At 72.8% G+C, this 57,671-nt stretch carries 44 protein-coding genes (1 of these 44 running past the window's edge); 17 read left to right on the forward strand and 27 right to left on the reverse strand.

Features of this window, described 5'->3' with window-relative positions; genetic code table 11:
- Nucleotides 1–104: 104 nt before the first annotated feature.
- The 4 genes from V1634_RS18830 to V1634_RS18845 all read right to left on the reverse strand — a co-directional run bounded on the left by V1634_RS18830 (nt 105) and on the right by V1634_RS18845 (nt 4,872).
- Nucleotides 105–1,370 (reverse strand): SGNH/GDSL hydrolase family protein, encoded by a 1,266-nt coding sequence (locus tag V1634_RS18830; RefSeq protein ID WP_331209178.1) that lies wholly within the window; start codon nt 1,368–1,370, stop codon nt 105–107.
- A 137-nt stretch (nt 1,371–1,507) separates the two neighbouring features.
- Nucleotides 1,508–2,731, reverse strand: coding sequence for an ARPP-2 domain-containing protein (locus V1634_RS18835; RefSeq protein ID WP_331209179.1), 1,224 nt, complete (start codon nt 2,729–2,731; stop codon nt 1,508–1,510).
- Nucleotides 2,728–4,197 carry a hypothetical protein gene (locus V1634_RS18840; protein WP_331209180.1) on the reverse strand — a complete coding sequence of 490 codons (1,470 nt, stop codon included), beginning with the start codon at nt 4,195–4,197 and terminating at the stop codon, nt 2,728–2,730. Before V1634_RS18840 ends, V1634_RS18835 begins: the two co-directional genes overlap by 4 nt.
- A gap of 231 nt (nt 4,198–4,428) precedes the next feature.
- Nucleotides 4,429–4,872, reverse strand: a complete 444-nt coding sequence (locus V1634_RS18845; RefSeq protein WP_331209181.1) for a cellulose binding domain-containing protein — start codon at nt 4,870–4,872, stop codon at nt 4,429–4,431.
- 227 nt (nt 4,873–5,099) lie between these two features.
- Here V1634_RS18845 and V1634_RS18850 point away from each other — a divergent pair, with 227 nt between their 5' ends.
- Nucleotides 5,100–6,152, forward strand: coding sequence for an LLM class flavin-dependent oxidoreductase (locus V1634_RS18850; protein WP_331209182.1), 1,053 nt, complete (start codon nt 5,100–5,102; stop codon nt 6,150–6,152).
- Nucleotides 6,153–6,422: 270 nt separating this feature from the next.
- Nucleotides 6,423–7,100: a cytidylate kinase family protein gene (locus V1634_RS18855; RefSeq protein ID WP_331209183.1), complete on the forward strand. Its 678-nt coding sequence runs from the start codon at nt 6,423–6,425 to the stop codon at nt 7,098–7,100.
- A gap of 259 nt (nt 7,101–7,359) precedes the next feature.
- Here V1634_RS18855 and V1634_RS18860 read toward each other — a convergent pair whose 3' ends face one another.
- From V1634_RS18860 to V1634_RS18870, 3 genes are read right to left on the reverse strand one after another with little or no spacing between them, the layout of a single operon-like run.
- On the reverse strand, nt 7,360–7,980 hold the full coding sequence (locus tag V1634_RS18860; protein ID WP_331209184.1) for a response regulator transcription factor: 621 nt from the start codon (nt 7,978–7,980) through the stop codon (nt 7,360–7,362).
- Between the two features lie 40 nt (nt 7,981–8,020).
- Nucleotides 8,021–8,860, reverse strand: a complete 840-nt coding sequence (locus tag V1634_RS18865; RefSeq protein WP_331209185.1) for an ABC transporter permease — start codon at nt 8,858–8,860, stop codon at nt 8,021–8,023.
- Nucleotides 8,857–9,696 (reverse strand): ABC transporter ATP-binding protein, encoded by an 840-nt coding sequence (locus V1634_RS18870; protein ID WP_331209186.1) that lies wholly within the window; start codon nt 9,694–9,696, stop codon nt 8,857–8,859. Before V1634_RS18870 ends, V1634_RS18865 begins: the two co-directional genes overlap by 4 nt.
- Before the next feature lie 319 nt (nt 9,697–10,015).
- On the opposite strand from V1634_RS18870, the gene V1634_RS18875 reads away from it, so the two are divergent.
- Nucleotides 10,016–11,605: a serine/threonine-protein kinase gene (locus tag V1634_RS18875; RefSeq protein WP_331209187.1), complete on the forward strand. Its 1,590-nt coding sequence runs from the start codon at nt 10,016–10,018 to the stop codon at nt 11,603–11,605.
- Between the two features lie 58 nt (nt 11,606–11,663).
- On the opposite strand, the gene V1634_RS18880 is transcribed toward V1634_RS18875, so the two are convergent.
- From V1634_RS18880 to V1634_RS18890, 3 genes are all read right to left on the reverse strand, one after another.
- Complete coding sequence (locus V1634_RS18880; RefSeq protein ID WP_331209188.1) at nt 11,664–12,176, reverse strand: hypothetical protein; 513 nt, start codon at nt 12,174–12,176, stop codon at nt 11,664–11,666.
- A 145-nt stretch (nt 12,177–12,321) separates the two neighbouring features.
- Nucleotides 12,322–12,870: an RNA polymerase sigma factor gene (locus tag V1634_RS18885; RefSeq protein WP_331209189.1), complete on the reverse strand. Its 549-nt coding sequence runs from the start codon at nt 12,868–12,870 to the stop codon at nt 12,322–12,324.
- A gap of 47 nt (nt 12,871–12,917) precedes the next feature.
- Nucleotides 12,918–13,757 (reverse strand): hypothetical protein, encoded by an 840-nt coding sequence (locus V1634_RS18890; RefSeq protein WP_331209190.1) that lies wholly within the window; start codon nt 13,755–13,757, stop codon nt 12,918–12,920.
- A 197-nt stretch (nt 13,758–13,954) separates the two neighbouring features.
- On the opposite strand from V1634_RS18890, the gene V1634_RS18895 reads away from it, so the two are divergent.
- Nucleotides 13,955–15,250 (forward strand): aldehyde dehydrogenase family protein, encoded by a 1,296-nt coding sequence (locus V1634_RS18895; protein ID WP_331209191.1) that lies wholly within the window; start codon nt 13,955–13,957, stop codon nt 15,248–15,250.
- A 57-nt stretch (nt 15,251–15,307) separates the two neighbouring features.
- On the opposite strand, the gene V1634_RS18900 is transcribed toward V1634_RS18895, so the two are convergent.
- The 5 genes from V1634_RS18900 to V1634_RS18920 form a co-directional block, all read right to left on the reverse strand.
- Nucleotides 15,308–15,523, reverse strand: coding sequence for a helix-turn-helix domain-containing protein (locus tag V1634_RS18900; protein ID WP_199853049.1), 216 nt, complete (start codon nt 15,521–15,523; stop codon nt 15,308–15,310).
- 167 nt (nt 15,524–15,690) lie between these two features.
- A complete protein-coding gene (gene rhaS, locus V1634_RS18905; RefSeq protein ID WP_331209192.1) occupies nt 15,691–16,749 on the reverse strand; it encodes a rhamnose ABC transporter substrate-binding protein in 1,059 nt (352 codons plus the stop codon).
- A 32-nt stretch (nt 16,750–16,781) separates the two neighbouring features.
- Nucleotides 16,782–17,810: an ABC transporter permease gene (locus V1634_RS18910; RefSeq protein ID WP_331209193.1), complete on the reverse strand. Its 1,029-nt coding sequence runs from the start codon at nt 17,808–17,810 to the stop codon at nt 16,782–16,784.
- On the reverse strand, nt 17,800–18,861 hold the full coding sequence (locus V1634_RS18915; RefSeq protein WP_331209194.1) for an ABC transporter permease: 1,062 nt from the start codon (nt 18,859–18,861) through the stop codon (nt 17,800–17,802). Before V1634_RS18915 ends, V1634_RS18910 begins: the two co-directional genes overlap by 11 nt.
- On the reverse strand, nt 18,858–20,375 hold the full coding sequence (locus V1634_RS18920) for a sugar ABC transporter ATP-binding protein (RefSeq protein WP_331209195.1): 1,518 nt from the start codon (nt 20,373–20,375) through the stop codon (nt 18,858–18,860). The genes V1634_RS18915 and V1634_RS18920 overlap by 4 nt, the downstream gene beginning before the upstream one ends.
- A gap of 297 nt (nt 20,376–20,672) precedes the next feature.
- Between V1634_RS18920 and V1634_RS18925 the strand changes: the two genes are divergently transcribed.
- Nucleotides 20,673–21,713 (forward strand): LacI family DNA-binding transcriptional regulator, encoded by a 1,041-nt coding sequence (locus V1634_RS18925; protein ID WP_331209196.1) that lies wholly within the window; start codon nt 20,673–20,675, stop codon nt 21,711–21,713.
- Between the two features lie 67 nt (nt 21,714–21,780).
- Here the strand turns inward: V1634_RS18925 and V1634_RS18930 are convergent, their stop codons facing one another.
- Both V1634_RS18930 and V1634_RS18935 read right to left on the reverse strand, forming a co-directional pair.
- Nucleotides 21,781–26,475, reverse strand: a complete 4,695-nt coding sequence (locus V1634_RS18930) for a family 78 glycoside hydrolase catalytic domain (RefSeq protein WP_331209197.1) — start codon at nt 26,473–26,475, stop codon at nt 21,781–21,783.
- Between the two features lie 175 nt (nt 26,476–26,650).
- On the reverse strand, nt 26,651–27,844 hold the full coding sequence (locus V1634_RS18935) for a cytochrome P450 family protein (protein ID WP_331209198.1): 1,194 nt from the start codon (nt 27,842–27,844) through the stop codon (nt 26,651–26,653).
- Between the two features lie 141 nt (nt 27,845–27,985).
- On the opposite strand from V1634_RS18935, the gene V1634_RS18940 reads away from it, so the two are divergent.
- Complete coding sequence (locus V1634_RS18940) at nt 27,986–29,053, forward strand: TetR/AcrR family transcriptional regulator (RefSeq protein WP_331209199.1); 1,068 nt, start codon at nt 27,986–27,988, stop codon at nt 29,051–29,053.
- Between the two features lie 57 nt (nt 29,054–29,110).
- Here V1634_RS18940 and V1634_RS18945 read toward each other — a convergent pair whose 3' ends face one another.
- Entirely contained in the window at nt 29,111–30,601 is a 1,491-nt protein-coding gene (locus V1634_RS18945; protein WP_331209200.1) for an MFS transporter, read from the reverse strand.
- Between the two features lie 125 nt (nt 30,602–30,726).
- Between V1634_RS18945 and V1634_RS18950 the strand changes: the two genes are divergently transcribed.
- Complete coding sequence (locus V1634_RS18950; protein WP_331209201.1) at nt 30,727–31,524, forward strand: aminoglycoside N(3)-acetyltransferase; 798 nt, start codon at nt 30,727–30,729, stop codon at nt 31,522–31,524.
- A gap of 99 nt (nt 31,525–31,623) precedes the next feature.
- Here V1634_RS18950 and V1634_RS18955 read toward each other — a convergent pair whose 3' ends face one another.
- On the reverse strand, nt 31,624–34,410 hold the full coding sequence (locus V1634_RS18955) for a family 78 glycoside hydrolase catalytic domain (protein WP_331209202.1): 2,787 nt from the start codon (nt 34,408–34,410) through the stop codon (nt 31,624–31,626).
- 103 nt (nt 34,411–34,513) lie between these two features.
- Complete coding sequence (locus tag V1634_RS18960; protein ID WP_331209203.1) at nt 34,514–37,774, reverse strand: family 78 glycoside hydrolase catalytic domain; 3,261 nt, start codon at nt 37,772–37,774, stop codon at nt 34,514–34,516.
- A 171-nt stretch (nt 37,775–37,945) separates the two neighbouring features.
- Between V1634_RS18960 and V1634_RS18965 the strand changes: the two genes are divergently transcribed.
- On the forward strand, nt 37,946–38,986 hold the full coding sequence (locus V1634_RS18965) for an SEC-C domain-containing protein (RefSeq protein ID WP_331209204.1): 1,041 nt from the start codon (nt 37,946–37,948) through the stop codon (nt 38,984–38,986).
- A gap of 31 nt (nt 38,987–39,017) precedes the next feature.
- On the opposite strand, the gene V1634_RS18970 is transcribed toward V1634_RS18965, so the two are convergent.
- Complete coding sequence (locus tag V1634_RS18970) at nt 39,018–39,596, reverse strand: TetR/AcrR family transcriptional regulator (protein ID WP_331209456.1); 579 nt, start codon at nt 39,594–39,596, stop codon at nt 39,018–39,020.
- Between the two features lie 177 nt (nt 39,597–39,773).
- Between V1634_RS18970 and V1634_RS18975 the strand changes: the two genes are divergently transcribed.
- The 3 genes from V1634_RS18975 to V1634_RS18985 all read left to right on the forward strand — a co-directional run bounded on the left by V1634_RS18975 (nt 39,774) and on the right by V1634_RS18985 (nt 41,634).
- Nucleotides 39,774–40,703 (forward strand): alpha/beta hydrolase family protein, encoded by a 930-nt coding sequence (locus V1634_RS18975; protein ID WP_331209205.1) that lies wholly within the window; start codon nt 39,774–39,776, stop codon nt 40,701–40,703.
- A 123-nt stretch (nt 40,704–40,826) separates the two neighbouring features.
- Nucleotides 40,827–41,168 (forward strand): ArsR/SmtB family transcription factor, encoded by a 342-nt coding sequence (locus tag V1634_RS18980; RefSeq protein ID WP_331209206.1) that lies wholly within the window; start codon nt 40,827–40,829, stop codon nt 41,166–41,168.
- Between the two features lies 1 nt (nt 41,169).
- The gene (locus tag V1634_RS18985) at nt 41,170–41,634 is read left to right on the forward strand and encodes an SRPBCC family protein (protein WP_331209207.1); all 465 of its coding nucleotides are present in this window, start codon (nt 41,170–41,172) and stop codon (nt 41,632–41,634) included.
- 36 nt (nt 41,635–41,670) lie between these two features.
- Here V1634_RS18985 and V1634_RS18990 read toward each other — a convergent pair whose 3' ends face one another.
- Nucleotides 41,671–44,217: a polysaccharide lyase family 8 super-sandwich domain-containing protein gene (locus V1634_RS18990; RefSeq protein ID WP_331209208.1), complete on the reverse strand. Its 2,547-nt coding sequence runs from the start codon at nt 44,215–44,217 to the stop codon at nt 41,671–41,673.
- Between the two features lie 62 nt (nt 44,218–44,279).
- A complete protein-coding gene (locus V1634_RS18995) occupies nt 44,280–45,554 on the reverse strand; it encodes a beta-ketoacyl-[acyl-carrier-protein] synthase family protein (RefSeq protein WP_331209209.1) in 1,275 nt (424 codons plus the stop codon).
- A 69-nt stretch (nt 45,555–45,623) separates the two neighbouring features.
- Here V1634_RS18995 and V1634_RS19000 point away from each other — a divergent pair, with 69 nt between their 5' ends.
- Nucleotides 45,624–46,217 carry a TetR/AcrR family transcriptional regulator C-terminal domain-containing protein gene (locus V1634_RS19000; RefSeq protein WP_331209210.1) on the forward strand — a complete coding sequence of 198 codons (594 nt, stop codon included), beginning with the start codon at nt 45,624–45,626 and terminating at the stop codon, nt 46,215–46,217.
- Here the strand turns inward: V1634_RS19000 and V1634_RS19005 are convergent.
- Both V1634_RS19005 and V1634_RS19010 read right to left on the reverse strand, forming a co-directional pair.
- On the reverse strand, nt 46,183–47,571 hold the full coding sequence (locus V1634_RS19005) for an FAD-dependent oxidoreductase (RefSeq protein WP_331209211.1): 1,389 nt from the start codon (nt 47,569–47,571) through the stop codon (nt 46,183–46,185). The two genes, V1634_RS19000 and V1634_RS19005, sit on opposite strands and share 35 nt — an antisense overlap.
- Before the next feature lie 100 nt (nt 47,572–47,671).
- Nucleotides 47,672–49,204, reverse strand: coding sequence for a family 43 glycosylhydrolase (locus V1634_RS19010; protein WP_331209212.1), 1,533 nt, complete (start codon nt 49,202–49,204; stop codon nt 47,672–47,674).
- A 400-nt stretch (nt 49,205–49,604) separates the two neighbouring features.
- On the opposite strand from V1634_RS19010, the gene V1634_RS19015 reads away from it, so the two are divergent.
- Together V1634_RS19015 and V1634_RS19020 are read left to right on the forward strand one after the other, a co-directional pair.
- Complete coding sequence (locus V1634_RS19015; protein WP_407951811.1) at nt 49,605–51,110, forward strand: family 43 glycosylhydrolase; 1,506 nt, start codon at nt 49,605–49,607, stop codon at nt 51,108–51,110.
- A 29-nt stretch (nt 51,111–51,139) separates the two neighbouring features.
- Nucleotides 51,140–52,657 carry a family 43 glycosylhydrolase gene (locus V1634_RS19020; protein ID WP_331209213.1) on the forward strand — a complete coding sequence of 506 codons (1,518 nt, stop codon included), beginning with the start codon at nt 51,140–51,142 and terminating at the stop codon, nt 52,655–52,657.
- A gap of 93 nt (nt 52,658–52,750) precedes the next feature.
- Here V1634_RS19020 and V1634_RS19025 read toward each other — a convergent pair whose 3' ends face one another.
- The gene (locus V1634_RS19025) at nt 52,751–54,037 is read right to left on the reverse strand and encodes an endo-1,4-beta-xylanase (protein ID WP_331209214.1); all 1,287 of its coding nucleotides are present in this window, start codon (nt 54,035–54,037) and stop codon (nt 52,751–52,753) included.
- 156 nt (nt 54,038–54,193) lie between these two features.
- Here V1634_RS19025 and V1634_RS19030 point away from each other — a divergent pair, with 156 nt between their 5' ends.
- Entirely contained in the window at nt 54,194–55,078 is an 885-nt protein-coding gene (locus V1634_RS19030) for an ABC transporter substrate-binding protein (protein ID WP_331209215.1), read from the forward strand.
- A 148-nt stretch (nt 55,079–55,226) separates the two neighbouring features.
- Nucleotides 55,227–56,678 (forward strand): PepSY-associated TM helix domain-containing protein, encoded by a 1,452-nt coding sequence (locus V1634_RS19035; protein WP_331209216.1) that lies wholly within the window; start codon nt 55,227–55,229, stop codon nt 56,676–56,678.
- 62 nt (nt 56,679–56,740) lie between these two features.
- On the opposite strand, the gene V1634_RS19040 is transcribed toward V1634_RS19035, so the two are convergent.
- Nucleotides 56,741–57,397, reverse strand: a complete 657-nt coding sequence (locus tag V1634_RS19040; RefSeq protein WP_331209217.1) for a hypothetical protein — start codon at nt 57,395–57,397, stop codon at nt 56,741–56,743.
- A 271-nt stretch (nt 57,398–57,668) separates the two neighbouring features.
- Here V1634_RS19040 and V1634_RS19045 point away from each other — a divergent pair, with 271 nt between their 5' ends.
- On the forward strand, nt 57,669–57,671 hold the beginning of the coding sequence (locus V1634_RS19045) for a Bug family tripartite tricarboxylate transporter substrate binding protein (RefSeq protein WP_331209218.1). 1,023 nt of this gene lie beyond the right edge of the window; the window shows 3 of its 1,026 coding nt (coding positions 1–3); its start codon is at nt 57,669–57,671; its stop codon lies beyond the right edge, outside the window.

Here is a 57,671-nt window from a genome sequence, read left to right on the forward strand (position 1 = left end):
GGGGGGGCCCGCGGGGGGGGGGGGGGGGCGGGGTGGGGGGGGGGGGGGGGGGGCCCGGCGGGGGGGCCCCCCCCGGGGGCCCCCCCCGACCCGCTGGCGGAGCCTCAGCTCACGGTGATCGCACCGCTGCCGGAGCGGACGCAGGCAACGGCCCGGTTCGAGGTGGCCGCCGCACCGGCGAGGCACTGCCCGAGCACCGCGTGCCCGGCCGCGTTCGGGTGCCAGGACTCCTGGCAGGTCTGGAAGTAGGTGACGCAGGCGTTGGCGATCCGCTGGATGGCGATCTTGTCGTAGCCGGAGAAACTGGTCACCGGGGTTCCGGTCGGGCCGTCCTGCAACCGGATCGGGGTGGCGAGCGCGCCGGTCGGACTGGACCCGGTCTCGCAGAGCCGGGCGCCGTCGAAGGCCCGCTGCACGTTCAGGTAGACCAGGTCGTCGCCGGGGAACTCGGCCCGCATGGTGCCGTGCACCGACTGGACCAGCGTGCCGAGGCCGGTGGAGAAGAGGTGCCCGGCCGCCAGGCTGGCCCGGTGCACCGGGCAGCCGGCCGCGTACCGCTCGGCGCCGAGGGCCCGGAACTTGTCCCGGGTGTCGTCCCGGTTGTCCTCCTCGTGGAACCGCGACTCCAGTTCGAACGGCAGCGGGTTGGTGTAGTCCTGGAAGACGATCCGGTGCTGCCCGTCGGCGTCCACCTGGTCCAGGGTGGCCAGCAGTTGCCGGACCGCGTTGGTGGTCTCGGCGGTCGCCGCCGCGAACTCGGCCGGGGTGCCGAGGTCCTCGCCGGCACACGGTGCCTGCTCGACCGGCCCGCCGAGGTACGCCCAGAACTCCCACCAGCCGGTCCAGGCGTCCGCGATGAACCGGTTGGCGCAGTCGGAGGCGACGTCGCCGAAGGTGAAGGAGCTGTTGTTGGAGCCGAGCCCGAGCAGCACCAGGTCGATGTCGTGGGTCTGCGCCACCGCCCGGAGCTGGTCGAGCTGGGCCGCCACCGTACGCCCCTTGGTCCGTCCGGCGGAGGCGTTGACGATGTCGTACGGCTGGCCGCCGGAGCAGGCGAGGTTGAACCGGGCCGAGATGCCGGGCAGATTCGCCTGGTGCAGCGAGGCGTTCGCGGACCGGTGGCAGAAGAAGGCGTTGCTGTTCGGCGCGGACCAGCCCGGGAAGCCCTGCGCGCTGCCGTTGGCGTCCACCACCGGCTGGTAGCCGCCGGCCCCCTCGCCGCTGACGAAACTGTCCCCGATCGCGACGGCCGCCGTCGGCAGCGCCGCGCTGGCCGCACCCGGTGCGGTGACGATGCCCGACAGCGTGCCGGTCGCGGCGAGGGTGAACGCCAGCGCCGCGGCGGCGGCGGGTCGACGGAACCCGAACATCTCCGACCCCCAAGAACGTCCGATCGAAATATTGAAGCTTCTTCGCGTCCGCGCATCAGATCACGCACCCGGACCGGAATCAACGAATGGCACGGATCCCGGCCGTCACCGCCGGGGTGGCGTGTCCGGCGCGGCCGTCAGCGCCGGGACCGGGACCGGCTGGCGGGCGTCCGCGCCGGGGCGCGGCAGGCGGCCAGGATCTCCGGACGCAGCAGGTGGCCGAAGCCGGCCCGGTCGAGGCGGAGCGCCAGGCCGGCCCGGTCGGTGCCGAGCGCGGCGGCGGTGGCGTCCAGCTCCCAGTCGTGCGCGGCGAGCCGGCCGAGCAGGTGCCCCCGGCGGGCCTGCGCGGCGGAGAGCCGGAAGGTCTTCAGGTACCCGAGCCGGCCGTCGGCGTCGGTGATGCTCTCGCCGACGTGGTTCTCGCGGTCGGGGTGGAACGGCGGCAGGAACCGGGACAGCGTGAACGGGCCCATCCGGTACACCGACTCGACCGTGCGGTGCTCTCCGCCGAAGAGCCCGTCGGCCGTCAGGTGCCGCGGTTCCGCCCAGCCGGCCCGGCCCCGTGCCACCTCGGCGCGCAGGTCGGCCAGGCCGTACACCCGGGACCCGTCGATCCGGGCCGGGAACTCGGGTACCGCCGGATAGAGCTGGGCGTACTGGTGGACCAGCTCGCCGTAGAGGTCACCCAGCAGCGTGCTGTGCAGGGCCAGGTAGTCCTCGGGGTGCGGCACCACCAGGGCTGCGGCGAGGGCGTCCGCGACGTAGAGCAGCATGCCGCACTGTCCCGGGTGGATCTCGAAGATCCGCAGCGCGTCGCCGAGGCCGGGAATCTCGGTGCCGGCGTACGCGGCCTCGGCCCGGGGCGAGAGGCCACGGTTGACGGCCCGGCGGGTCCACTCCTGCCAGGCGATCGGCGGCCCGCCGAACTGCAACCCGAGAAAGCCCTCCAGGGCCAGGTGCAGCGGCAGGAAGCGCAGCCGGCGCTTCTCCTCCCGGCGGGCCATCCGGCGGTGGAAGTGCAACCCGATGCCCCGGGGTGGACGGTCCGTCGCCGGGTCGACCAACTGGGTGCCGTACGCGGCGGCCGGGCTGCCGTCACCGGTCCAGCTCGCCACGAAGGCGTGCGGGATGTAGGCGACGTACCCGGTGCGCGGGCCCACGGCGACGACCGACAACTCGTCCGGGTCGTACAGCCGGGGATGCAGCCGCAGGTCGGTGAGGGGTTCGGTACGCAGCAGCGGTTGCAGCCGGACAGCGCCCCAGACCTGGTCCGGGCCGGCGTACAGGCCGGTCAGCCGCAACTCGTGCGCTCCCGGCGGGCCCGCGTCGGCACCACCACCGACGGGCTGCGCCGTGCTCATCCGTCGCCTCCTTTCCGTCCACTGTGGTCTTTGCCGTCGTCCGGGTGCGGCTGCTCGGCGAGAAACCGGTCGACCCGGTCGTCGAGATGCCGGCGCAGTTCGCCGAAGCTCGCCGTACCGGTGGCGAAGCGGGCGAGTTCGACCAGCGCGGCGGCGTCCTCGGCGTCGCGTACCCCGACGGTCGCCACCCCCGGCGCGAGCCGGCGCACGTCGAAGGTGTCGCTGTCGTACACCGGGTTCAGGTGCACGACGGAGGTCCGCCGATCCGGGTCGAGCCGGGCATCCCAGACCCGGAGCACCTCCGCCGCCAGCCCGGGTGGCGCGTTGTCCCAACCGTCCGAGACCACGACCAGCCGGTCCGGCCGGTGCGCCAACCCGTCCACCAACCGCTCCCCCAGCCCGGTCGGCCCGATCGCCCGGACCAGCAACGGATCGCCCCGGTGGTGCAGCCAGAGGCCGGTGTAGTCGGCGGCGAGCACCCCGAGCAGGAAATGGGTGGCCAGCGCCACCGCCAGCGGACGGCGGCGCTTGACCCGCGACCCGGACGACGAGTAGCTGTCGTCCAGCACCGCCACCACCCGGCCCCAGCTACCGGCCTGCCGGCCCGCGGCCCGGCGGGCGGCGGTCCGCAACGCGTCGGTCAGTTCGGTGCGCCGCTCGACCCGCTCGGCCAGGGGCAGCGACAGCACGTAACCGGCGAGCCGGGTCAGCGGGGCCCGGGACAGCTCCATCCCGATTGTCGCCACACCGAGCCGGCGGCCCGAGGACTGCAACCGGAGCCGCTCGGCACCGGTCAGCTTCGGGGCGATGTTGGTCAGGAACCGGGCCCGGTCGATGCCGTGCAGCGCGGCCAGCCCCTCGGCGGCGGTGTAGGGCAGCCCGTACAGCGACCGCTGCTCGTAGTGCGCCCGGCGCCAGGTCTCCAGCAGCGGCGTGTCGTACCGCTTCGGGCGGCGCCAGTCGAAGAGCACCGTGCCCAACTCCCCCGGCAGCGCCAGATGCGCGTGCCGGGCGGCGACGGCGAGTCCGCGGCGGTACTTGACCGCGTCGAGGGCCGGGTCGGGCCGGGCCGCCAGCCAGTCCCGGATGATCGCCCGGGTACGCCGGTTGTTCACGCCCAGCCGGCGCAGCTCGCCGAAGACCCGGTACGCCCGCTGCGGCGGCAGCAGCCGCAACCGGGCCGCGATCAGCCGTCCCTCCGCCGCCCGCCGATCCGGGTCGGCCTCCCGCGCCGTGCGGAGCAGGTTCGTCACCACCAGCGCGGCGTTGAAGTCGTTGACGTCCAGCGCCAGGGTCGCGGCGTACAGGTCGCGGTAGTTGCCGAGCACGTAGTCGTGCAGGAACGACAGCGACATCCGCTGCTCGGCGGCGCCCGAGCGGAACTCGCGCTGCCCCGTCGAGGTGACCGCCGCGTTGACGAACATGACCACGTCCTCGCAGGCGACCCGGTCCGGCAGCGACAGCACGACGACCTCCGTCGGGGCGGGTGGCGGAAGCCGGCCGGGGAATGAGGGCACGAACTGCGAATCATCGCTGTAGAGGCGGGTTCCGGAAGTCGTACCTGAGTCCCGCGGCCGGCCGGGTCACCGTACCCGGATCGACGATGGCCGGACGACACCATTACCCGCCGACGGCGATCCACCGGCCGAGCGGGCAGCCGGCTGGGACAGCGTCGGTCAACCGGGACCGACGTCGGGTCAGGTGAAACTGCAGGAGGTGTCGTTCAGTTTGACGTTGGAGATCCAGACGGCGGACTGTTCCCCGACGAACTCACCGGAGAACCCGATCTCGTGAGCCTGACCGGGATACAGGTCCTCGGCCCAACTCGGGGCGTTGATCCGGACCGGGGCGTAGAACGAGATGAGGAGGCCGTTCCAGGCCTGCGTGATCCGAGCGGTAGTGGGAGCCAGGTCGAACGCGAGCCGCCAGTCCTCGATCGGCTGGGCGCCGGTGTTCGTGACTTTCACCGTCCCGGTGAAGCCGCCCTGCCACACGTTGCTGAGCTGGTACTCGTAGCGGCAGGCGATGGCGGCGAGAGGGGCCGACCCGCTCGGCGCCGCGGTGGCCGGACCGGTGAAGGCGAGGGCGACCATTCCGGTCGCGGCCAGGAGGGTACCTACAAACCTGCGCCACGGCTGCATGGCTCTCCTTAGGGGCGGGACGAGGCGAGGAACGCTGAGCGTACGTTAGCGGCCATCGACAAGTTCGAGCAAACAACCCTGTACAGCCGGTGACGGGAGACGGTCGACGCGCCGTCAGGTGGCGTTTCGCACCCGCTCGGGCGGGAATGCCGTCCTGGGCAGCGCCGTTACACCGCCCGGAGAGCCGGCGGCACGGGTACGACCGGCGTGAGGCGTTGGAGGACGAGATGGCGACGGCCGTGGAATTCGGTCTGGACAGCTTCGGCGACGTCACCGCCGACGCCGAGGGCAACCCGGTGCCGTACGCCCAGGTCATCCGGAACGTGGTCGAGGAGGCCGTGCTGGCCGACCGGCTCGGCGTCGACGGCTTCGGGCTCGGCGAGCACCACCGGGACGACTACGCGGTCTCGGCCCCCGAGATCGTGCTGGCGGCGATCGCCGCCCGCACCGAACGGATCCGGCTCGGCACCGCGGTCACGGTGCTCAGCTCCGACGACCCGGTACGCGTCTACGAGCGGTTCGCCACCCTCGACGCGCTGGCCCGGGGCCGGGCGGAGATCACCCTGGGCCGTGGCTCCTTCATCGAGTCGTTCCCGCTCTTCGGCTACGACCTGACCGACTACGACCGGCTCTTCGAGGAGAAGACCGAGCTGATGTCGCAGTTGCTCACCGAGGACGCCGTCACCTGGGAGGGAACGGTACGGGCAGCCCTGACGAAGCAGCACGTCTATCCGAAGACGGAGTCGGGCCGGATCCGCACCCGGATCGGTGTCGGCGGCAGCCCGGAGTCGGTGGTCCGCGCCGCCCGGTACGGCTTTCCGCTGGTGCTGGCCGTGATCGGCGGCGAGCCGGCCCGGTTCGCCCCGTACGTGCAGCTCTACCACCGGGCGCTCGCCGAGTTCGGCAAGGAGCCGCTGCCGGTCGCGGTGCACGCGCCCGGCTTCGTCGGCGAGACCGACCAGGAGGCGGCCGACCTGCTCTGGCCGCACGTCCGGGTGCTGTTCAACCGGATCGGCGCCGAGCGCGGCTGGCCGCCGATGACCCGGAGCCGCTTCGACGCCGACATCGCCAACGGTGCCTGGCACGTCGGTTCGGTCGAGACCGTGGCCCGCAAGATCGCCCGGACGGTACGGGTCCTCGGCGTGCAGCGTTTCGACCTGAAGTACTCGGCCGGCACGCTGCCGCACGAGCGGATGATGGAGACGATCGAGCGGTACGCCACCCAGGTGATCCCCCGGGTCCGGGAACTCCTCGACGAGGAGAGCAACCCGGCGTCCTGACCGGGGCGGCAGGCCCGGCCACTCACCCCCGCCAGCGGCGAACGCTCTGCCGCCGGGCCGGCCGATCTCCGGACGACCGGTCGTGGCGGCAAGAACGGTCCCGCGACAACGGGCGACCAGCACCGGCATGGCATTCCCTTCGCGCCACGACCGCAGCCAGGTCCGCATGCGACTATCTCGCTCACTCGGGCATTGGCGGGCGCGAAGAGGCTGACCCGGATAAGGTCGGCCCGACACGGCGACCTTGGCGAGACCAGGACGGGGCAGGACATGGACCAGGGCACTCGCGCCGAGATGCTCGGCCGCCTGGCTGAGGCAGTCCGGTCCGTCACCGTCGCACACCCGACGCGGGTCGCCATCGACGGACCGCCCGCCGCCGGCAAGACCACCCTCGCCGACGAGCTGGCCGCCATCTTGCGCGAAGAACAGGGCCGCGACGTCATCCGCGCGACGATCGACGATTTCCTCTTCCCCCGGGCACAGCGCTATCCGCGCGGCGAGTACTCGGCCGAAGGCTGCTACCACGACACCCACGACCACGACGCGCTGAACCGGGTGCTGCTCGATCCGCTCGGCCCCGGCGGAGATCGACGCTTCCAACCCGCGGCCTACGACCGCACCACGGATACCGTGCTGTCCCCGCCGGTCAGCACTGCCCCGGCCGACGCCGTGCTGCTCTTCGACGGCGTCTTCCTCATGCGCCCGGAACTGGTTGATCGATGGGACCTGCGCATCTTCGTGTCGACAGCACTCGAGAAGACCGTGGATCGCGCCGTGATCCGAGAGCGCCGGGTGTCATCCCGGGCCGAAGTCGAACGGCGCTGGCGCGAGCGTTACATCCCCTCCCAACAGCTCTACCTCGCTACGGTCCGCCCGACCCGTCACGCCGACATCGTCGTGCACAACGACGAGCCCCAGCAGCCGGTCTGGGAGACTCAAACACACTGACCGCACCACCGCCCTCGTGGCGCTGAGAAGGTCGCAGCGGCGCCGCGCCCTGGCGGGCATGTCGCGACGGCGCGGCCAGCCCGCCGGCACCCCCGCCGCGCTTCCGGACGCAGAGACACCATCGCCGGGGCCACCAACGACTGGAGCGGGGACGACCGCGCGGCGCTGGCTCGACTATCGCCTCGCTTCGTCGACGACTTCGGGGCGCTGACCACGGCGGACCGTTGACCCCGGTGGGCCACCCTTTGGCGCCGGTCGACTATCCGAGCAGTCCCCGGGCCATCGCGGTGGTCACCGCGGCGGTCCGGTCGGAGACGTCGAGCTTGCTGAACGTACGCAGCAGGTGCGTCTTGACCGTCGCCTCGCTGATGTGCAGGGCCCGGCCGATCTCGGCGTTCGTCCGCCCCTCGGCGACCAGGCCGAGCACCTGCACCTCCCGGGCGGAGAGCGTCGGAGCCGCCGGTCCCCGTACCTGCCGGACCAGCCGGCCGGCGACCGACGGCGCGAGTGTCGTCTCGCCCCGGGACGCGGCCCGGATGGCGGCGGTGAGTGCTGTCCTGGTGGCGTCCTTCAGCAGGTAGCCGATGGCACCGGCCTCCACCGCGCGCAGGATGTCGGCGTCGCTCTCGTAGGTGGTCAGCACCAGCACCCGACTGCTCCGCGACTCGCGCAGGATCGCCCCGGTGGCGTGCACCCCGTCCATGCCCGGCATCCGCAGGTCCATCAGGACCACGTCCGGCCGGTGCGCGCGGGCCATCGTGACCGCCTCCGGACCCGATCCGGCCTCGCCGACCACCTCCAGGTCGGGTTCGGTCTGCAACATGCCGCGCAGCCCGGCCCGGACCACCGGATGGTCGTCGACCAGCAGCACCCTGATCACCCGTCGACCTCCCACTTCGCCCGTCCCCCGGACCGCCTGGTCAGCGGCTCTCGCGCCCGGTCCACCGGAACGTCAGCAGGCAGATCAGCAGACCCCCGACGCACCAGGCGCCGAGCACCAGCGCCGTCCTGCCGTGTTCCCACGAACCCGCCGCCTCCTGCGCCATCATGCTGTCCGGCAGGAAGACCGACCGGAACCCCTGCCCCATCCACTTCACCGGAAAGAACGATGCCACCCTCAGCATCCCCTCGGGCAGCGCGTCGTTCAGCACGAAGATCCCGGAGACGAACTGGAGCGCGATGGCCGGCAGGTTGAGCACCGCCGGGGCGCTCTTCGCCGAGCGGGCCAGCGAACTGGCCGCGATGCCGAGCAGCGTGCAGGCGACGACGGAGAGCGCCAGCAACCAGCCGAAGGTGAGCCACCGCCCCGGATCGGTCGGCAGCCGCAGGTCGAACAGGACGACCCCGACCGCCAGCAGCAGGGCGATCCCGCCGGCCGTGGAGACCGCGACCAGGCAGATCTTGCCGAGGAAGTACGCGACCGCGCTGGCCGGCGTCCCGCGCAGCCGCTTCAGCGTGCCGTCCTCGCGGTCGAGCGCGATCCCCACCCCCACGCTGATGAAGGCGGTGGAGACGATCCCGTACGCGATCATCCCGACCACGAAGACCTGGCTGATGGCGACCTCCGGTGCGCCGTGCGCCGGCTCGTCGAAGATCAGCCCGAGCATCAGCGCGATGAAGGCCGGGAAGGCGAAGGTGAAGACCACGGCGTCCCGTTGCCGGAAGAACTGCTTCAGCTCGACGGCTCCCCGGGCCAGGCCGATCCGTGGGGTGGACGGCAGCCGTACCGCCGGGGTCGGCGTGCCGGTGGTGGCGGTCATCGACGTTCTCCGATCAGGTCGAGGTAGACGTCTTCCAGGCTGGGCCGGTGTACCCGCAGGTCCGTCAACGTCCCGCCGGCCCGGGCGGTCAGCCGGGCCACCAGGGCGGCCGGGTCGGGGGTCTGCTCCCGGTGGTCGCCGTCGGCGTCCCGCCAGGTGACGGTGGCCGTCGCGGTCGCCCGGCCGCCGATGGTCTCCGGGCGGCCCTCGGCGATGATCCGGCCACCGGCGAGCACCGCGAGCCGGCCGGCCAGCGCCTCGGCCTCGTCCAGGTAGTGCGTGGTGAGCAGGATCGTGCCGCCCTCGTCGGCGAGGCGGCGGATCAGCGTCCAGAACTGCCGGCGCGCCTCCGGGTCGAAGCCGGTGGTCGGTTCGTCCAGGAAGAGCAGCTCCGGCCGGCCGACGATGCCGAGGGCCACGTCGAGCCGGCGGCGCTGGCCGCCGGAGAGGGTACGGATCCGGGCGCCGGCCTTTCCGGCCAACCCGCACACCTCGATCACCTCGTCCGGGTCGCGCGGCTCGGGGTAGTACCCGGCGAGGTGGCGCACGGTTTCCCGGACGGTCAGCTCGGCGGCGTCGGTTGCGGTCTGCAACACGATGCCGATCCGGGCCCGCCAGCGCCGGCCGGCGGTACCGGGGTCCTCGCCGAGCACGGAGACCGTGCCGCCGTCCCGGCGCCGGTACCCCTCCAGGATCTCGATCGTGGACGTCTTGCCCGCGCCGTTCGGGCCGAGCAGCGCGAAGACCTCACCACGGTCGACGGTCAGGTCGATCCCGTCCACCGCCACCCGGCCGCCGTACGTCTTGCGCAGCCCGTACGCACTGATGACTGTCATGCCTCGATGCTTCCGCCCGGCGGGGCGACCCGGGACGACCACAGGACGGAATCCGGCTGTCCACCGACCGGTGGACAGCCGGCCCTGCCCCGGACGCTGTCGGGCTTCCGGCAGTGGTGGCCCCAACAGAACCAGGCCGGAGCCGGGACCAACCGACCGCCAGCCGGGCGGACCGGCCGGCTGGTCCGGCGGTCCCGGGCCAGCCAGGTAGCCGGCGGGTCACCGGAGGTTATCCTGAGCGGGTGACCAGCGGTTCTCGCCTGGTGGCGCTCTGCGGCACGAACGGCCCGGCGACCCGCGAGCGCCCCCAGCCACCCCCGTGAACCCGCCCCGGCGGATCGGCCCCTACCGCGTCGAGCGGTTGCTGGGCTTCGGTTCGTTCGCCACCGTCTGGCTGGGCCACGACCCGGCGCTCGACGCCCGGGTGGCGATCAAGATACTTGCCGAGAACTGGTGCCACGACCTGCGGGTCCGGGAACGCTTCCTGGACGAGGCCCGCCTGCTGTGGCGGCTGGACCACGAGCGCCTCGTCCGGGTCTACTCGGTCGGCGAGTTGGCGGACGGACGGCCGTACCTGGTGATGGCCTGGGCGGCGGGCGGCAGCCTGCGGGACCGCCTCGCCGCCGGGCCGATGCCGGTCGATCCGGCACTCCGGGTGCTGCGCGAGGTCGCCGCCGGAGTGAGCGTGCTGCACGCGCACGGCATCGTGCACCGGGACCTGACCCCCGGCAACGTGCTGTTCCAGCCACGGCCGTCCGCCGCCGACCGCCACCCCAGCACGGTGGACGGAACGGCATCCGACGGCGCGGCGCCCGAGAACTCCGTGGTGGAGGGTGCCGTGCCCGACGGCGGCACCGCTCCACGATCACCCGCCGCCCCTCCCGTACGGTCAGCGCACGGCGGAACCGAGGGCGACAGCCCGGACGGCGACAGCGCGGCGCACGACAGCGAGTCGGGTCGGGACGGTACCGGCGAGTCCGTGCTGATCGCCGATCTGGGGCTCGCCAAGGCGCTCGCCGCCGCCTCCGGGCTGACCGCCCGGGCCGGCACCCCCGGATACATGGCTCCGGAGCAGGACTCCGCGTCGGCGGTGGTGGACGCCCGGGCCGACGTGTTCGGGCTCGGCCGCCTCGGCATGACGCTGCTCGGCGCGTCCGGCCCCGACGACGACCCGGCGGAGGTCTCGGAACTGCGCGCCGGAGTACCCCCGGAGGTCGCGGCCGTGCTCCGCCGGGCGACCGCACGGACGCCGGCCGAGCGCTATCCGGACGCCGCCGCCTTCGCCACCGCGCTCGACCGGGCCGTCGACGCCGGACCGACCACCCGTACCCGACGGCCGTCCCGGCCACTGCCCCGACGGTTCTGGGCCGCCGCGCTGCTCGGCACCACCGCGCTGGCGGCGACCGTGCTCGGCACGCTCGGCCCCGGTTGGCTCGGCGGCGACAGTCGGATCGGCGCGGACTCGACCGGCCGGATCACTGTCGCCCTACCGGAGGGCTGGCAGGCCACGGGTTCCGGCTGGATCGGCCAGCGCGGGCCGGACGGCGAGCTGGAACCGGCGCTGGTGATGTCACCGGATCCGGAACGCTGGCCGACCGACCCGGCCGTGCCGGGGGCGTTCGTCGGACTCTCCCGCAGCCTGGCCGAGCGACACGACCCGGCCGGGTACGTCGCCGAGCATCCGCACGCCGAGTGCGCGGCGGCCCCGGCGCGCACCGTCCGGCGCGGCGACGTCGACTGGTACGTCGCCGCGTTCACCGCCTGCCGTCGCGGCAAACCGGCGATCGTGGAGGCCGCCGGGCTCGCCCCACACGCGGCCGGCCTGGTGTACGCGCAGATCGCGCCCCCGGCGGACGCCTCGGCCGACTTCGTCGACACGCTCCTGGCCGGAATCCGGGTACGCCGCTGATCCGCCGCACCGGCCGACTCGCCCGGCACCGGAACGCCGTCCGGCCCGACTCCGCCGGTCACTCGACCACCAGCACCGTGATGGTGTGGCTGCCCGTCTCGCCCGTGATCTCGACCGTGACGGTGCCCGGACGCAGCATCCGGCAGTCGACCACGCCACCTTCCCAGTGCTGGGCGACCTGCTCCGGCGGGGTCGCCGTGACGGTCCCGGGCCCGACGTTCTGGATCCGCAGGATCGCGGCCACCGTCAGGCAGAGCGCCTCGGGCATCGCCGCCGGGTCCGAGCCGTCCACGGTGTAGATGACCGCCGGAAGGCAGGCCGGGGAGAGGTCGACCGTCGGTGAGGTCCGGGGCGGCGTGCGGGTGCGTCGGGGCGTACCGGCCGGGGCGGAGACGGCCGGGGTGGCCGACGGCAGCGGCGCGCCGGACGGCGGGGACGAAACCTCGGAGATCGGACTTGCGGTGGCGGTGCCGGACGGCGTCGGGGTGGGCCACTGTCCGGGCAGCGGTGCGACCGGCGCCGAGCCGCATCCGGCCGCCAGTACCGGGGCGAGCAGCACGCCCAGGACCACCTGCCAGCGGTGGTGACCGGCCGGGACGGGCCGCACCGCGTCGGGGGCGACCAGCTCTGCTCGGCCGAACCGGTGGGCTCCGGCGCCTGCCGGGACGGGCCGCCCGGGCCGGGCGGCGGGCCGGGACCGCCTGCGGCGCACCGGATCAGACCCCCGCGTCGGTGAGCAGGTCCCGCAACCGCCGCCGCCCCTGGTGGATCCGGGACTTGACGGTGCCCTCCGGCCCGCCCAGCAGCCCGGCGATCTCCCGGTACGGCAGGCCGAGGACGTCCCGCAGCGCCACCGGCTCGGCGAGATCGGGGCCGATCGCGTCCAGCGCGTCGAGCAGGTCCAGTCGGGTTCCCGCGATCACGCTGGTGCGGCGCGGGTCGGGTGGTTCCGGCATCGGCCCACCGGACCCCTCCGCCTCGAACCGTCGGCGCAGTGCCGCGTACGTCGACCGGGCCCGGTTCGCCGCCACCCGGTGCAGCCAGGTCCGGAACGCCGACCGGCCGTCGAACCCGGCGATCCCCCGGGCCACCGCCAGCAGGGTGTCCTGGCACGCCTCCTCGGCGTCCTCCCGGTTGGGCAGGAAGCGCGCGGACATCCGCAACACGTCGGGGCGCACCGCGACGAGGAGGCGGTCCAGGGCGTCCCGGTCGCCCAACGCGGCGTCCCGGGCCAGCCCTTCGAGGTCGACAACGCCGGAGGGCATGGGCCGAGTCTAGGCGGCCGTGTCCAGCCGGTCGCGGTGCGTCGCGGTCAGCTTCGGCCGATCGCCCCGGTGGCCGCCAGGTAGTCGCCGATCGAGGCCGGTACGACGACGGCGAACCGGCACCAGTCGACGAGCAGCAGGTCCGCCTCGCGCATCACCCGCTCCAGGGCGGCGACGAACTCCGGCTGTGGTTCCGCCGCCGGTCCCGGCTCGGTCTGCACGGCCAGTACGGCGAGCGAGTCGCCGTCGGCGAGCCCGTACAGCAGTACCCGCCCGACGGAGAGCGCGAACGAGCTGGGCACGATCCCCGGCTGTCCGCGGAAGCCGATCCCGCCCCTGCTCCGGGCGTCGGACGGCAGCAGGTTCAGCAGGCGGTTCCGGGACACCGGCCCGGAGAGCGGCCGGACGGGCTGGCTGCGGATGTGGATGCCCTGGAAGCCGTAGACCCGCCCCTGCTCGTCCCGGCGGGCGTGCTGCTCGAAGCTGCGGCGTACCGCCCGCAGTTCGGCCTGCACCTCGTCGCCGAGGTCGGCGCTGACCAGCTCCACCTGCCGCCAGTCGTCCTCGTGCAGTTCGAGGCGGTCGGCACCGGCCGGTGCGGCGGCGACCGCCGGCACGGCGGCACAGAGCGTCGGCAGTGAGTAGAGGATGTCGCCGGGCGGGACCGACTCCATCCGGCGCAGTGTCAGGGTGAGGGTGCCGGTCGCGCCGAACTGTGCCGCCGTCGGCGGCTCGGCGCGTTCGACCGACCAGACGGCGCCGGCCAGTTCCAGCGTGGTCGCCGGCTGGAAGCTCTCCGGCAGTTGGCCGAGCGGCAGCTCGCTGCGACCGATCTGCGCTCCGGTGTCGGCGTCGAGGAAGGCGACCCGCACCAGCTTTTTCGACATGGCGGGGACCCTATCCGTACTCCGATCATGCGCGACCGGAGCCCCTGCGCCGCCCGTCGCGGCGGTGCGCGGAGCCGGGCGGTCCTGAATAGCGGACACCATTGCTCTCTCGTTGAACAAACGTGCCAGACTCGGTGGCTGCCACCAGGGTGCGGCATAGCATGGCGGCGGACGAGGACGGCGAAGGAGACCGGCAGATGGTTTCGATCGAGGCGACCGACGGAGCCCCGGGCGGAGCGGACGACCGCGTGCACGCCCTGGTCGCCGAGTGCGGACGGCGGGCCCGGGCCGGGGCGGCCGGGTTGACCGAGGCACCGGATTCGGTGATCGACTCCGCGCTGACCGCAATGGCCGACCGGTTGGTCTCCGCCGAGAGCGAGATCCTCGCCGCCAACCAGCAGGACGTCGAGGCGGCCAGGGCCGCCGGGATGAGCCCGGCGCTACAGGACCGGCTCCGGCTCGACACCGCCCGGCTGAAGGGGATGGCCGACCAGTTGCGGCTGCTCGCCGAGGCGCCGTTCCCGGCCCGGGAGACGCCGCTGCGGTCGCTGCCGGGCGGACTGCGGCTCTCCGAGCGCCGCCGGCCGGTCGGGGTGATCGGGGCGAACTTCGAGGCCCGGCCCAACGTGACCGTCGACGTCGCCTCCCAACTCGTGAAGTCCCGCAACGCGGGCGTGCTACGCACCGGGTCTGCCGCGCTGACCTCGGCGAACGCGCTCCACCAGCAGGTCATCGCCCCCGGGCTGCGCGACGTCGGGCTCGATCCGGACGCGATCCAACTGCTGCCGGACGCGAGCCGGGCGAGCGCTGTCGCGCTGGTCCGGCAGACCGACCTGATTCCGCTGGTGATCCTCCGGGGCAGTGGCGACGCCACCCGCTCGCTCGGCGCCGAGGCGGCCCGGCACGGCGTGCGAACGCTGGCACACGCCGACGGTGGCGGAGTGTTCTACGTCGACGCGGCCGCCGACCTGGACCGGGCGACCGGACTGCTGGTCGCCGGCCTGGACCGGCTGGGCGTCTGCAACCGGGTCAACCTGCTGCTGGTGCACCGGGACGTGGCCGGGGCAGCGGTGCCGCGCTTCGAGGCGGCGCTGACGGAGTTGGGCGTACGCGTCTCGCTGCCGCCGTACGACCACCCGGTCGGCTACGAGTGGGCGTTGGACAGCGGCCGGGAGGCGACGGTGACGATCGCCGAGGTGGCCGATCTGGCCGAGGCGGTGACGATCGCCAACACCGAGACCTCGGGGCTCGCCGCGACGATCGTGACCGAGGATCCGGCCGCCGCCGAGCGGTTCATCGCCACCGCGATCGGCACCGGGGTCTTCTGGAACGCCTCGACCCGGCTACTGGACGGCTTCAAGCTGCACGGGGTGCCGGAGACCGGGATCAACGTGGACCACGTGCCGGGCCCGCGCGGCCCGGTCACCTTCCAGGATCTCTACCTGCGGCAGTACGTGGTCGTCCCGGAGGACGCCCCCGGCCTCCCCGGCTGACCCGCCGACGCACGCGTCGGGCTTGCTGTGCGGAACGGGTCCGCGCAGGCCGGTCCGTCAGAGCAGTCCGTGCCGCACCGCCCAGACCACCGCGGAGATCGGCGCCGGCACGCCGAGGCGGTCGCAGATGGCCCGGGTTCGTCGCCGGACCGTCCGCTCCGACATCTCCAGCCGGCGGGCGACCGCGTCGACCGGAAGCCCCTGGGCGAGCAGTCGCAGCAGGGCCAGTTCCTCGTCGTCCAGTGGATGGCGTTGCACGATCGGTACGGTCACGGCGCCACTCCCTCCTCACCGCGCGGTGTTGCCCGTTCCTGCTCCGATCCGCGCTCCGGCCGGACGCCGCTCCGGCCGGGCCGTCGTGCCGCCGATGCCCGGCGCCGCCGTCGGACCCGCGACGGTGGACCCGTCGGTGCCCGACGGCGGCGCCGGGACGGCTGCGCCTAGAAGTCGAACTGGTCGATGTTGGCGGCGTCGAAGACGGTCGGCGGGCCGAGCACCACGACACCCTGGGCGCCGACGGTGTACTCACCCAGCTTGCCGGCGGTGAACTTGTCACCCTCCTTGCCGGTGATCATCCCGGAGGCGAGGGCCGCACCGGCGTACGCGGCCAGGTAGCCGAGGTCCGCCGGGTTCCAGAGCGCGAAGCTCTTCACCGTGCCGTTCTTGACGAACTCGCGCATCTGGTTCGGGGTACCCAGTCCGGTCAGCGCCACCTTGCCCTTGTACTGCGACCCGGAGAGGTAGCGGGCGGCCGCCGCGACCCCGACGGTGGTCGGCGAGATGATGCCCTTCAGGTCGGGGTGGGCGGAGAGCAGGCCCTGGGTCTCCTGGAACGACTTCTCGTCCTTGTCGTCGCCGTAGACCGTGGTGACGAGCTGGATCCCGCTGTATTCCGGCTTCTTCAGCTCGGTCTTCATCAGCTCGATCCAGGCGTTCTGGTTGGTCGCGTTCGCGGTCGCCGACAGGATCGCGATCTTGCCCTGGCCGCCGATCGCGTCCGAGATCAGCTTGACCTGGTTCTCCGCGATCCCCTGCCCGGTGACCTGGTTGACGAAGAGGTCCCGGCAGTCGGGGTTGGTGTCGGAGTCGAAGGTGACCACCTTCGCGCCGCCCTGCCGGGCCTGGTTGACCGCCCCGCAGATCGCGTTCGGGTCGTTGGCCGAGACGACGATCACGTCGCTGCCCTGCTGGGTCAGCGTGTTGAGGTAGCTGACCTGTGAGGAGGCGCTCGCCTCGGAGGGACCGACCTCCTTGTACTCCCCCTTGAACTCCTCCACCGCCGCCTTGCCACCGTTGTCCGACACGGTGAAGTACGGGTTGTTCACCTGCTTTGGCAGGAAGGCGACGCTCAGCCCCTCCTTGATCGAGCTGCCGCCACCGGCGGAGGAACCGCCCGACGGGGTGCCCTCGTCGCTCGCGCAGCCGGCACTGAGCAGCAACGCCGCCAGGGCCGCGGCGGCGGCGCCCATCCGTACGCCTCTGGATCGCATGACGGTCATACCGGTCCTCCTTGACATAAAAGGTTCAGTGGTCAGGCGCTCTCGGCGCCCGCCACCGGCGGTGCGGCGGGTCGTCGCCGTCGCATCCGCGCCCGGAGCATGCCGGCCGCGTTCGGCCCGACGACGGAGATGATGAGCAGGGTGCCGGTGACCACGGTCAGGGTGTCGGCCGGCACGTCGGCGAGTTGGAGTGCGTTGCGCAGGGTCATCAGCAGCAGCACGCCGGCCAGTACGCCGACCAGGGTGCCCCGGCCGCCGAAGATGGAGACGCCGCCGAGCAGTACCGCCGCCACCACCGACAGTTCGAGCCCGGCCCCGTTGTCGGCGCGGGCGCTGGCGTACCGCATGGTCCAGAAGACTCCGGCGAGGGCGGCGATCGCGCCGGTGACCACGTAGAGCCAGAACTTGGTCCGGACCACCGCGATGCCGGCGAAGGTGGCGGCCTGGTCGTTGTTGCCCATCGCGTAGAGGCCGCGACCGATCGGGGTGGCGTGCAGCAGCACCCCGAACCCGATCGCGAGGACGGCGAGCGGCAGCACCACCCACGGCACCGTCGTGCCGGGCAGCGCCTCGATCGAGTTGCCGGTCCAGCCGATCGGGAAGTCCGCGACCGCCCGGTCGCCGAGCACCACGTACGCCAGTCCGCGGTACAGCGCGAGGGTGCCGATCGTCACCGCCAGGGACGGCAGGCCGAACCCGGCGACGAAGAGCCCGTTGACCGCGCCGAGCAGGGCGCCGAGCAGCACCACCAGGGGTACGGCCAGCGCCAGCGGCAGGCCGGTCACCCAGAGCTGGCCGAGGACCGCGCTGGCCAGCCCGAGCATGCTGGCCACCGAGAGGTCGATCTCGCCGGTGATTACGATCAGCGTCATCGGCAGCGCGATGAGCGCGATCGGCACGATGTCCAGCAGCAGGAAGCCCCAGAACCGGGCGGTGGCGAAGCCCTCGACCAGTACCGACGCGCCGATCACCACCACGGCCAGGACGACGATCACCAGTACGTCCCAGGTGCCGAGGGTGGAAACCCAGCGGGCCGGCCGGCCCGTCCTGTCAGGCGCCACGGGCCTTCCTTCCTCGAAGCCGATGGGCCACCCGCGCGGCGAGCGCCCGGTCCAATCCGATCGCGGCGAGGATCAGAGCCCCGACCACCGCCTGCTGCCAGAAGGGGTTCACCTTCAACACCGGCAGGGCGCTGCCGATGGTGCTCAGCAGGACGGCGCCGAGCGCCGCCCCGTACACCGAGCCGCTGCCGCCGAAGATCGCCACCCCGCCGACCACCACCGCCGCGACCACGTTCAACTCGATCCCGCTGCCGGCCGCCGCGTCGAGGGTGCCGAACCGGGCCGCGTAGAGCACCCCGGCCAGGCCGGCCAGGCCGCCGCTGACGACCAGTGCCCCGAACACCCGCCGGCCGACCGGGATCCCGTGCAGCCGGGCCGCCGCCGGGTCGGAACCGATCGCGTACAACTCCCGCCCGCCCCGGTAGGACTTCAGATAGAAGCCGGCGACCACGAGTACCGCCACGGCGAAGAGGGCGAGCAGCGGGATGCCGAGCAGGTCGGCGGTACCCATGCTCTTGAAGCCGGCCGGCATGTCGGCGGCGTTGATCTGCTGTCCCGCCGCCCACGAGTAGTCGATGCCCCGGAAGACGTAGAGGGTGCCGAGGGTGACCACCAGGGCCGGTACCCGGGCCACCGCGATCAGCGCCCCGTTCAGCACGCCGCAGAGCACGCCGATTCCGACCCCGACCAGCAGGGCGAGCACGATCGGTGCCCCCGGCATCGCCAGGAACAGCTTTCCGGTCGCGAAGGCGGCCAGGCCGAGCACCGAGCCGACCGAGAGGTCGACGTTGCGGGTGATGATGACGATCGCCTGCCCGACCGCGAGCACCACCAGGATGGTCGCGCCGAGCATCAGGTCCCGCCGGCCCTGTCCGGAGAGGAATCTCGGGTTCACCGCCGTGGTCACCGCGATCAGCAGGACCAGCGCGAGTCCGATGCCGACCTCGCGGGCCAGGAAGAGTCGCTGGCCGAGCCGGACACCGGCCGCGCCGCTGCGGCCCCGGGCCGTCGCGGCCTCCGGTGCCGGCTCCGGGCGGGTCGTGGTCGTCACGCGTCACCTTCCTGCCCGGTGGCGGCCAGCATCACCGACTCCTCGGTCGCCGCGTCCCGGGCTATCTCGCTGACCAGCCGACCCTCGTGCATCACCAGCACCCGGTCGGCCATGCCCAGCACCTCGGGCAGTTCGCTGGAGACCATCAGCACCGCAACCCCCTCACCGGCGAGCTGCGACATCAACCGGTGCACCTCGGCCTTGGTGCCGACGTCGATCCCCCGGGTCGGCTCGTCGACGATCAGCACCTTCGGGGTGGTGGAGAGCCACTTCGCCAGTACCACCTTCTGCTGGTTGCCGCCGGAGAGTGTGGAGACCGGGTCGTCGAGCCGTCCCGCCTTCACCCGCAACCGCTGGGTCCAGGTCTGCGCGGCAGCGCGCTCCGCACCCCGGCCGAGCAGGCCGAACCGGGCCAGCGGCCAGCGCCGGGTCAGCGTGGCGTTGCGTTCGATCGACAACTCCATCACCAGCCCCTGCTGCCGGCGGTCCTCCGGCACCAGCGCCAGCCCGGCGGCCATCGCCGCCGCCGGCCGGTTCCGGGGCAGTCGTACGCCGTCGACCAGCACCTCGCCCGCGTCGTACGGGTCGACACCGAAGACGGCCCGGACCACCTCGCTGCGTCCGGCCCCGACCAGCCCGGCGAGCGCCACGATCTCGCCCCGGCGTACCTCGAAACCGACGTCGGCGAAGACGCCGCGCCGGGTCAGGCCGCGCACCTGGAGGATGACCTCGCCCGCCTCGGTCTGCTCCTTCGGGTAGAGCTGGGAGACCTCCCGGCCGACCATCCGGCGCACCACCTGGGCCACGTCGAGGTCCTCGGCCGGGTCGGTGGAGACCCACCGCCCGTCCCGCATCACGGTGATCCGCTGGCTGAGCGCGAAGACCTCGTCGAAGCGGTGCGAGATGAACAGGATCGCCGCGCCGGCCTCCCGCAGTGACCGGACGACCGCGAAGAGCCGTTCCACCTCGACGCCCGACAGCGCCGCCGTCGGCTCGTCCATCACCAGCACCCGGGCCTCGAAGGAGAGCGCCTTGGCGATCTCCACGAGCTGTTGGTCCGCAATGGAGAGCCCGCGCGCCGGCCGGTCCGGGTCGAGCGGTACGCCGAGCCGGGCGAAGAGTTCCGTCGCGCGCCGACGCATCGTCGCGGTGTCGATCCGGCGTAGGCCGCGCAGCGGTTGCCGGCCCATGAAGATGTTCTCCGCCACCGACAGGTCGGGAAAGAGCGTCGGCTCCTGGTAGATCACCGCGATCCCGGCCGCCCGGGCGTCGGCCGGACCGGTCAGGGTCAGCGGCGCACCGTTCATCGTCAACTCTCCGGCGTCCGGGGTGTGCACTCCGGCCAGGACCTTCACCAGGGTCGACTTGCCGGCACCGTTCTCCCCGACCAGCGCGTGCACCTCGCCGGCCCGCAGTTCGAGGCGTACGTCGGCGAGCGCGTGCACCGCGCCGAACGACTTCCGTACGCCGGACAGGGCCAGCCGCGCCGTACCCGGGTCTGCACGCTCGGGCATCCGGCCCTCCAGCCATGAAACGTTTCAGCCCAATGTGATGAAGACGCTAGAGGCCGCCTTCCCGGCGGGTCAAGCATTTCAAGGCGGTTACCGAATCGTTACTCACAGGTAAGCCCTTTCCTCGCTGCGGAACCCCACGCTGGGCAGCACTGATGCCATGATCATCGCCAACGTCCTGCCCGTCGGCATCGACAACGGCCGGCGCGCTGGCCACATCCGGCCAGGTACCCCCCGCCGCCGGGGCCGCCAGGCATCCTTGACACGATTCAGTTACCGGCCGACGCGGAGGAGGAGAGCGTGCGGGAGACCTCCGTGGTGAGCATCCGCGACGTCGCCCGGCACGCGGGAGTCTCGATGGGCACCGTCTCCAACGTGCTCAACCAGCCCGACCTGGTCTCGAACGCGACCCGGGCCCGGGTCCTCGCGGCGATCGACGAACTCGGCTTCGTGCCCAACCACGCCGCCCGGCAACTGCGCCGGGGCCGCAGCCGCACTCTCGGCCTCGTCGTACTGGACGTGGCCAACCCGTTCTTCACCGACCTGGCCAAGGGCGTCGAGGACACCATCGGCACCGCCGGAATGGCGGTGATCTTCTGCAACAGCGACGGTGACCGGTCCAGGGAGGACGCCTACCTCGACCTGCTCAAGGAGCAGCGGGTGCAGGGCGTACTCATCACCCCGGTCGACGACGCCAGCGCCCGGCTGCTCCGGCTGCGCGACCGTGGCATCCACGTCGTACTGCTCGACCGACGATCCCGGCACGCCAACCTCTGCTCGGTCTCGGTGGACGACCGGCTCGGCGGCGAACTGGCGGTACGCCACCTGCTGGAGGCGGGGCACCGGCGGATCGCCTTCGTCGGCGCGGCCCGGCTGGAACAGGTACGCGACCGGCATGCCGGCGCGGTGCAGGCGATGACCGGGGCCGGACTGGGCCAGCGCGACCTGCCCCGGCTCGACACCCCGGCGATGACCGTGGCCGCCGGCCGGGACGCCGCGGCCCGGCTGATCGGCGCGCCCCGGGACAACCGGGCCACCGCCGTCTTCTGCGCCAACGACCTGGTGGCGCTCGGCGTCCTCCAGGAGTTGACCCGGCAGCGGATCCGGGTACCCGAGGACGTCGCCCTGGTCGGCTACGACGACATCGACTTCGCCGCCGCGGCGGCCGTACCGCTCACCTCGGTGCGCCAGCCCCGGCAGCGGCTCGGGCAGACCGCCGCCGAACTGCTGCTCGGCGAGGTCAACGAGCCGGCCGGACATCGTCACCAGCAGGTCGTCTTCGAACCGGAACTCGTCGTCCGGGAATCCAGCCGCCGCCCCGCCGGCCAGCCCGCCAGGTAGCCGACCGGACCGGCACCCGGTCCCGCCTCCGGCCAGAGCCGGCGGGCCGGAGGGACCGGGTGAGGCGTCAGCGGCCGGCCGGGGAGGCCGGTGGAGCGGCCGCAGCGGGCGGCAGCGGCAGCGACCAGACGTCGGCGATGGACGGGTCGTAGCCGTCGCCGGTGTCCTGGAAGCGCACCCGGACCATCCCGTCGGCCGTCGACTCCGGCCGGTCCACCACGAACTGGTAGCTCACCGTGCCACCCCCGCCGGCCGTACGCTGGTACGCCCGCGCGTGCACCCGCACCCCGTCGACCAGTACGTCGTAGTCCTTCGACTGCGGGTTGTCGTACGTCTCGACGACCCGGAGCAGGAAGGGTTGGCCCGGCTCGACGGCCAGGTCGAACTCGAACCAGCCGCCCGGATGGGTGACGTCGGTGTAGCGGCGGGTCAGCCCGGCCTCCACGCTGGTGCCGGAGTGTTCCGAGGCGAGCAGCCGGTGCCCCTGCTCGGAGGCGGCCACGCCGAGGTCGACGTGGTCGAGCACCGTACCCGGCGGGTTGGCGAACCGGACCGGCAGTTCGAGCGTGCGGCGCTCCGCCTCGGTCGGCCCGGTGGCGACGGTGATCCCGGCCGGACCCTCGGTGGTGGCCAGCGGTGCGGTGACGGTGCCGTCCAGGGTGGCCTCGGCGCCCGGGGCCAGCGCGAACGGCCGGCTGCCGGGCTCGACCCGCCAGCCCTCCGGTGCGGTGCCGGTCAACTCGCCCCGCACCGGCACGGTGGACCGGTTGCGGAGCACCGTGTGCAGGGTGGCGGTGCCGCCCGGCGCCACCGAGGCCGGCTCTGCGGTGGTCGAGACGACGGTGACGGCCGGCGCCACCGGCAGCGAGCCCGCCAGCGGCAGCGTCGCGGTGCCGGACCGGTAGCGGTAGCCGGCCGACGCGGTCAGCGGCAGGGTACCGACGGGTTGGCCGGGCGGCAGCCGCAGCTCGTACTCGTGCCGCACCGTCCGGCCCGGCGCGACGCTGCCCGGCCGGGCACCGACCGGACGCACCGTCACCCCGTCACCCGCGTCCACCATGGACACCATCCCGGTCAGGGTGTCCTTCCCGCCGTTCTCCAGCAGCACCGCCGCGCGGAACACGCCACCGGGCAGCACCTCGCCGACCGGCAGGTCGAGCCGGGCCACCGCGCCGACCAGGGCCGACGACGCCGCGGAGAGCCGCTGGTCGAGCCGGGTCAGCGGGGCGGCGAACCGGTCCGCGACCGTCCTCGACAGCCGCCCGGCCCGCACCTGGGTCTCCAGCCAGCGGTCCAGGTCGGAGCCGGTGGCCAGGGCCCGGTGTACGGCGGCACCGGTGGCCCGGGCGTCACCCTCGCCGTACCGGTACGCCAGCCGGGCGGCCGCCGCGTCGACGGTCAGCCGGGCGACCCGGACCCGCAACTGGATCGCCAGCGGCCAGCGCAGCTCACCGGCCACCTGGTCGGCGACGGTTGCCGCCTCGGTGACCGCGTCGGCCGCCTCGCCCAGGTCGCCGAGCACCCGGTCGACGGCGAAGGCGTACCTGCCGGAGCCGACCTCGAAGACCGCGTCGGCGCCGTCGAGCCGGACGAACCGTACGCCCTCGGCCCGCTCCGCCGGCCGGCCGCCCTCGGTGACCGCGTGCCGGCTCGCCGCCGGGATGCGTACCGTGGCGGTGGTGTTGCCCGGCACGGTGACGGCCAGCCGGAGCTGTCCCCGGTCGTCCAGCCGCCAGTCGGTGCCGACGGTGCCGTGGATCGACCGGTACGACGCCTTCGCCGCCCGGATGTCCCCGCCGGGTCGCGGCGCGATGGTCAGGTGCGCGTAGCCCGGGTGTGCCGGGTCCGGAGCGATGCCGGCGACGGTGCGGTACATCCAGTCCCCGACCGCGCCGTAGGCGTAGTGGTTGAAGGAGTTCATCGAGACGTCGCCGAAGCTGCCGTCCGGCATGATCGAGTTCCACCGCTCCCAGATCGTGGTGGCACCCTTGCCGATCTCGTAACCCCAGGACGGGTACGTGTCGTTGAGCAGCAGCCGGTACGCCACGTCGAGGTGGCCGGTGTCGGTCAGCGCCGGCAGCAGGTCCGGGGTGCCGAGAAAGCCGGTGGCCAGGTGCCAGTCGTGCCGTCGAAGGTTGGCGACCAGCCGGTCGGCGGCCCTGGCCCGCAGCGCGTCGGGGAGCAGGTCCATCCCGATCGCCAGCACGTACCCGGTCTGGCTGTCGCCCTGCACGGTGCCGTCGGCGGCGACGTACGCCGTGCTGAACGCCTCGGCGATCCGGGCCGAGAGCGTCGCGTAGCGTTCCGCGTCGGCGGTCCGGCCGATCGCCCCGGCCATCTCGCCGAGCAGTCGGATGCTGTAGGCGTAGTAGGCCGTGCCGATCACGCCGGCCGGGGTCGGGTCGTCCAGGTTCAGCCAGTCCAGGTACGGGCCGGCGTTGGTCCGCCGGTGTCCCGAACTGGTGCTCTCCAGCCAGGCCGCGTAGCGGACCATCGAGTCGTAGTGCTCCTCGATCACCCGGGTGTCGCCGTAGCGCTGCCAGAGCGCGTGCGGGACGGTGATGCCGGCGTCGGCCCAGCCGGTGGCACCGTCGCCGCAGCAGGCCCTCGGCGCCACGTCCGGGTACGCGCCGTTGGCCGACTGCGCGTCCCGCAGGTCCGCCAGCCACTTGGTCAGGAAGGTGAGACTCTCCATGTTGAACGTCGCGGTCTCGGCGAAGACGTTGATGTCGCCGGTCCAGCCGAGTCGCTCGTCCCGGGCCGGTGTGTCGGTCGGGATGGAGAGGAAGTTGCCGCGCTGCCCCCAGGTGATGTTGCTCTGCAACTGGTTCACCATCGGGTTCGAGGTTTCGAAGGTGCTGGTCAGCTCACCGTCGGTGTGCATCACCAGGCCGGTGACGGTGCCCAGGTCGGGGGTGCCGGGGAAGCCGGTCAGCTCGACGTAGCGGAAGCCGTGGAAGGTGAAGCGGGGCTCGTACACCTCGGGGCCGCCGCCGCGCAGCCGGTAGAGGTCGGTGGCCCGGGCCGTACGCAGGTTCGCGGTGTACGCCGTACCGTCCGGGTTGAGCACCTCGGCGTGCCGGATCCGTACCGTCGTACCGGCCGGGCCGGCCACCTTCAGCCGGACCTTGCCCACCATGTTCTGCCCGAGGTCGAAGATCCAGGTCCCCGGGGTGGGCTGGGTCAGCGCCGACGCCTTCAGCTCCTGGGTCACCCGGACCGGCGGGTCGACCTGGGCGACCAGCCGGGCGGTCGCCCCGCCGTCGCCGCCGACCGTCGCCGCCGACCAGCCGGAGTCGTCGAAGCCGGGCCGGTCCCAGCCGGTCGGCAACCGTCGGGCGTCGTAGGTCTCGCCGTGGATCAGGTCGGTCAGCAGGAACGGCCCGGGGATGGCCCGCCAGGAACCGTCGGTGCGGACCGTCTCGGTGCGGCCGTCCGCGTAGTCGATCACCAGGGCGGCGCTGAGCAGCGGCCGGGGGCCGTAGTTGTCGGTGCCGAACCAGCCGATGCTGCCGGAGTACCAGCCGTCGCCGAGCATCGCCCCGAACGCGTTGTCGCCGGGCCGGAGCTGGCCGGTCACGTCGTAGCTCTGGTATTGCACCCGCTTGGCGTAGTCGGTCCAGCCGGGGGCCAGCTCGTGGTCGCCGACCCGTTCGCCGTTCAGCGACAGCTCGTAGACGCCGAGCCCGCTGGCGTAGACCCGGGCCCGGGCCACCTCGCCGGCCACCCGGAAGCCGCGCCGCAGCAGCGGGTTCGCGTCCAGCGCGGCGAGCATCGTCTCGGTGTCGCCGCTGACCCGCAGCCCGTCGGCGGTCGGGGTACCGGCGCCGAACGGGTTCTCGCCGTCGGTCAGCGGTGCGGCGTAGAGGGTCCGGTCGCCGCTGGTCACCGAGAAGTCGGCGAAGACCGCCGACTCCTGGGTGGAGGTGCGCAGCCCGACCGAGCCGGACCGGTGCCCGGCGTGCCGGGTGACGTCGACCTGTACCCCGTCGACCCAGGTGGTGAAGGTGTCACCCGCCGCGGCGATCCGCAGCGTGTGCGGCGCGGTCAGCTTCTCCGGGGGTACGACGGCAGCCAGCGACACCTCCTTGAGCACCGTCCACGCCCCGTTCACCCGGACGTGCGGGCGCAGCTTGGCGCTCCCGTTGGTGGTGGAGAACTGCCACATGTAGGCGTTGCCCGTCCCGCTGGCCCGGAGGAAGATCCCGGCCGCGTCCCGCTCCACCCGTACGGTGGTCCGCACCGTGTAGTCCACCCAGGACTCGGTCGGCGGTGCCAACCCGATCCAGTCGCCCTGCCAGCCGTCCGGCCCGCCGACCCCGGTCTCCCAGTACGCCGGCTCGCTCCAGTCGGAGGCGTGGCCGGTCTCGTCCCAGATCCGCACCTGCCAGGCGTACCGGGTGCGCGGCCCCAGCGCCGGGCCGGCGTACGGGACGAGGGTGCTGTTCCGGGAGGTGACCCGGCCGCTGTCCCAGACGTCCGGCCGGCCGAGCCGGCTCGGGCTACTCGCCACCCGGACCTGGTAGGAGTGCTGGAGCACCCCTCGCCGGGTGGAGTCGATCGTCCAGCCCAGCCGGGGCCGTTCGGTGTCCAGCCCGATCGGGTTCGTCGCCCGCTCGGTCGTCAGGCCGGCCACCGTCACCTCCGGGCCCGAGGTCGTCGCGGCGGCCGGTGCCGGGCCGGCGACCGCCGCCACCGGCAGTACCAGCAGCAGCGCCAGCACCGCCGACAGTCCCGACCGGGGCAACCTGGTGAGCAACATGGCCGACTCCCCACTTCCGCACGGCTGGTGGGACGTCTCAGTGGACGGACCCTGGGACGATCCTGACCAGCCGCCCCGCCCGGACTCAATGGCTGGCGATGGCCACATCCGGCCAGCCGCCCCCCGGCCCGCACCGCCGCCACACCGGCCGGACGGAGGCGACGACCGGATCGGGCTAGGGGCGCAGCCTCACCCGCAGCTCGGTCAGCCGCCAGGTGCCGGGATCGGGTACCCGGCGTGCCCCGCCCTCGACCGGTGCGAGTCCCGGGAACCGGCGCAGCAGTACGCCGAGCGCGACCTCGAGCTGCACCCGGGCCAGGGCCGCGCCGAGGCAGAAGTGCGGTCCGTGCCCGTACCCCAGGTGTGCGGGCCCACCGGCGGGGCGGCGCAGGTCGAGCCGGTCCGGGTCGGCGAACGCCCGGGGATCCCGGTTGGCGCCGGCCAGTGCCGCGGTGACCGGCTCGCCCTTGCCGATCGGCACACCGGCGATCTCGACGTCCTCCCGGGCGTAGCGGGGCAGGCTCAGCAGTTGCGGGCCGCACCAACGGGTCAGTTCCTCGACGGCGCCGGGCAGCAGCCCCTGGTCGGCGCGGAGCGCCGTGAGCTGTTCGGGGTGCTCCAGCAGCGCCTCGACGGCGTTGGCCAGCGCGTTGGTCGGGGTCTGTCCGGCCAGCACGAGATGCCAGACCAGGGTGACCAGCTCGGTTTCGCTGAGCCGGTCGGAGTCCCCGGTGTGCACGCCGATCAGCTCGGTGAGCAGGCCGACGCCGGAGCCGCCGGTACGCGCGCCAACGGCGTTCGCGGCGTCGCGCATGATCGCCGGAACGGCGGCGACGAACGCCGGTCCGTGCCCGGCGGCGATCGCGGCGCCGTACTCGCGCCAGCGCTGTCGGGCGGCCTCCGGGATGCCGACCAGTTCGCAGATCACGTCCATCGGCAGCGGTCCGGCGAAGCCGGGAAGCAGGTCGACGACGCCGTCGTCCGTCCGGTCGGTCAGCTCGTCGAGCAGCTTCTCGACGATGGGGACGATCCTCGGCCGGAACTCGGCGGCCCGGCGCGCGGTGAAGGCGGGTGAGACCAGCCGGCGCAGCCGGGCGTGCTCCTCCCCCTCCATCTCCTGCATGGTCCGCAGGTATTTCCGGCAGTGCCCGGGAACGTCGAGCCGCTGGTAGGTGGAGGCGTTCAGCTCGAACCGGGGATCGGTGAGCATCGCCTTCGCCTCCGCGTACCGGGTTATCGCCCACATGGTGCCGAGGCCGGGCGTGACCAGCCGGGCGAGCGGGCCGAGTTCCCGGGCTCGGCCGTACGCCGCGAACGGGTCGGCCATGGTTGCCGGGTCGGCAAGGTTGATCTCCGGGATCTCCGCCATGCCACACTCCTCGATTCAGATGCTGATATCAGATGGTCATATCATTTGGATGGCGACGGTATCCTACTGGCGCCCGGCGGGCAACGGCGTCGGGTGACGGGCGGGAACAGGCGCGAAGACTCGGGAACAGACGAGGGGAAGATGGTCCGGCGCAACAGGATCGAGATGCAGGAGCACAACCGCGCCAAGGTGCTGGCCGCCGCGCGCGCCGAGTTCACCGAGCGCGGCTTCCGGGACGCCAAGATCGATCAGATCGCCGAGCGGGCCGAGCTGACCCGGGGCGCCGTCTACTCCAACTTCCCCAGCAAGCGGGCGCTCTACTTCGCCGTACTGGCCGAGGTCGCCGAGGCGGCCGACGAACCGGAGTACCGGCCGACCGCCCGGACGGCCGGCGCCGCACTGGCCGACTTCGCCCGGGCCTGGCTGGCCCGGCTGCCCCTGGCCACCGAGGACCGGCACAGCGCGTCCCGGCTCGGCCGCGACCTCGTCCCCGAGATCCTCGCCGACGAACGGACCAGCCTGCCGTTCGCCCAGTTGACCGGGCTGAGCGCGATCGTGCTCGGCCTGGCCCTGGAGCGGCTCGGGTCGGGCCGGGCTCCGGCCCGGATGGTCCGGGTCGCCGAGACCGCGTTGACCACCCTGCACGGCGCGGGCCAGCTCGCCGCCGCCGCGCCCGGCTTCGGCGAGCCGTTCACGGTCGTCCGCGCCTGCGAACAGCTCGCCGAACTGGACCTCGGCGACGAGTGGGGACCGCCGCACCTGCCGTACGTCTCCCCGGCGCGTCCCGTCGACCAGCCGTGGAATCCGCCGGCCGGAACCGACGCGCTGCGCGACGAGCCGGCGCGGTTGACCGGGGACGGCGTCGTCGCGATCCTCGGCCTGCACCGGCTGACCGCCGTCGAGGAGGCCCGCCGGGCCGCGCCGACCGACTCCGGGGTGACGGTCGTGCTGGTCACCGGCGACCCGGGCGAACTCGGCCCGCTGGCCCGGCTGACCATGACCGAGCTGCGCGGCTGCCTCCGGGCTGCCGTTCCGGCATCCGGCTGGCCCCGGCTCCAGCTCGTACACGACGAGACGGGTGCGCTCGCCGCGGCGGCCGGTGTGACGTCATACAGCGACGCCACCGAAAGCGCCGTACGCGTCGAAGCCGGCCGGATCGTCGCCAGGGCCGACGGCTACGGCGCCTGCCACGCGGTGGCCGCCGGCTGACGGAGGAGGACGAATCGCGGCGCCGGCCGGGTCACCCCCACCGACCGGCGGCGCTCGCTACGGGGTCGCGCCGGACGGGCTCAGCTCCGGCTCGCTCGGCTCCGTCCCGGTCGCCGACCCGGTCATGAACCGCCGGCTCAGTCGCCGGTACGGCCGGCTGCGCAGCGCCAGCCCGGTGGCGATCAGGCCGACGATGCCGGTCAGCACGAAGACCAGCGCGAGTCCACGGTCGGCACCGGTGCCGAACCAGCCGCCGATCGTCCGGGCACCCGCCCCGTCGGTCATGAACGGGATGAAGACGAACTGCGCGACCGGTGCGATCAGGAACGCGGTCAGCGGCGAGGCGGCCTGCTCGACGCTCTGCGCGAAGCCGAAGACCCGGCCCTGCCGCTCGTACGGCACCACCTTCTGCAACACCGTCTGCTCGGCGGCCTCGGCGTACGGCACGACCAGCATGTAGACGTAGAGCCCGACGGTGAGCAGGACGATCGACGCGCGGAGCGGGAAGAGCAGGGTGACCGTCCAGAGCAGCAGGTTGACCAGGAGCAGCAGCCGGACGGGGTTGCGGCTCAGCCCGGTGCGCGCGATGAGCAGCCCGCCGACGATGAAGCCCGTGCTCAACAGCCCCCAGAGCAGTCCCCAGGTCTGCACCGACACCAGCGACAGCCCGTACGCGTCCATCAGCGCCATGAAGACGCCGCCCAGGAAGTTGTTGAACGCCGAGAAGAGGATCAGCGCGCTCAGCCCCGGCACCTCGCCGACCACCCGGATGGTGCCGCGCAGGTCCACCCTGCGCTTCCCCGCGACCGGCGGCTCGACCGGCGGCGCCGGTGCGGTGGCGACCGGCGGTGTCGCGGTGGTGGCGACGACCGGCGGTGCGGTGGTGGCGAGCGGCGGCTCGACCGGCGGCACCGGAGCGACGGTGTCGGCCGGCAGTGCCGGGCGGTCCCGTACCGGCACCAGGCCCAGGTGCACCAGCGCGACCGCCAGCACCGCCAGGGCCAGGACCAGCACCCAGAACATCCCGCCGACCGCCACGAGGATTCCGCTGATCACCGACGTCACCAGGAAGGTGACCCCGGAGACGGTCCCGACCAGCCCGTTGGCCCGGTCCCGGGTCTCCTCCTCGATGAGCACCGTCACCAGGGTCGGCAACGCGATCGTCCGGATGTTTCCGGCGATGACCCCGAACATCAGCAGTACGATCATCACCCAGAGTGGAACGCTGGCCGGGTCGGTGAACGACTCCTTCGGCGTCGCCTGGTAGACGGCGAAGGCCAGCGCGTACAGCACCAGCGACACCAGCGCCGACGCCTGCATCACCGTCTTCTTGGGGTGGTGGTCGACGAGGCTGCCGAACCAGATGCCGGTCAGCGCCGTCAGCACCAGGAAGATCCCCGATACCACGCCGGTGGCGAAGACCGACCGCGTCTGGAGGTAGACGTAGAAGGTGATCGCGAACCACGCGGTGAAGTTGATGACCGACACCAACAGGGTGTTGACCAGTAGCTGGTAGAAGGTCTTTCGATCCCCCCGGATCACGCTCATGCCCATGACCCTATGACCTCAATCAAGCTTGATGTCGAGGCGTTTCCGAACCCCGGACCGAACGTCTCGGACGGTGTGCCGCGCACACGCGGCCGGTCCGGGCCCCGTCTCCTATGCTCGACCGGATGGACCAGACGGCCCCGCACACCACCGGCTCCCTCGCGGCGGACCTGCGCGCGCTCGGTCTGACCGCGGGCGACGCGGTGCTGCTGCACTGCGCGAGGCGGAGCATCGGGTTCGTCGCCGGCGGCACCCAGGCGATCGTCCAGGCGCTGCTGGACGTGCTCGGCAGCGGCGGCACTCTGGTCGTACCGACCCACACGCCCGACAACACCGATCCGGCCGGCTGGCGGCACCCACCCGTGCCGCAGACGTGGTGGCGGACGATCCGTGACCAGACCCCCGGCTTCGATCCGGCCCGTACCCCGAGCCGGTGGATGGGAGTCGTCGCCGAGGCGGTCCGTACCTGGCCCGGGGCGCTGCGCAGCCACCACCCGCAGGTCTCCTTCGCCGCGCTGGGTGCCCGGGCGCCGGAGATCGTGCGGGACCACCAACTCGACGACGCGCTCGGCGAGAACTCCCCGCTCGGCGCCGTCTACCGGCTCGACGGCAAGGTGCTGCTGCTGGGCTGCGGGTACGACTCGAACACGTCACTGCATCTGGCGGAGTACCGGCAGCAGTCACCGCCGCGCGGCGCCACCGGCTCGGCCGTCCGGCAGGCCGACGGAAGCAGCCGCTGGACCACCTGGATCGACGTACTCACCGACGAGAGCGACTTCACCCGGCTCGGTGCGGACTACGAGGCGACCGGCGCCGCGCGCGTCGGCACGGTCGGCAGCGCCACCGCGCGGCTGATCCCGCAGCGTCACCTGGTCGACTTCGCGACCGATTGGCTGGCCACCCGCCGGACCAGGACGCCATGATCCCGAGATCGGCCACGACCGCTCGACCGAACAGCCGCCTGGTGACACCACCGTGACCCGGCCTGTCTGGGCGGGGCCGGGCCACGGCGGTGGACGGCGTCAGTGCGAACGGCCAGCCGGTTGGAAGACGGAGCGACCGGAACCGACCTCGAAGACGGCCCGGCCGTCCTCGACGCCGACGAAGGTCGCCCGGCTCGGCCCGGCCGCCCGGTAGGACCGGCCCGGCACCACCGGCAGCGCCACCCGGGCCGTCACGTTGACCGGCACCTCCAACTCCACCCGCACCCCGGCACCGGTACGACGCCAGTCCACGGTCACCGGACCGCGCTGGGTGTGCACCGTGCCGGCGGCGTACGCCAGGCCGGTCGCCGGGGGCACGACGTCGACCCGGCCGGCCCCCGGAGTCGCGGTACGCACCCCGAGCAGGGTCTCCTGCACGTCGACCACGGCCTGTGCACCCCAGCCGTGCGACTGGCTGAAGTTGGTACCCGGGTCGAGGGTCCAGGCCTCCCAGGTGAAGCTGCCGCCCTGGGCGAGGATGTTCGCCCAGCCGAGGTCGTCCGGATCGGTCAGCAGGTCCAGTACGGCGTCCGCCCGGCCCGCCTCGCCGAGCGCGGCGAGCAGCCAGTGCGCCGTCATCGGCCCCTGCCTCATGCCCAGCGAGGCCAGGTGTCCGGCCAGCGCCGGCCGGTCGGCCTCCGGCGCCACCCCGTGCGCGATCGCGTACGAGGTGCTGTGCTGGCCGGCGTGCGTGCTCTGCTCACCGGTGGCGGCGAGTCCGTCGACGTAGACACCGTCGGGGCGGCGCAGCTTGGCGTTCATCGTCTCGACCAGCGCGTCGGCCCGGGCCTGGTAACCGGCCGCCTCCTGCGCCGGCCGGGACAGCACCCCGGCCGCCTGCGCGACCGTACGCAGCACGTCCACGCCCTGGGCGTTGATGGTGGTCCGGGCGGCGGCGCTCATGTCGTAGCCGAACCGGCCCGGCTCCGGCCAGTCGACGATGCCGTACTGGTACGCCCCGCTGCCGCCGGAGAGCCGGGTGACCAGGCCGGCGGTCGGCCCGTCGGCCGGGATGTGCCGGAGCACGTAGTCGGCGGTGTTCCGGAGCGACGGGTACGCCTCGGCGAGCAGGCCCGCGTCCCCGGTCTCGGTGTAGTAGCGCCAGACCCAGTCGACGAACATCAGCGAGTAGTCGGGGATGTCCCGCTTGCCGTCCCCGTTCGGATAGACCGCGTTGTAGCGCCCCAGGTCGTCGCCGCTGTTCCAGAAGCGCGTGGCGGAGTGGAGGAACTCCCGGATCGCCTGCTGGGTGGCGTCCCGCTCGCCGAAGGCGCCCATGGTGGCGTACGAGATGTCGGCGGCGTCGCCGAGGAACTGGCCCTTCTCCCGGGTCGGCGTGTCGACGAACGCCTCCTGCACCGAATAGATCGCCGACCGCTTCAGCATCTCCCACACCTCGTTCAGGGTCCGGTCGGAGCTGCGGAAGCTCGCCTCCCGGCCGGCCGGGGTGTCGGTGTGCACGAGTACCGCCGAGACGTCGTCCCGGTCGATCCGCTCGCCCGCCTCCGGGATCTCCAGGTAGCGGAAGCCGAGGTGGGTGAAGGCCCGGAACTCCTGCCTCCCGTCCTTCTGCACGTAGGGGAAGCTCATGTCGGTGCCCTGGGAGAGCAGGGTGGAGGTCTCGACCCGGCCGGTGTCGGGATTCAGGTTGTAGCCGGCCCGGATCGGCACGGTCCGCCCGGCGACTCCGGCGTCGAACCGTACCGCCGGGCGGGCCGGGACGACCACGCCGAAGTCCGCGACCACCGTGCCGTCGGCGGCGGTGGTCAGCGTGACCGGCCGGACGGTCCGCTCGGCGAGCCGGGTCTCCTGGCCGATCAGGTGCGGGTACTCCGCCGTCGGGTGCGCCCCGACGACCACGGCCGGCGCCCAGGGCGCGGCGGAGTCGTCGTAACCGGGCGAGGTCCAGCCGACGATCTCGGCGCGGGCGTCCTGCCGCTCGATCCGGTCCCCCTCACCGTTGCGCCGGGCGGAGCCGGCCGGGAAGAGCCCGTCCCGGGCCACCCGCCACGACCCGTCGGTGACGAGCACCTGCCGGGTGCCGTCGGCGTGCTCGACGACCAGCTTCAGCAGCACTCCGGGAGCCCCGGCGGGGCGGCCCTGGCCGCTGCCGTACCAGTGGTAGCGGAGCCCGACCGCGAGCGGCTTGCCCGCCTTGACCAGGTCGGTGACGTCGGCGGCCTGGTAGTAGTCCTCGCCCGGGTAGCCGAACGAGGTGCCCCGGTCGGCCCGCCGGCCGTTCAGGTAGAGCTCGTAGGTGTGGTCGGCCGCGGTGTAGGCGCGGGCCCGGACCACCCTGCTCCGCCCGATCGACACCTCGGTGCGGGCCAGCGTGTAGTCGTCGGCGTCACCGGTGACCCGGCGGATCCAGTTCGCCCCCTCCCACTGGTCGTCGGAGATGCCGGTCTCGAAACCGCCGCTGCCGGCCGGCGAACTGCGGCCGGTCCGGTCCCAGGTCCGCACCGTCCACCGGTACGCCGCCCCGGGCGCCAGCGCGGGCCCGGCGTACGGCACGTAGGACTGCTGTGCCGAGCGGACCTTGCCGGAGTCCCAGAGCAGGTGGCCGCCGGCCGTCGAGACCGTCAACCGGTACGCGGTCTGCGTCTCGCCCGGGTCGTGGTCCCGGGGCAGCCAGCCGAACCGGGGCGTGCCCTCGACGTTGTGCGGCCGTGTCCGGTCGTCGACGGTCAGGCCGGTGGGGGTGCCGGGGGCGTGGCCCCGGGTCGCCAGTGCCGGCGGGGCGGCCGCGAGCACACTGGCCGGCACGAGTACGGCGGTGACGACCAGGGCGGTCCTCAGCCGGGCGGATCGTCGGCGTCGTGACATGTGGCGCTCCTCTTCGGGGTTCTGCCGGGAACGGGTTCTGCTGTGGACGGTTCAGGTGCCCGAGCGGCCGGCAGGGGCGTTCGGTGCCGGTCGGCCAGGGGGTTCAGTGCCGGTTCGGCCAGGTGAGCAGGGTCGTGCCCGGCTCGACCCGGGTCAGCACGAGCCGGCCACCGGTCACCGTGCGCTCCGGCGCCCGCCCGTCGGAGCGGACCCGCACCCGCCGGGCCTCGGCGACGCCGAACTGGGCGAGGTCGAACTCGATCCGCCCGCTGACGTTCGGCGGCAGCGTGACGGACAGCTGCGGTCCCGCCCCTCGGTGTGAGCGCCGGTCGAGCCGGACCCGGACCGGGCCACGTACCGTCGGGACGGTCGCCCGCAGCCACTCCAGCGGGCCGGGTTGCGGTGCGACCAGCACCTCCCGGGCGCCCGGGGCGAGCGGGCGGACCCCGGCGACGAACCGGGGCACGATGTTGGCCGGTGCGGACCCCCAGGCGTGCGAGAAGGTGGTGTTCGGCTTGATCGACGGGTCCCAGGCCTCCATCACGATGGTGGCGCCGAGGTCGTCCATCATGTGCAGCCAGGAGGACTGCTCGCGGCTGGTCAGCAGCCGGTGCGCGGCGTCGGCCAGTCCGGCCCGGTAGAGCGCCTCCAGCAGGAACTGCGCGCCGTAGACGCTGACCCGCATCCCGCCGCCCGCCAACCACTCCCCCAGGGCCGGGACGTGCTGCTCCGGCGGCACACCGAGGGCCAGCGGGAACGCCGTGGCGTGCTGGGCCCGGTGGTCCGTGCCGACCCCGTCGCGGTAGGCGCCGACGACCGGGTCGAGCAGCTCGGCGTTGAGCGCGGCGCGCAGCCGGCCGGCCAGTTCGGCGTACCGCTGCTGGTCGGCGGGGCGGTCGAGCACCCCGGCGATCCGGGACAGCGCGTCGAAGGCGGCGTACTGCCAGGCGTTGACCACGGTGTTGACCCGGGTGAAGACGTACCCGTCGCGGTTGCTCGCCGGCCAGTCGACCAGGTCGGCGTTGGCCTGGCTGGAGCTGCCCGGATCCTTCTCCACCAGTCCGTCGGCGTTGAGCGCCTCGTCGAGCTGCCGGTCGACGAAGAGGTCGTAGTCGGCGGCCAGGTTCGACGGGTCACCGGTGGCCAGGTAGTCCTGCCAGGCGGTGAGCACGGTCTGCAACCGGTACTCTGCCGGCCAGGTCGGCCGCCGGGCCAGATACGAGGTGGAGTACCGGGCCAGCGCGTACGACCGCTGGGTGGCGTACTCGGAGAGCTGGTTGATGATGGCGTCGCCCTCGTACGGGCCGCGTTCCCGGGTCGGGGTGTCCTGGTAGAGGTCCTGCCGGGTCGCCTCGATCGAGTACCGGCACATCGCCCAGACCCGGTCCAGATCCGGGTCGGAACTGGCGAACGCCGAGTCCCCGTCCCGCCAGGGCAGTTTCAGCACCGCCGCCTCGACCGCCCGGGAGAGGTCGAGTCCCGGATCGGCGACCAGCTCGACCCAGCGGAACCCCCGGTAGCCCCAGTGTTCGAGCCGCTGCCAGCCGTCCCGCAGGGTCCAGACCTCGCGATAGGTCTGCCCGGCCCGCAGGTTGTACCGGGCACCGGTCTCGGTGCGTTCCTCGCCGAGCCGGACCTCGACGGTCTGCCCGTCGACGCCGCGCACCGAGAGCCGCAGGCCGCCGACCACCTCACGCCCCAGGTCGAAGAGCCAGCGCCCCGGTCCGAGCCGGTGTACCGCGACCGGCCGCAGGTAGCGGTACTCCATGTTGCCGACCCAGGCCGGCGCCAGCGGCCGGGTCAGCGGGGCGCCGACCGCCGGCTGCCAGCCGGAGTCGTCGAACCCGGCGCGGGTCCAGCCGACCGGCTCGCGACGGGCGTCCAGGAATTCCTGCGGCGCCTGGTAGTAGCCGCCGCCGGTGGAGCCGGCCGGTGGCCGCCACGCCCCGGCCCGGCGGGCGCGCCAGCCGGGACCGGTGCCGAAGACCTGCCGGGTGCCGTCGGCGTAGACCACGACGAGTTGGGCGAGGAAGCTGCGTTCCCGGGCGGAGTAGCAGAGCGCGGCGAGCGCGTTGCGGCCCGGCCGCAGCAGGTCGGTCACGTCGTGGGTGGCGTAGCGGGCCTCGCCGGCCATCGCCCGGACCGGGCCGACGCCGGCGATCTCGTCGTTGACCCGGAGCTGGTAGACGTACTGCCGGGCCGGCTCGGGCGACTGGCCGGTCGCGTAGAGGTAGCCGGCGGCGATCGACCTGGCCGGCAGTACCACCTCGGTGCGCAGCAGCGCCCAGTCGTTGCTCTCGCCGAGCGTCGCCAGCACCGACTGCCCCCGGTCCACGATCAGGTCACCGCCGTCGACCGTACCGGTCGGGCCGAAGACTCCCGGCCCGGTCGAGAAGTCCTCGTCGACCAGTACGGTGCCGGTCGGGTCGGTGAAACTGGCGGAGTGGAACCGCTGGGCCTCGGTACTCCCGTTGCGGAACCCGATGCTCCCGGCGGGGTACGTGCCGTCCACAGTGGTGTCGACCAGTACGTCCCCGAGGTAGGTCCGGATGGTCGGGCCGGCGAGTTCGACCCGCAGCCGCAGCGGGGTGCCGACCGGTACCGGCTCGGTGAGCGGCCGGTCGGCCAGTACGGCGTAGCTGCCGTTGCGCTGCACGTGCGTACGCAGCACCCCGGGACTGCCGGCCCGGAGCTGCCAGAGGTAGTTGTTGGCGCTGTCCTGCGCCCGGAACCAGAGGCTGGCGGCGACGGAGGTGATGGTGACCGAGACCTCGAAGCTGCCGTCGCCGAGCCGGACGGTGCCGTCCGGTGCCCAGATCGGCTCGGCCACCCAGGTGTCCCCGGCGGCGGTGACCACCCGCTGTGGCGCGGACCAGGCCGAGACCCGCTTCGGGTCGGCCCAGGTACGCACCCGCCAGTGGTAGACCGAGCCGGCTCGCAGCGGCGGACCGGCGTACGGCACGGCGGTGGAGTCCGCCGACACGACCCGGTGACTGTCCCAGACCACACCGCCCCGCCCGGACAGTTCGGTGGCGGTGTGCGCGACCTGCACCTGGTAGGCGTACTGCCGGGGAACCCGGCCGAGTGCCGGCACGATCCAGCTCAGCCGGGGGCGCTCGGCGGCGATCCCGAGTGGATCGTCCAGCAGGGAGGTGAGCAGTCCGGTCGGAGCCGGCTTTCCGGTCGGGGCCGGGTTTCCGGTCGGCTTGCCGGCCGCCGAGGCTGCTGTGGCACCGAGGGCGGCTCCGGACGCGGTGGCGCCGAGGGCGAGTGCGCCTCCGGTGCCGAGCAGGCCGCGGCGGGACAGCCCGGGGACCGGGGCGGTGGTCTGGTCGGCGGTGTGCTCGGCGCTGGGCTGGCTCACCATGCCTCCTGCCTGAATCGTTTCAGGCAGGTTAACGCCGCCGGCCGGTCCGCCGGAAGACGCCGCGGTTGGCCGGATCCGGCCACACCGGCCTCCCCGCGGGCGGTCACGTGTGGCGGGTTACACCCCGACCAGGCGGGTTCCGGTCGACTACCGCAGTACGGTGAAGCCGTGCCGACGAAAGACGTTCTCACCAGCGCAGACCTGACCGGGCTGCGACAGTCCGCGCTCGGCGCGGCCGACCCGCTGGGCATCGCCGCGGAGCTGGCCGAGGCGGTCGAGCAGGGACGGCTCGCCGACCCGGCGGACGCCGGCCGGGCGCTGACGCTGGCCGCCGAGATCGCCGAGGCCAGGGCGAAACTCGACGCCGCCCGGCAGTACGCGGACCGCGCCGTCGGGGTGTACCGGGACAGCACCGAGCCGGACGCCGGTTTCGCCAGGGCGTTGCACGCCCGGATCCTGTTCCGGACCGGCCGCGCCGACGAGGCACTGGCCGAACTCACCGCGCTGCGTCCACTCCTCGACTCCCAGCCGGACGCCGCCGCCTACCTCAGCGCGGCGCTGGACGTCGGCGGCCGGACCGACCTGGCCGAGCAGTGGTTGACCGAGGCGGTGGAGACCGCGCTGCGCAACCGGGCCACCCCGGCGCAGGGTGCCGAGGCGGACGCCACGGTGACCGCCGAACCGACCGCGCAGGAAGCCTCCGGACTCCTCTTCTTCCTGCTGCAACAGCGGCACCGGGTACGCCGCGAACTCGACCTGCCGCACGACCAGAACGACAACCTGGCCGACCGGCTGGAGAACGAACTGTTCCGCAGCGCGACCACGACGGCGGCCGAGCCGGGGCCGCAGGCACGGCTCTTCCTCCCGGAGGGCGAGTTCGACGCGCTGCTGTCGCGCTGGCCCGACCTGGCCGGTGCGGTCGGCGGGGACTGGGCCGAGCACCGGGCCGGGGTCCAGCGGGAACTGGTCCGGTTGACCGACTCGGGTCGGGTCGGGCTCGGCCCGCTGCGCGGCTCGACCGACGGACTGGCCGGCTACGCCGGACGCACCGGTGTGGATCCGACCGACGAGTCGGCCCGGGCCGGCTACGCTGCGGAGCTGGCCGAGCGGGGCGCGCAGCTCCGTTGGCCGCCGGAGCGGAACGAGACGTGCTGGTGCGGCTCGGGCAGCAAATACAAGAAGTGCTGCCTGCCGCGTGCCCGCGGCTAGTTCCCCCGCCTCCCGGGATCAACTCGGTCGGTCAACGCAGGCGTAGTCCGGCGAGGAGAACCTCCACCATGCGGCGGGCGTCGTACCGGGGGTCCCGGTCCGCGCCGATGCAGAGGTTGCCGACGCCACGCATCAGTTCGAGTGCCTCGATGTCGGGACGGATCTCGCCCGCCCTGACCGCGGCGTCGAGCAGGTCGGCACAGACCGGCACGAGTCGGTCGAGGAAGTAGTCGTGCAGGCTCGCGAAGGTCGCGTCGTCGGATTGCAGCGCCTCGGCGAGGCCGTGCTTGGTGACCAGGAAGTCGACGAAGAGATCGATCCACCGGGCCAGCGCGCCGTGCGCTGAGTCGCCGCCCGCCAGCAGCGCCTGACCCGCCTCGACGCACGCCTCGACCTGGTGCCGGTAGACGGCGACGACGAGATCGGCCCGGGTCGGGAAGTGGCGGTAGATCGTCGCGACCCCGACGCCGGCCTTGGCCGCGATGTCCCGCACCGGCGCGTCGACGCCGGCGGCGACGAAGGCCGCGGCGGCCGCATCGAGCAGCGCCTCCTGGTTACGCCGGGCGTCGGCCCGCTTCCGCCGGGTCGGCGATGCCGGCCCGCTGCCGATCTCAGTCACTGCGCCGTTTCCTCCGTCACTAGCCTTGCTAACCGGAACACGGTTCCGTATCGTTGAAACGGAACATCGATCCGGTACGGATTGTGCCAGAGCGGGCGCCCCGCGACCAGGCACGCGCGCCTCGCCCCGCACGCACTTCCCCTACCTCACCGCTCAAGGAGAAAACTCATGCGCCACTCCGACGAATTCACCAACGTGCCCGTTCCGGTCGTCTCGGTCCGCCCGGTGCCGCTACCGGCGCCGGGCCGCGGCGAGGATCTCCAGGTACGGGTCTCGGCCCCGGTGACCGGCGACGAATTGCCGATCATCGTCTTCTCGCACGGCTTCGGCGGCTCGCTGGACAGCTACGCCCCGCTGGTCGACTTCTGGACCGCGCACGGTTTCGCGGTCCTTGCGCCCACCCACCTCGACTCGCGGACCCTGAACGTCACACCCGACGACCCGCGTTACCCGGAGATCTGGCGCTTCCGGGTCGAGGACCTGACCCGCGTCGTCGACGAGCTGGACCGGATCGAAGCCGGCGTTCCCGGCCTCGCCGGGCGTCTCGACCGCAGCCGCATAGCCGTCGCCGGCCACTCCTGGGGCGCCCAGACGGCCAGCATGGTGTTGGGTGCGCGGGTCCTCGACGCACAGGGGGTGCCGGGCGAGGACCTCTCCGACCCGAGGATCAAGGCCGGCGTACTGCTTGCCCTGCCGGGCACCGGCGGCGCCGACCTGACCCCGTTCGCCGCCGAGCACTTCTCCTTCATGAACCCGGACTTCAGCGGGATGACGACACCCGCTCTGGTGATCGCGGGCGACAAGGACCAGTCCGCCCTGAGCACCCGGGGGCCGGAGTGGTTCACGGATGGATACCTGCTGAGCCCGGGACCGAAGAGCCTGCTCAACCTCTTCGGCGCGGAGCACTCGCTGGGCGGGATCTCCGGCTACGCCTCCACCGAGACGACGGACGAGAGTCCCGAACGGGTCGCCCTGATCCAGCGACTCAGCCGGGCCTTCCTCCGCAGCGCGCTGTACCCGGGGGACCCCGGCTGGGCCGTGGCGAGCGCCGAACTGACCGACGGCACCGACCCGCTGGGCCGGATCGAAACCAGGTGACGCGCCGGCAGGAAGGTTGCCCGCCCTCCGGGCGGGCTGCCTCCGGGGGTTGACACCGGCCGCCGCAGGCGGCATATTCAACCTACAGGTTAATCAACCGAGTGGTTGAGAGGGGCGAGCACAGTGGACCGGCTGAGCGAGGTGTTCAGCGCCCTCGCCGACCCGACCCGACGGGCCATCCTGGCCCGGCTGGCCGAGGGCGCGGCGACGGTCAACCAGATCGCCGAACCGTTCCCGATCAGCCTGCAGGCCGTCTCCAAGCACCTGAAGGTGCTGGAGCGGGCCGGGTTGATCATCCGGGGCCGGGAGGCGCAGTGGCGGCCCTGCCGGCTCGACGCGGAGCCGCTGCGCGAGGTGGCCGACTGGATCGCCGGTTACCAGCGGTTCTGGGAGCAGCGCTACGACCGGCTCGGCGAATACCTGCGACAGATACAGAGCGACGGACCACGAGCGACGGAGGAGTGAGATGAGCGAGAACCTGACGGTGACCCTGCCGTCCGACCTGGAGATCAAGATGGTGCGCGTCTTCGAGGCGCCCCGCGCGCTGGTCTTCGAGGCGCACGCGAAGTGCGAGCACGTCAAGCACTGGTGGGGGCGGGGCAACCCGCTCGACTGCGAGATGGACTTCCGGCCGGGCGGCAGCTACCGCTTCGTCGAACACGCGCCGGACGGCGAGTACGCGTTCCGGGGCGAGTACCGGGAGATCCAGGCGCCGGAGCGGATCGTGCAGACCTTCGAGTTCGAGGGCATGCCCGGGCACGTCTGCGTGGAGACGCTGGAGTTGACCGAGTCCGACGGCCGGACCACGGTCACCAGCGTCACCCGGTTCGACACCAGGGAGGAGCGCGACGGAATGGCCGCCTCCGGGATGGCCGAGGGCGCCCGCGAGTCGTACGACGCCCTGGCGGCGTACCTGACGAAGCTCTCCTAGCGGCGGAAACCGCGAGTTGGCAGGCTGCGGCGCGGGTCAGCGCAGGGTGACCCGGAGGCTGCGACCGTACGCCCGCCGGGTGACGGCCTCGATCCGGGTACCGCCGGGGATCCGGCGGACCCGGATCCCGTCGTCGGCCGAGACCACCCGGCACCGCCGACCGCGCAGCGTCACCGAGACGGTGTCCCGGTCCATGGTCGGGTCGGCGACCGCGACCGAGGTGCTGCCGTCGCGGGCCTGCCGCAGCAGCACCGAGGCCGGGCCGTCCACCACCAGCCGGCCGGCGGCGTGCCGGCCGGGCGTGAAGGCGTTCGCGGCGACCAGCCCCAGCCCGGCGTGCCGGACGGCCTGGAACCGGGTGCTGTTGGCCAGCACCGCGACCGGCCCGTCCGGGTACGCCCGCAGCCGCTGCTCCGAGGCGTTCGGCAGCAGGGCGTACGCCAGCGAGCCGAGCGGCGCACCGGCGGCCTGCTCCACCGAGACGGAGAAGACCCGCTTCCGCACCATCGTGTCCGGGTTGGCGGTCCGGACCACCCGGCGACTCCGGGTCACCAGCTCGGAGCTGACCGTCGGTGCCGGCCCGGCCAGGAAGGCGTAGCCGACCGAGGTCTGCGCCGCGGCGTTGGCGTAGCGCAGCCAGGCCAGCGGGGCGGTGCCGGTACCGGTGAAGCTCCGGCCGTTGCGGAGTCGCCCGGTCACCGTCACCGGGTCGGACTCCTCGGCGATCCGGCTGTCGACCGTCGTGGTGACCGCCCGGCCGGCCAGGTCGCCGACCCCGGCGGCGAGCACCACGATCTCGTCGTCGAAGAGGAACCACGACTTGGTCGCCACCGCGTTCCGGTACGCGACGAAGTCGTCCGGCAGCCGGCCGGCCCGCTTCGCGGCGTACGCGGCGTCGTCGGACTGGACCAGCCCGGCCACCCCGTAGGCGTCCAGGGTGGCGCCGCCGGAGAACCGGTTGGTGCCGCGCGGGAAGTAGACGTAGGTGTTCTGCGACTCCGAGGACGAGGTGAAGCCGAGCGCCGGGTTGTCGTACCAGGCGGCGCCGTACAACTCCGGGACGGTGTGCCGGTGCTCGACCGGCGCGGTGACCCCGGCCAGCCGGTACGGCGAGACGGTCGTGAAGTAGTCCACCCCGTACGCCTGGGTCTGGTCCTGCCCGGCGAGGTAGAGGTAGTACGCCCCGTCCCCCTGGAACCAGGGCGTCAGGTTCTCGCCGTTCATGTACTCGTACTTGCTGATCCGCTCGGAGCTGCGGGCCAGCGCGAAGGCGTAGCCGGGGCGGCGGTGCACGGTCCGGTCCATCGCGTTGAACGCGACACTGCGCCGCTGCGGATTCAGGTCGGCCGCCGGGATCGAGGCGTCGGCCAGGATGTCGGCGTACCGGGCGATGCTGACCGGGGAGACGAAGCTGCTCGGGTTGAGCGCGGCCCGGGAGGTCTGCCGGACGAACCTGACGTAGCCGGCCAGCGCCCGGGCGTCGGCGTCGGCGGCGTGGCCGGAGAGGTCGACGACCGCCTCCAGCACGCCCGCCACGTCGGCGTAGCCGGTGGTGGTCCGGGAGACCGCCCGACCCTTGACGACCTCCGTCATCCAGCCCTCGAAGATCAGCGGGGCGAACCCGTCGACCACCCAGCCCCGGACCACGTCGACCAGGTCGGCGCCGGGGACGTAGCCGGTACCTTCGAGGATCTTGATGGTCTGCACCACCCGGGCCAGCAGGTTCCGGCCGTACGAGCCGGTGTAGGCGACCGACGCGTGCTGGATGAAGGACCCGTCGGCGTAGTAGCCGTCGGTGACGCCGTGCACCAGCGCGTACGGGTCGACGGTGGCGAAGACGGTGAGCTGGTCGGCGAGGGCCTTGCGGATCCGGGCGTCGTCGCCGAGTACGGCGCCCTGGAGGATCCGGTTCGTCGCGATGTCGGCGAGGTTGGCGCCGGTGTGGAACCGCGAGTCGAGGTCGACGTCACCGTCCTTCCCGTTGCGCAGGTAGGCGTCCATCGAGGCCACATAGCTGGCGACCAGCTCCGGCCGGTACGCGGCCAGGTCGTCGGCGAGCAGCACCAGGATCCGGCTGACGTGGTGGGAGATGCCGATCTCCCAGTGGTGCCAGTTGCCGTAGTAGCCGGTCGACTGGTCGCCGTAGTAGCGCTCGTGCAGCCAGCCGAGCCCGTCGACGACCCGGCGGCGCAGCGCGAGGTCGCCGTCGAGGGCACCGCCGGGGACCCGGGTGGCCAGGGCGATCTCGTAGAGGTACTGGAACGACGTGGTCAGGTTGGGGTCGCTGCTGCCCAGCGGTACGCCCCGGAACAGCTCGCCCGGTCCGGCGCCCGCCAGCGCGTCGAGCCGGGCCCGGGCGGTGGAGTCGATGGCCGCGAGCTTGGCCGCGACCTCGGGCCGGGCGTTCGACTCGGCGGTACCGGCGAAGATCGCGACCGTGTTGCCGCGCAGTACGGCGTGCTCGGCGAGGGCGGTGTCCGCCCGCTCCGGCGGGGTCGCGGCGCTGGCCCGCAGTGGCCCGGCCAGCGCCAGCAGGCCGGCGGCGGGGATCGTCGACAGGACGGCACGGCGGGAGACGGGCACGGCGGACGCTCCAGGATCGACCGTAGGTGATTGCCGAATTCAATCAACCCACCTGAAACTTTTCAACCTCCCCGTGCTGCCCGTGCTCGCCGGGGCCGGAGGTCAGTCCGCGTGAAGAGCAGCGAGACGTTCTGCCCGCCGAAGCCGAAGGAGTTGCAGATCGCGGCGTCGAGCCGCTGCTCGCGTGGCTCGCCGCCAACCACCTCCAACCGGACCTCGGGGTCCTTGCGGTCCAGGTTGAGCGTCGGCGGGATGACGCCGTTGGCGACCGACAGCAGGGTGAGGATGCCCTCCACCGCGCCGGCCGCACCGACCAGGTGCCCGAGGCTCGACTTCGGCGCGGTGAGCACGACATCCTCACCGAGCGCCTGCCCGATCGCGTTCGCCTCCCCGACGTCACCGACCACCGTGGAGGTGGCGTGGCAGTTGACGTGCCCGACGTCGCCCGGTCGCAGCCCGGCGTCAGCCACGGCGCTGCGGATCGCCCGGATCTGCCCGGCGCCGGTCGGGTCCGGACCGGTGATGTGGTGCGCGTCGGCGGTGATCCCGTAGCCGGCGAGCCGGCCGAGCACCCGGGCACCCCGGCCCGCCGCGAAGTCCGCCCGTTCCAGGATCATCACCCCGGCGCCCTCGCCGAGCACGAACCCGTCGCGGTCCACGTCGAACGGTCGGGAGGCCCGCTCGGGCGCGTCGTTGCGCTTCGACAGCGTCCGTGCCTGGGCGAAGCCGGCGATGGTCAGCGGTGCGATCGCGGCCTCGGCGCCACCGGCGATCACCACGTCGGCCTCGCCGGAGCGGATCAGCCGGGCGCCGAGCGCGAGGGCCTCGGCACCGGAGGCGCAGGCGGAGACGGTGGTGTAGACGCCGGCCCGGGCGCCGAACTCCAGGCTGACCCAGGCCGCCGGGCCGTTCGGCATCAGCATCGGCACGGTGAGCGGGGAGATCCGGGCGGGGCCCTTCTGCTCCAGCAGGTCGTCCTGGGCCAGCAGGGTGTTGACGCCGCCGATCCCGGTGCCGACCACCACCGCCAGGCGGAGCGGGTCGACCTCGGGACTGCCGGCGTCTGCCCAGGCCTGCCGGGCCGCGACCAGCGCGGCCTGCTGGCAGCGGTCCATCCGGCGGGCCTGCACCCGGGTCAGCGCCGAGTCCGGCGAGACGGCCATCGGCGCGGCGATCTTGGTCGGCAGGTCGTCGGCGTGTGCGAAGGAGGCCATCAGGTCGTCGATCCGGCGTACCCCGGAGCGCCCGGCGAGCATGCCCTGCCAGAGGGAGTCGACGTCCCCGCCGAGCGGAGTGGTCGCGCCGAGTCCGGTGACGACAACGTCCCGGCCGCTCATGCTGTCTCCTCGTCGTCTTCGCGGTGTGCCGGCTTGTCCGCCGTTGGTTGTATCCCATACAACTATGGCATGTCCACCGAGCCACCCCGGGCCCGTGGCCGGCGTACCCGGGCGCAGATCCTCGAACACGCCGCGACGCTCTTCGCCGAGCGCGGCTTCGACGCCGTAAGCGTGGCCGAGATCGCCACCGCCGCCTCGGCCCACCCGAACCAGATCACCTACTACTTCGGCTCCAAGGACGGACTCTTCGTGCACGCCGCGTTCATGCTGCTGCTACGGGATGCCGAGCGGCTGGAGCCGGTCGGCCGACGCCGCCGTACCCCCGCCGCCTTCCGTACGGCGCTGGCCCGCAGCGCACTCACCCTGCCCGCGGTACCGATCGCGGTGCAGGCGATGTCGATCACCCGGCGCCGGCCGGAGCTGCGACCGGTGGCCGAGCAGAGCCTCGCCGTGCTGTTCCGCAAGGCGCAGAGCTATCTCGCCGCGATCCTGGACCGGCACGGCTGGGTGATCGACCGTCCCGCCGACGTCGAGGCGCGTACCTTCTGGAGCACCGTCCTCGGCGCCCGACTGATCTCGGAGTCCGGTTTCGACGGCCGCGCCGACGACATCGACCTAGCCGGGGTGCTCACCGTCCGGACGCCGGCCGACCCGACACCGTGACCGGCGGGGTGCTCAGCGGCGGCCGGGTCGGGCCGCGCAGCACCCGCAGTGCCACCTTCGGATGCGCCAGCGCGGCCGGTGGCCGGACCAGGTGCTGCACGTCGGTCAGCACCCGCAGCACGTACGGGTCCCGGTCGGCCACGTCGGAGGCCCGGTCGAGATACCAGTACGAGAGCCGGCCACGCCGTCCCGGCCGGACCGCCCCGGCGGAGAACCGCAGGTCGGTACCGGTGGCGATGGTCCAGGCGGTGGCACTGCACCCGGCCACCGCGGCCTGGGCGGCCCGCCCGAACCGCCGGTGTGCCCGAAGGTGCTCGCCGAGCACCACCGCAGTCTGTGCGGCGACGCTCATTCCCTGACCGTAGACGGGGTTGAAGGCGCAGGCGGCGTCCCCGACCACCAGGAACCCCTCCGGCCAGCGCGGCATCGTCTCGTAGTGCCGGCGGTGGTTCCCGGTCCGCCGGAACCCGTGGATCGGCCCGTCCGGCTCGGCGTTCCGGATCGCCTCGTAGATCAGCGGGCTGCGCAGGTTCCGGGTGAACTCCAGGAAGCCGGTCTCGTCGGTGGGCGGGGCCTCGTCGCCGAACCCGCCGAGGGTGACCATCCACCGGCCGTTCTCGATCGGATAGAGCACCCCGCCCCGGGAGACCTGCGGCGGCTTCGGCATCAGCATGATGTTCTTCCAGCCGTCGGCGACGCCCGGAGCCAGCCGGTAGCGCCGACTCGCGTAGCCCAGGCCGGCGTCGATCCGGGTCTCCTCCGGCCGGCCGTAGCCGAGCGCGGCCAGCCACTGCGGGGTACGCGAGCCACGCCCGCTGGCGTCGACGACCAGGTCGGCCTCGCACTGGTGGATCTCGGCCCCGCCGTCGCGGACCCGCAACCGCACCCCGGTGACCGAGGCACCGTCCGCACCGGACAGCAGTCCGACCACCTCACGGGCGGTCTCGAACCGGATCCGCCCGTCGGCGGCGAGCCGCTGCCGGATGGTCCAGTCCAGCAGCTCCCGGCTGGCTCCGACCAGCGTGTGGGTGGCCGGGAACCGCTCCCGCCACCCGTACGGGCTCAGCGACAGCAGGTCGGTCGGCGCGGCGACCGGGACCGCGCCGCGGTCGTACAGCTCGGACATCAGGCCGGGAAAGAGCCGGTCGAGGGCCCGCTGTCCCGAGGTGACCAGGACGTGCAGGTGACGTGCCTGCGGGATGCCCATCCGCAGCCTCGGTCCGTCCGGAAAGCGGTCCCGGTCGAGTACGGTGACCCGCTCGACGAAATCGGCGAGGGTGCGCGCGATACAGAGGCCGGCGAAGCTCCCGCCGATGACCACGGCATGGCGGGGCTTGGACAGTGGCGAAGGCATGCCTCCATCCTTACCGACACCGGCGCTCACCAGGCGAAACCGGTTCGGCAACCTGCCGGAGAGTCAGCATCACGACTCTCCGGCGGGTCGGCGCGGCGAGCTACTCCAGGTGGAGGGTGGCGGACGCCTGCTCGGCGGCGGAGGTCACCGGCTCGACGTAGAGCAGCCCGGCCCGGTGCCGCAGGTACCGCCCGGTGGCGTTCTGCGCCTCCAGCGAGATGCCGGCGGTGCTGGCCAGGCCGGCCCGGCGCAGGAAGCTGGCGTCGGCGCGGAACTGCGCCGAGCCGTCGTCCCGCTCCACGTAGACCTCGTAGTCGCGGTGCCGCAGGTAGTAGCCGGGGAAGTTCGTCGACTCCAGCGACACCGTGCCGGAGCCGGCCAGGCCGGTCACGATCCGGAACTGCGAGTCGGCCAGTGGCGTCACGTTGGCCTCGACCCGGCCCCGGTAGTCGTAGTGCCGCAGGTAGCTGGTGGCGAGGTCGTGCGGGCGCAGCCGGACCGGGGTCGCGCCGTCCGGCACCGGGATGCCGAGGTTCGGGGTGCCGTCGGCGTTCCAGTACAGCTTCTGGATCCGGGTACGCCGGTTCGGGTCGTTGAGCGGGTCACCGTTGATGTCCCGGTAGTTGCGGTCGTGGTAGACCAGGATGTCGCTCTGGCCGTCCTCGGAGACGGTGAACGAGTTGTGCCCCGGCCCGTACTGGCCGGTCGTGGCGTTGCTGGTGAAGACCGGGTTCGGGCTCTTGGTCCACGACGAGGCGGAGAGCAGGTTCGCCGTCGCCGAGGCGGTGAGCATGCCGAGGCAGTAGTTGGCGTCGGTGGCGCTGGCCGAGTAGGTCAGGAAGATCCGGCCGTTGCGCTGGATCACCGCCGGTCCCTCGGCCACCCGGTAGCCCCGGGTCTCCCAGTCGTAGGTCGGCACGGTCAGCCGGGTCACCGTGCCGGTGATCTGCCACGGGTTGGCACCCATCCGGGCCAGGTAGAGGTTGGAGTTGGTGGAGATCCCCGGTTCGGACTGCGCCCAGACCAGGTAGCGGACGCCGTTCGCCACGAAGGTCGACGCGTCCAGCGCGAAGGTGTCCCACGGGGTGCTGATCCGGCCGCGTTCGGTCCACGATCCGGTCAGCGGGTTGGCGCTGGCGTTCTCCAGCACGTACATCCGGATCCGCCAGACGTCGTCGGTGCGGCCGGCGGCGAAGTAGACGTACCAGCGGTTGTTGATGAAGTGGATCTCGGGCGCCCAGATGTGCGCCCCCATCTCGCCGCTGGTGTGCCGGCGCCAGATCGTCGTCTCGGCGGCGCTGGACAGCCCTTGCAGGGTGGTGGCGCGGCGGAGCACGATCCGGTCGTACTGCGGCACGGTCGCGGTCATGTAGTAGTAGCCGTCGGTGTGCTTGACGATGTGCGGGTCGGCGCGCTGGTTGACCAGCGGGTTGCTGTAGTTCACCGCCGGGGCGGCGCCGGCCGGTACTCCCGGGAGCAGACCGGCCAGCAGCGCCAGCACCGTGGCCAGCGCGCCGACCAGCGGCCTGCCGAGCCGCCGGTCGGGCCACCGTCCGGTGCGCGTGTGCCGCACCGGGCCGGCGCCGGGCGGGCGGGGCGGAGAGCGGAACTTCCTGCGCGGCGTCGGCTCCATGACCAGCGACCTTTCGTCGATCCGGCAAGCATCCGGTCCGTTACCCTCGTGTTACCGGGAATAGTGTTATCGCTCACATCGATGAGAGTCAAGGCCCGGCCGGCCATGGCGAGGAAAGCGCATTCCGCCTTGACATAGACCGATGTTAGCGCGAACATCATCGATACGTCCGGGCCGGACACCATCGCGACACCGCCGCACGCCGCATCGCCGGCCGCGCGCCCGCACCCGGGCACGCGGCGAGCGCCCCGCCGGCAGACCGTCCCGCACCGGCGTCCGAGCGCTACCACCGGACGCAGCAAGACCCCCATCTCGCCCGCCTTGTCGGCCCGCGGGACCGTCGTCCCACGGCACCCCGGGCTCGGCACCGTCCACCGGACGGACCGACGGAAGGAAGACCATGGAAGCTCTCGCTTCCCCACCCTCGACGGCGCCGGGCCGGACCCGGCTGCTGCGCACCGCCACCGTACTCGTGGCCGCCGCCATGCTCGTCGGCGCCGCGATCACCGTACCGGTCCGGTCGGCCTCGGCCGCGACCGTCGACCCGAACGCCTGGTACGTCCTGGTGTCCCGGCACAGCGGGAAGGCCCTCGACGTCTACGACCGGTCCACCGCCGACGGTGGCCAGATCGTGCAGTGGGCCCGCAACGACGGCGCCTGGCAGCAGTGGCAGTTCGTCGACTCGGGCTCCGGCTACCACCGACTCCGCTCCCGGCACAGCGGCAAGGTCCTCGACATCCGGGACTCCTCCACCGCCGACGGCGCGGAGGTGATCCAGTGGGCCGACCAGAACAGCACCGACCAGCAGTTCCGGCTGGCCGACTCGGACGGCGGGTACGTCCGCCTGATCAACCGGAACAGCAACAAGGCCCTCGACGTCTGGGAGTGGTCCACCGCCGACGGCGGCCGGATCAGCCAGTACGCCGACGCCGACGGCACCAACCAGCAGTGGCAACTGGTCCGGGTCGGCTCGGGCGGTACTCCGAACCCGACCCCCACCGGCGGCTCGGGCACCCCGCCGGCCGCCTACCCGGCGCCGATGCGGGTGACCGGGGACGTCGGGGTGCACGACCCGACCGTGGTGCGCCGGCCCGGCGGCGACTACCTGGTGGCGCACACCGGCAACGACATCTCGCTGAAGACCTCGACCGACCGGGTCGCGTTCCGCAACGCCGGTTCGGCCTTCCCGAACGGGGCACCGTGGACCACCAGCTACACCGGGGGCAGCCGCAACCTCTGGGCGCCGGACATCTCGTACCGGAACAACCAGTACTACCTGTACTACTCCGCCTCCACCTTCGGCTCGAACCGGTCGGCGATCTTCCTGGCCACCAGCCCGACCGGCAACTCCGGAAGCTGGACCGACCGGGGCCTGGTCATCGAGTCGCAGACCTCTGACAACTTCAACGCGATCGACCCGAGCCTGATCGTGGACGACCAGGGCCGCTGGTGGCTCGCCTTCGGCTCGTTCTGGTCCGGGCTCAAGCTCGTCGCCCTGGATCCGGCCACCGGCAAGCGCTCGGACAGCACGATCCGGGCCATCGCCGGCCGTAACGGCGGCGCGATCGAGGCGCCGACGCTGGTCAAGCGGGGCAGCTACTACTACCTGTACGTCTCCTTCGACCGCTGCTGCCAGGGCGCGTCCAGCACCTACCGGGTGATGGTGGGGCGCTCGACCAGCGTGACCGGACCCTTCGTCGACCGGAACGGCACCGCGCTCACCTCCGGCGGCGGCACCCAGGTGCTCGCCTCGCACGGCGACATCCACGGACCGGGCCACCAGACGGTGCTCTCCGACACCGACGGGGACTTCCTCGTCTACCACTACTACGCGAACAACGGCGCCTCGCTGCTCGGCATCAACCGGATCGGTTACGACTCCGCCGGCTGGCCGTACGTCTACTGACCGTCCCCATCGACCGTAGGGAGCAACCCGTGACACCCCTGCATCCGCGCCGGGTCCGCTGGCGGGCCGCGCTCGCCGCCGGCGTCACCGCGCTGGTCGCCGGCACCGGCGTCCTGGTCGCCGCCGCACCGGCCTCGGCGGCCACCGCCGACCCGAACGTCTACTACGTGCTGGTCAACCGCAACAGCGGCAAGGCCCTCGACGTCTACAACCTGGCCACCAACGACGGCGCCCCGATCAACCAGTACGCCCGCAACGACGGCGACTGGCAGCAGTGGCGGTTCCTCGACGCCGGGGGCGGCTACTACAAGGTGCAGTCCCGGCACAGCGGCAAGGTGCTGGAGCTGCCGAACTCCGACGACGGCGTGCAGTTGGTGCAGAACGCCGACACCGGCAACAGCCGGCAGCAGTTCCGGCTCGCCGACTCGGCCGGCGGCTACGTACGCCTGGTCAACCGGGCCAGCGGCAAGGCGCTGGAGGTCTGGGAGTGGTCCACCGCGGACGGTGCGATGGTCTCCCAGTACCAGGACCTGGACGGCGCCAACCAGCAGTGGCAGATGGTCAACGTCGGGTCGGTCGGCGGCGGGAACCCGACGCCCGGCACCTTCACCAACCCGATCAAGCGGAACGGACCGGACCCCTGGCTCCAATACCACAACGGCTACTACTACCTCGCCACCACCACCTGGAACTCGACGATCACCATGCGCCGGTCCCCGACCCTCGGCGGCCTGGCCAGCGCGTCCGACCAGGTGGTCTTCAACCTCGCCAACCGGCCGAACGGCTGCTGCAACATGTGGGCGCCGGAGTTCCACCTGATCAACGGGCCGAACGGCAACCGCTGGTACCTCTACTACGTGGCCGGGCAGAACGTCAGCGACTTCAACCCGACCCAGCGGCTGCACGTACTGGAGAGTGCCGGCACCGATCCGATGGGGCCGTACACCTTCAAGGCCGACCTGGGCGGCGACTGGCAGCTCGACGCCAGCGTGCTGCGGGTGAACAACAACCTCTACCTGCTCGGCACCTACAACGCCGGGGGAAGCTACGGGCAGAGCCTCTTCATCACCCCGCTGAGCAACCCGTGGACGATCAGCGGGTCGCGGGTCCGGCTCACCTCGCCGACGCTGAGCTGGGAGCGGCAGACCCACCCGGTGACGGAGGGCCCCGAGCCGCTCTACCGCAACGGGCGGACGATGATCGTCTATTCGGCCAGCGCCTGCTGGGGGCCGGACTACAAGCTCGGCCTGCTCACCCTGACCGGTAGCAACCCGCTGAGCGCGTCCGCCTGGACCAAGAGCCCCAACCCGGTCTTCCAGCGCAGCGACGCCAACAGCGTCTTCGCGCCCGGCCACAACGGCTTCTTCAAGTCACCGGACGGGACCGAGGACTGGATCGTCTACCACGCCAACGACTCGGCGGGCGGCGGCTGCGACATGAACCGCTCGACCCGGGCCCAGAAGTTCAGCTGGAACAGCGACGGCACTCCCCAGTTCGGCACCCCGGTACGACTCGGCGTGCCACTCACCGCACCATCGGGCGAGTAGCCGGGCACGCCCGCCCGGGGGACTGATCCTCGCCAGTCCCCCGGGCGGGCCTCGCCGCGGCCCGGCCGGTCGCCCGACCCCGACCGCCAGGAGTCAGAGCGCCACCTCGACCGCCGTCGCCCCCGGCTCGTCGAGCCGGAAGGTCGCGGTACGCCCACCGGCCGACACCTCGTACTCGCCGAGAAAGCCGGTGAAGCCGACCCGGCCCTGCTCGTCCGTGCCGAGTCGGGTCGGCGCGAGCCACCACTCGTCCCAGACCAGCGCGCGCAGCGCCTCGTACGAGGGCTTCGGCGTACCGTCGGCCCGGACGAATCCGCCGGGCGCGCCGAGCCAGCCGCCGTCGACCATCCCCCAGTAGGTGCTGGCCCGCACCGACGGGTGCGACAGCAGTGTCCGGTAGTGCCGGACGATCTCGTCGGCCTGCCGCTCCTCCCCCTCCGGCGTACTCGGCCAGTCGGCGATCTGGTAGTCGTTCAGGTCGACGATCTCGGCCGGCATGAGGTGCCCGGAGAGCAGGGTCGTCTCGGTGAAGTGGATCGGCAGGCCGTACCGGGCGAACCGGTCGATGATGCCGAGCGTCTTCTCCTCGCCCCAGTAGCCCTGGTGCATGTGGCTCTGCAACCCGAGCGCGTCGATCCGGATCCCCGCCTCCAGCACCCCCTCGATCAGGCACTCGTACGCGGCGGACATGTCGAAGTCGTTGAGCAACAGGGTGGCGCCCGGATTCGCCTCGCGGGCCGCGTCGAAGACCATCCGGACCAGCGGGATCCGCCCCAGGTCCCGGCAGATCCGGGTGAGGCCGTTGTCGTACTTGTCGAAGATGGGCATGATCACGACCTCGTTGATCACGTCCCAGGTGTCGATCAGGCCGGCGAAGTCGGTCACCTCCCGCCGGATCCGGTCCAGTTGCACCTGGGTGATCTCCGGATTGGTCAGCTCGGTCAGCCACTCGGCGCTCACCGTGTGCCACGCCAACGGGTGGCCCTTGACCAGGCAGCCCCGCTCGGCGAACCAGCGCGCGGTCGCCTGGAGGCGCCGGGTGTCCGGCCGGCCGCGCTCCGGCTCGAAGCGTCCCCAGTAGAACGGCAGGGTGGCGAAGTTGAACAGGTCGAGCCAGAGGTCGGCCAGCCGCTCGACCCGGGTGATGTCGGCCTCGCCCAGCGAGCCCGGCGCGCCGCCCGGACCGGCCTCAGCAGCCGCCGCCAGCTCACCGTTGGCCAGCGGGATGAACTCGAATCCGGTACAGCCGAACAGGAACGCGTGGTCCCGTTGGGCGACTGTCACCTCCCGGCCGGCCAGCGGGGCACCTGCGCTGGTCACGGTCAGGGTGGCGGTGGCGGTGCGGTGCTGCCGGATCAGCGCGTCGGAGTCGGACGACATCGAGGATCCTCCATCGGTGGGGTGGACGGCGCGGATGGCCAACCGTACGCCCCGGCACCGATCGGCGATCAACTTGCCCGGAGGGGCAGCGGCGCGACGGGGCCGGGGCAGGAGCCCGGCGTACCGGTGACGACCTGGTACGGGCACGATGGCGGTATGCGCCTGGTGTCGTTGCTGCCCTCCGCGACCGAGATCGTCTACGCCCTCGGGCTCGGGAACGACCTGGTCGGCGTGACCTTCGAGTGCGACGAGCCGCCGACGGCCCGGACCGACAAGACGGTCGTGGTCGGTGGTCGGGACACCCGGGGGATGACTCCGGCACAGATCGACAACTACGTGAAGGGGCAGATGTCGGCCGGAGCCGACCTCTACACCCTGCACGCCGACGCGCTCGCCGGGCTGGACCCGGAACTCATCCTCACCCAGGATCTCTGCCGGGTCTGCGCACTCCCCTCCGGGCACGTCGAGGACGCCCTCGACCATCTCGGCTGCCGGGCCGACGTGCTGTCGCTGGACCCGTACACCCTGGAGGAGGTCTTCGGGACGATCCTGGCGGTGGGCGAGCGGACCGGCGTACCCGATCGGGCCGAGACGCTGGTCGGCGCGCTGCGGGACCGGCTCGCGGCGGTGGCGTCGGCGGTCCGGGGCCGGCCGCGACCCCGGGTCGCGGTCGTGGAGTGGGTCGAGCCGCCGTTCACGGCCGGACACTGGGTGCCCGATCTGGTACGCGCGGCCGGCGGCGAACCGGTGGCCGCCCGGCCCGGGGCACGGTCCGTGGAGACGACCTGGCGGGAGTTCACCGAGGCGGAGCCGGAGATCGTGCTCGTGACGCCGTGCGGCTTCCACCTGGAGGGTGCGGCCCGGCAGGCCGAGGTCGTCGCCCGCCGGCTGCCCGGGGTCGCGGTGTGGGCGGTCGACGCGGACGGCCTGGTCGTCCGCCCCGGACCGCGCCTGGTCGACGGGGTCGAGGCGATCGCCGCGATCCTGCACCCGGGGGCCGTGCCCGAGCCGCCCGACGGAGCCGTCACCCGGATCGCCTGACCGCCGGGCACCGGGGCGACGCCCGAGACCGAGACGCATTCACGTTGATGAATTGGTCGGGAACCAGGCGGACCGATACGGCGACTGATCTTCCAGACGCCGATTCACGCCTCGCCTGCCGGGGCGCGCCGCCTCGACAGGAGCTCCCGTGTCCAGAACCGCACCCGACGCCCCGGCCCTCGCCGAACCGGAGCTACCACCGACCCCGGTACCCCGCCCACCGGCCGGCGGCCACCGAAGCTGGTCACCGGTCCCGCTGCTGACCCGGCTGCACTTCTACGCCGGCATCCTGATCGCCCCGTTCCTGGTGGCGGCCGCGCTCAGCGGTCTGGCATTCGTCTTCACCCCGCAGCTCGACGCGCTGGTCTACGCCGACCAACTGCGGGTGGCACAGGTCGGCGAGCAGGCGCAGCCGGTGTCGGCACAGGTGGCGGCAGCGGTCGCCGCGCACCCGGACGGCACCCTGAGAACCGTGCTGCCCGCCTCGTCCCCGGAGGCCACCACCCAGGTGGTCTTCACCATGCCGGAACTCGGCGACCGCGACCACACCGTCTACGTCGACCCCTACACGCTGCGGGTCCGGGGCACCCTGGTCACCTGGTTCGGCTCGACACCGCTGACGACCTGGTTCGACGACCTGCACCGCAACCTGCACCTCGGCGCGGTCGGCCGGGTCTACTCGGAGGTCGCGGCGAGCTGGCTCTGGGTGCTCGTACTCGCCGGGCTGGTGCTGTGGCTGCACCGGCAGTGGACGGCACGTCAGCGGGTACGCCGGCTGCTGCTGCCGGACCTCGCCGCCCGGGGCGTGCGACGTACCCGCGGCTGGCACGCCTCGGTCGGGGTCTGGCTCGCCATCGGCCTGCTCGTCCTCTCCGCCACCGGACTGACCTGGTCACGCTGGGCCGGGGCGAACTTCTCCACCGCCCTCGACGCGCTCCAGGCACACAGCCCGACCCTGGAGACCACGCTGCCCGGCGCCGCGCCCGGCACCGGCAGCGACGCCGGGGCGCACCACGGCGGCGGCAGCCCGGCGCACGGCGCGGGCCCGGACACCACGGCGATCGACGTGGTACTGCGGCACGCCGACTCGGCCGGCATCGACGGGGCGATCGAGGTCACCGTACCGGCGACGACCGGGCAGGGCTGGCTGGTCATCGAGAACGACCGGAGCTGGCCGGTACGCCTGGACCGGGTGGTGGTCGACCCGGCCGACGGCGTGGTCGCGCGCAGCGACTTCGCGGACTGGCCGCTGCTGGCCCAGCTCAGCAAGCTCGGCATCGCGGCCCACATGGGATACCTGTTCGGCCTGGTCAACCAGATCCTGCTCGCCGCGCTCGCGATCGGACTGCTCTGCGTCGTCGTCTGGGGCTACCGGATGTGGTGGCAGCGCCGGCCGGTCCGGGGCGACCGGAGGACGCCACTCGGCGCGGCACCGGCCCGGGGCGGGTGGCGCCGGCTGCGCCTGCCGCTGCTGGTCGCCGGGGTACTGCTGACCATCGCGGTCGGGGTGGCGCTGCCGGTACTCGGGGTCACCCTGGTCGGCTTCCTCCTCGTCGACCTCGTCGTCGGGGCGTACCGCCGCCGTACCCGCTCCGGCTGATCGAGCCGGCGGGTAAGGAAGGGCCCCCGCTTATCGTTTTCTGTTGTAGCGGGGGCCCTTCCTTACACCGCACGTGCCCGGCTGGGGCGGGCGCCGGAGAGCCAGGCGCGCACCTGGGCTGCCTGGCTCTCCCGCTCCGCCCAGAAGGCGTTGCCGAGCCGCCAGGTGGTGCCGTCGGGGCGGCAGTGCTGTCCGAGCAGGTCGAGGAGCGCTCCCGCGGCCGTCGGCCGGGCGAGCTGCCGTTCCCACTCCGCCAGGTAGGGCGTGAGGTCGTCCTCGGCGTTGCCGACCGCGCAGAGCACGGTGTCGACGTCGTACACCGCCGCCGGGTCGTCGGCCAGCGCCTGTGCCCAGAGCGCCCCGAGCAGTTCCCGGACGGCGTGGCGTTCCCCGGCCGGCCAGCTCGGCCAGTCCGCGTGACGCAGCCGGCCGAGCAGCGGCTCCAGGTCCGGCCAGAGGAAGCCCTCGGTGCAGCCGATCTCGAGCATCCGGGGCAGGAAGTAGCGGTAGTCGTCGACGCCGCCGACGGTGAAGAGTACGACCGCGGCGTAGTCGCCGAGGTCGTCGGCGGTCAGCTCGCGCAGCGGTACGGGGCGGAGCAGCTTCCGCTCGTCGTCCGGGGTGAAGCAGCAGGGACAGGAGTCGATGGCCGTCGGCCGGGGAACTCCGCCGAAGACCACGTAGAGCCGGTCGATCGCCTCGGCCAGAGCGGTACCCACCGGGCAACCGTAGGTCGCCGCACCGACCCGGGCAGCCCGATATCCGAGCCCGGTTCGCGGAGCCGCGCCACCGGTCGTACGGGGCGCGGTCCGGCCCGCGCGGCAGCTCCGTACCCGCCGTACGTCCTGGGAGGATTCGCAGGGCTGCTGGCGCTTCCGTCCCCTTCGTACTGCTGCCACCGGTTTGATTGACAGTCCCTAGATCGACAGGTATCAAGGTGACACTCTTCGAAGTCCAAGATCTCCAACCTGAGCCACCAGGGAGGAACCAGTG

Source organism: Plantactinospora veratri (assembly GCF_036421995.1).
GTDB lineage: Bacteria > Actinomycetota > Actinomycetes > Mycobacteriales > Micromonosporaceae > Plantactinospora > Plantactinospora veratri.

Coding starts and splice junctions, on each gene's coding strand:
- V1634_RS18830 (WP_331209178.1), bottom strand. CDS start 1,370: ATGTTCGGGTTCCGTCGACCCGCCGCCGCCGCGGCGCTGGCGTTCACC.
- V1634_RS18835 (WP_331209179.1), bottom strand. CDS start 2,731: ATGAGCACGGCGCAGCCCGTCGGTGGTGGTGCCGACGCGGGCCCGCCG.
- V1634_RS18845 (WP_331209181.1), bottom strand. CDS start 4,872: ATGCAGCCGTGGCGCAGGTTTGTAGGTACCCTCCTGGCCGCGACCGGA.
- V1634_RS18850 (WP_331209182.1), top strand. CDS start 5,100: ATGGCGACGGCCGTGGAATTCGGTCTGGACAGCTTCGGCGACGTCACC.
- V1634_RS18855 (WP_331209183.1), top strand. CDS start 6,423: ATGGACCAGGGCACTCGCGCCGAGATGCTCGGCCGCCTGGCTGAGGCA.
- V1634_RS18865 (WP_331209185.1), bottom strand. CDS start 8,860: ATGACCGCCACCACCGGCACGCCGACCCCGGCGGTACGGCTGCCGTCC.
- V1634_RS18870 (WP_331209186.1), bottom strand. CDS start 9,696: ATGACAGTCATCAGTGCGTACGGGCTGCGCAAGACGTACGGCGGCCGG.
- V1634_RS18885 (WP_331209189.1), bottom strand. CDS start 12,870: ATGCCCTCCGGCGTTGTCGACCTCGAAGGGCTGGCCCGGGACGCCGCG.
- V1634_RS18890 (WP_331209190.1), bottom strand. CDS start 13,757: ATGTCGAAAAAGCTGGTGCGGGTCGCCTTCCTCGACGCCGACACCGGA.
- V1634_RS18895 (WP_331209191.1), top strand. CDS start 13,955: ATGGTTTCGATCGAGGCGACCGACGGAGCCCCGGGCGGAGCGGACGAC.
- rhaS (WP_331209192.1), bottom strand. CDS start 16,749: ATGACCGTCATGCGATCCAGAGGCGTACGGATGGGCGCCGCCGCCGCG.
- V1634_RS18920 (WP_331209195.1), bottom strand. CDS start 20,375: ATGCCCGAGCGTGCAGACCCGGGTACGGCGCGGCTGGCCCTGTCCGGC.
- V1634_RS18930 (WP_331209197.1), bottom strand. CDS start 26,475: ATGTTGCTCACCAGGTTGCCCCGGTCGGGACTGTCGGCGGTGCTGGCG.
- V1634_RS18935 (WP_331209198.1), bottom strand. CDS start 27,844: ATGGCGGAGATCCCGGAGATCAACCTTGCCGACCCGGCAACCATGGCC.
- V1634_RS18940 (WP_331209199.1), top strand. CDS start 27,986: ATGGTCCGGCGCAACAGGATCGAGATGCAGGAGCACAACCGCGCCAAG.
- V1634_RS18945 (WP_331209200.1), bottom strand. CDS start 30,601: ATGAGCGTGATCCGGGGGGATCGAAAGACCTTCTACCAGCTACTGGTC.
- V1634_RS18950 (WP_331209201.1), top strand. CDS start 30,727: ATGGACCAGACGGCCCCGCACACCACCGGCTCCCTCGCGGCGGACCTG.
- V1634_RS18955 (WP_331209202.1), bottom strand. CDS start 34,410: ATGTCACGACGCCGACGATCCGCCCGGCTGAGGACCGCCCTGGTCGTC.
- V1634_RS18975 (WP_331209205.1), top strand. CDS start 39,774: ATGCGCCACTCCGACGAATTCACCAACGTGCCCGTTCCGGTCGTCTCG.
- V1634_RS18985 (WP_331209207.1), top strand. CDS start 41,170: ATGAGCGAGAACCTGACGGTGACCCTGCCGTCCGACCTGGAGATCAAG.
- V1634_RS18995 (WP_331209209.1), bottom strand. CDS start 45,554: ATGAGCGGCCGGGACGTTGTCGTCACCGGACTCGGCGCGACCACTCCG.
- V1634_RS19000 (WP_331209210.1), top strand. CDS start 45,624: ATGTCCACCGAGCCACCCCGGGCCCGTGGCCGGCGTACCCGGGCGCAG.
- V1634_RS19005 (WP_331209211.1), bottom strand. CDS start 47,571: ATGCCTTCGCCACTGTCCAAGCCCCGCCATGCCGTGGTCATCGGCGGG.
- V1634_RS19010 (WP_331209212.1), bottom strand. CDS start 49,204: ATGGAGCCGACGCCGCGCAGGAAGTTCCGCTCTCCGCCCCGCCCGCCC.
- V1634_RS19015 (WP_407951811.1), top strand. CDS start 49,605: ATGGAAGCTCTCGCTTCCCCACCCTCGACGGCGCCGGGCCGGACCCGG.
- V1634_RS19025 (WP_331209214.1), bottom strand. CDS start 54,037: ATGTCGTCCGACTCCGACGCGCTGATCCGGCAGCACCGCACCGCCACC.
- V1634_RS19030 (WP_331209215.1), top strand. CDS start 54,194: ATGCGCCTGGTGTCGTTGCTGCCCTCCGCGACCGAGATCGTCTACGCC.